Annotated in this window: 48 protein-coding genes (1 of these 48 running past the window's edge); 27 read left to right on the top strand and 21 right to left on the bottom strand. The window is 61.3% G+C overall.

Going from position 1 to position 57,671, the window contains the following annotated elements; translation table 11 throughout:
* The first annotated feature begins 214 nt into the window (after positions 1-214).
* Positions 215-2,083, top strand: a complete 1,869-nt coding sequence (locus HDC30_RS24540; protein WP_183785499.1) for a hypothetical protein — start codon at positions 215-217, stop codon at positions 2,081-2,083.
* Positions 2,084-2,108: 25 nt separating this feature from the next.
* Positions 2,109-3,353 (top strand): metallophosphoesterase, encoded by a 1,245-nt coding sequence (locus tag HDC30_RS24545; RefSeq protein WP_183785501.1) that lies wholly within the window; start codon positions 2,109-2,111, stop codon positions 3,351-3,353.
* A 102-nt stretch (positions 3,354-3,455) separates the two neighbouring features.
* Here HDC30_RS24545 and gbcA read toward each other — a convergent pair whose 3' ends face one another.
* A complete protein-coding gene (gene gbcA / locus HDC30_RS24550; RefSeq protein ID WP_027610658.1) occupies positions 3,456-4,751 on the bottom strand; it encodes a glycine-betaine demethylase subunit GbcA in 1,296 nt (431 codons plus the stop codon).
* A gap of 281 nt (positions 4,752-5,032) precedes the next feature.
* Here gbcA and gbcB point away from each other — a divergent pair, with 281 nt between their 5' ends.
* Positions 5,033-6,133 (top strand): glycine-betaine demethylase subunit GbcB, encoded by a 1,101-nt coding sequence (gene gbcB / locus HDC30_RS24555; protein WP_095187122.1) that lies wholly within the window; start codon positions 5,033-5,035, stop codon positions 6,131-6,133.
* A gap of 120 nt (positions 6,134-6,253) precedes the next feature.
* Here the strand turns inward: gbcB and HDC30_RS24560 are convergent, their stop codons facing one another.
* Positions 6,254-7,078 carry an NAD(P)-dependent oxidoreductase gene (locus tag HDC30_RS24560; protein ID WP_183785503.1) on the bottom strand — a complete coding sequence of 275 codons (825 nt, stop codon included), beginning with the start codon at positions 7,076-7,078 and terminating at the stop codon, positions 6,254-6,256.
* 208 nt (positions 7,079-7,286) lie between these two features.
* Complete coding sequence (locus HDC30_RS24565) at positions 7,287-8,327, bottom strand: low specificity L-threonine aldolase (RefSeq protein ID WP_016772826.1); 1,041 nt, start codon at positions 8,325-8,327, stop codon at positions 7,287-7,289.
* A gap of 126 nt (positions 8,328-8,453) precedes the next feature.
* Here HDC30_RS24565 and HDC30_RS24570 point away from each other — a divergent pair, with 126 nt between their 5' ends.
* From HDC30_RS24570 to fdhA, 8 genes are all read left to right on the top strand, one after another.
* Positions 8,454-9,164 carry a TraX family protein gene (locus HDC30_RS24570; protein WP_183785505.1) on the top strand — a complete coding sequence of 237 codons (711 nt, stop codon included), beginning with the start codon at positions 8,454-8,456 and terminating at the stop codon, positions 9,162-9,164.
* Positions 9,165-9,449: 285 nt separating this feature from the next.
* Positions 9,450-10,703 (top strand): serine hydroxymethyltransferase, encoded by a 1,254-nt coding sequence (gene glyA / locus HDC30_RS24575; protein ID WP_027610662.1) that lies wholly within the window; start codon positions 9,450-9,452, stop codon positions 10,701-10,703.
* A gap of 20 nt (positions 10,704-10,723) precedes the next feature.
* Positions 10,724-11,974 carry a sarcosine oxidase subunit beta gene (locus HDC30_RS24580; protein ID WP_003206307.1) on the top strand — a complete coding sequence of 417 codons (1,251 nt, stop codon included), beginning with the start codon at positions 10,724-10,726 and terminating at the stop codon, positions 11,972-11,974.
* Between the two features lie 14 nt (positions 11,975-11,988).
* Complete coding sequence (locus HDC30_RS24585) at positions 11,989-12,318, top strand: sarcosine oxidase subunit delta (RefSeq protein ID WP_003228964.1); 330 nt, start codon at positions 11,989-11,991, stop codon at positions 12,316-12,318.
* Complete coding sequence (locus tag HDC30_RS24590; protein WP_027610663.1) at positions 12,315-15,332, top strand: sarcosine oxidase subunit alpha; 3,018 nt, start codon at positions 12,315-12,317, stop codon at positions 15,330-15,332. Before HDC30_RS24585 ends, HDC30_RS24590 begins: the two co-directional genes overlap by 4 nt.
* A gap of 143 nt (positions 15,333-15,475) precedes the next feature.
* On the top strand, positions 15,476-16,108 hold the full coding sequence (locus tag HDC30_RS24595; protein WP_008086919.1) for a sarcosine oxidase subunit gamma: 633 nt from the start codon (positions 15,476-15,478) through the stop codon (positions 16,106-16,108).
* Between the two features lie 224 nt (positions 16,109-16,332).
* Entirely contained in the window at positions 16,333-17,190 is an 858-nt protein-coding gene (gene purU, locus HDC30_RS24600) for a formyltetrahydrofolate deformylase (RefSeq protein ID WP_183785507.1), read from the top strand.
* A gap of 204 nt (positions 17,191-17,394) precedes the next feature.
* Positions 17,395-18,594, top strand: a complete 1,200-nt coding sequence (gene fdhA / locus HDC30_RS24605) for a formaldehyde dehydrogenase, glutathione-independent (protein ID WP_183785509.1) — start codon at positions 17,395-17,397, stop codon at positions 18,592-18,594.
* Positions 18,595-18,712: 118 nt separating this feature from the next.
* Here fdhA and HDC30_RS24610 read toward each other — a convergent pair whose 3' ends face one another.
* Complete coding sequence (locus tag HDC30_RS24610) at positions 18,713-19,387, bottom strand: anti-sigma factor domain-containing protein (protein WP_183785511.1); 675 nt, start codon at positions 19,385-19,387, stop codon at positions 18,713-18,715.
* A complete protein-coding gene (locus tag HDC30_RS24615; protein WP_183785513.1) occupies positions 19,384-20,019 on the bottom strand; it encodes an RNA polymerase sigma factor in 636 nt (211 codons plus the stop codon). The genes HDC30_RS24610 and HDC30_RS24615 overlap by 4 nt, the downstream gene beginning before the upstream one ends.
* Positions 20,020-20,167: 148 nt before the next feature.
* Here HDC30_RS24615 and HDC30_RS24620 point away from each other — a divergent pair, with 148 nt between their 5' ends.
* A complete protein-coding gene (locus tag HDC30_RS24620; protein ID WP_135296719.1) occupies positions 20,168-20,725 on the top strand; it encodes a DUF2780 domain-containing protein in 558 nt (185 codons plus the stop codon).
* Position 20,726: 1 nt separating this feature from the next.
* Here HDC30_RS24620 and HDC30_RS24625 read toward each other — a convergent pair whose 3' ends face one another.
* Entirely contained in the window at positions 20,727-21,614 is an 888-nt protein-coding gene (locus HDC30_RS24625) for an acyltransferase (protein WP_096797580.1), read from the bottom strand.
* Between the two features lie 309 nt (positions 21,615-21,923).
* Here HDC30_RS24625 and HDC30_RS24630 point away from each other — a divergent pair, with 309 nt between their 5' ends.
* From HDC30_RS24630 to creD, 4 genes are all read left to right on the top strand, one after another.
* On the top strand, positions 21,924-22,427 hold the full coding sequence (locus HDC30_RS24630; protein WP_007962587.1) for an ATP-dependent zinc protease: 504 nt from the start codon (positions 21,924-21,926) through the stop codon (positions 22,425-22,427).
* 68 nt (positions 22,428-22,495) lie between these two features.
* Positions 22,496-23,176, top strand: coding sequence for a two-component system response regulator CreB (gene creB, locus HDC30_RS24635; RefSeq protein WP_183785515.1), 681 nt, complete (start codon positions 22,496-22,498; stop codon positions 23,174-23,176).
* Positions 23,176-24,594 carry a two-component system sensor histidine kinase CreC gene (gene creC / locus HDC30_RS24640; RefSeq protein WP_183785517.1) on the top strand — a complete coding sequence of 473 codons (1,419 nt, stop codon included), beginning with the start codon at positions 23,176-23,178 and terminating at the stop codon, positions 24,592-24,594. The genes creB and creC overlap by 1 nt, the downstream gene beginning before the upstream one ends.
* A 204-nt stretch (positions 24,595-24,798) precedes the next feature.
* Entirely contained in the window at positions 24,799-26,169 is a 1,371-nt protein-coding gene (gene creD / locus HDC30_RS24645) for a cell envelope integrity protein CreD (protein ID WP_183785519.1), read from the top strand.
* Between the two features lie 172 nt (positions 26,170-26,341).
* Here creD and HDC30_RS24650 read toward each other — a convergent pair whose 3' ends face one another.
* The 8 genes from HDC30_RS24650 to HDC30_RS24685 all read right to left on the bottom strand — a co-directional run bounded on the left by HDC30_RS24650 (position 26,342) and on the right by HDC30_RS24685 (position 35,545).
* Positions 26,342-26,971, bottom strand: coding sequence for a glutathione S-transferase (locus HDC30_RS24650; protein ID WP_183785521.1), 630 nt, complete (start codon positions 26,969-26,971; stop codon positions 26,342-26,344).
* A gap of 193 nt (positions 26,972-27,164) precedes the next feature.
* Entirely contained in the window at positions 27,165-27,344 is a 180-nt protein-coding gene (locus HDC30_RS24655) for a hypothetical protein (RefSeq protein WP_183785523.1), read from the bottom strand.
* A complete protein-coding gene (locus HDC30_RS24660) occupies positions 27,341-28,465 on the bottom strand; it encodes a PepSY domain-containing protein (protein ID WP_183785525.1) in 1,125 nt (374 codons plus the stop codon). Before HDC30_RS24660 ends, HDC30_RS24655 begins: the two co-directional genes overlap by 4 nt.
* A gap of 74 nt (positions 28,466-28,539) precedes the next feature.
* Positions 28,540-30,978 carry a TonB-dependent siderophore receptor gene (locus HDC30_RS24665; protein WP_183785527.1) on the bottom strand — a complete coding sequence of 813 codons (2,439 nt, stop codon included), beginning with the start codon at positions 30,976-30,978 and terminating at the stop codon, positions 28,540-28,542.
* Between the two features lie 234 nt (positions 30,979-31,212).
* Positions 31,213-32,184: a FecR domain-containing protein gene (locus HDC30_RS24670; RefSeq protein WP_027610677.1), complete on the bottom strand. Its 972-nt coding sequence runs from the start codon at positions 32,182-32,184 to the stop codon at positions 31,213-31,215.
* Positions 32,181-32,699: an RNA polymerase sigma factor gene (locus HDC30_RS24675; RefSeq protein WP_183785591.1), complete on the bottom strand. Its 519-nt coding sequence runs from the start codon at positions 32,697-32,699 to the stop codon at positions 32,181-32,183. The genes HDC30_RS24670 and HDC30_RS24675 overlap by 4 nt, the downstream gene beginning before the upstream one ends.
* A gap of 207 nt (positions 32,700-32,906) precedes the next feature.
* Complete coding sequence (locus HDC30_RS24680) at positions 32,907-33,614, bottom strand: PolC-type DNA polymerase III (protein WP_027610679.1); 708 nt, start codon at positions 33,612-33,614, stop codon at positions 32,907-32,909.
* The gene (locus HDC30_RS24685) at positions 33,611-35,545 is read right to left on the bottom strand and encodes a putative nucleotidyltransferase substrate binding domain-containing protein (RefSeq protein ID WP_311662532.1); all 1,935 of its coding nucleotides are present in this window, start codon (positions 35,543-35,545) and stop codon (positions 33,611-33,613) included. The genes HDC30_RS24680 and HDC30_RS24685 overlap by 4 nt, the downstream gene beginning before the upstream one ends.
* A 259-nt stretch (positions 35,546-35,804) precedes the next feature.
* Here HDC30_RS24685 and HDC30_RS24690 point away from each other — a divergent pair, with 259 nt between their 5' ends.
* On the top strand, positions 35,805-36,251 hold the full coding sequence (locus HDC30_RS24690) for a response regulator (protein WP_183785531.1): 447 nt from the start codon (positions 35,805-35,807) through the stop codon (positions 36,249-36,251).
* Between the two features lie 206 nt (positions 36,252-36,457).
* Here the strand turns inward: HDC30_RS24690 and HDC30_RS24695 are convergent, their stop codons facing one another.
* A complete protein-coding gene (locus tag HDC30_RS24695) occupies positions 36,458-38,635 on the bottom strand; it encodes a malate synthase G (RefSeq protein WP_183785533.1) in 2,178 nt (725 codons plus the stop codon).
* Between the two features lie 640 nt (positions 38,636-39,275).
* Here HDC30_RS24695 and HDC30_RS24700 point away from each other — a divergent pair.
* A complete protein-coding gene (locus HDC30_RS24700) occupies positions 39,276-39,794 on the top strand; it encodes a glycine cleavage system protein R (protein WP_007966538.1) in 519 nt (172 codons plus the stop codon).
* A 222-nt stretch (positions 39,795-40,016) separates the two neighbouring features.
* Here the strand turns inward: HDC30_RS24700 and rarD are convergent, their stop codons facing one another.
* From rarD to HDC30_RS24725, 5 genes are all read right to left on the bottom strand, one after another.
* The gene (rarD, locus tag HDC30_RS24705) at positions 40,017-40,904 is read right to left on the bottom strand and encodes an EamA family transporter RarD (protein WP_095137447.1); all 888 of its coding nucleotides are present in this window, start codon (positions 40,902-40,904) and stop codon (positions 40,017-40,019) included.
* 193 nt (positions 40,905-41,097) lie between these two features.
* Positions 41,098-42,072, bottom strand: coding sequence for a serine/threonine protein kinase (locus HDC30_RS24710; protein WP_183785535.1), 975 nt, complete (start codon positions 42,070-42,072; stop codon positions 41,098-41,100).
* Positions 42,073-42,238: 166 nt separating this feature from the next.
* Positions 42,239-44,140, bottom strand: a complete 1,902-nt coding sequence (locus HDC30_RS24715; RefSeq protein WP_183785537.1) for a PhoX family phosphatase — start codon at positions 44,138-44,140, stop codon at positions 42,239-42,241.
* 70 nt (positions 44,141-44,210) lie between these two features.
* Positions 44,211-44,975: a TOBE domain-containing protein gene (locus HDC30_RS24720; RefSeq protein ID WP_096796678.1), complete on the bottom strand. Its 765-nt coding sequence runs from the start codon at positions 44,973-44,975 to the stop codon at positions 44,211-44,213.
* Positions 44,976-45,162: 187 nt separating this feature from the next.
* Entirely contained in the window at positions 45,163-45,897 is a 735-nt protein-coding gene (locus tag HDC30_RS24725) for a ComF family protein (protein WP_183785539.1), read from the bottom strand.
* 91 nt (positions 45,898-45,988) lie between these two features.
* On the opposite strand from HDC30_RS24725, the gene bioB reads away from it, so the two are divergent.
* From bioB to HDC30_RS24770, 9 genes are all read left to right on the top strand, one after another.
* A complete protein-coding gene (bioB, locus tag HDC30_RS24730; protein ID WP_086793534.1) occupies positions 45,989-47,044 on the top strand; it encodes a biotin synthase BioB in 1,056 nt (351 codons plus the stop codon).
* A gap of 160 nt (positions 47,045-47,204) precedes the next feature.
* Positions 47,205-48,383, top strand: coding sequence for an 8-amino-7-oxononanoate synthase (gene bioF, locus HDC30_RS24735; protein WP_183785541.1), 1,179 nt, complete (start codon positions 47,205-47,207; stop codon positions 48,381-48,383).
* Complete coding sequence (locus HDC30_RS24740) at positions 48,376-49,107, top strand: alpha/beta fold hydrolase (protein WP_183785543.1); 732 nt, start codon at positions 48,376-48,378, stop codon at positions 49,105-49,107. The genes bioF and HDC30_RS24740 overlap by 8 nt, the downstream gene beginning before the upstream one ends.
* The gene (bioC, locus tag HDC30_RS24745) at positions 49,100-49,912 is read left to right on the top strand and encodes a malonyl-ACP O-methyltransferase BioC (RefSeq protein WP_183785545.1); all 813 of its coding nucleotides are present in this window, start codon (positions 49,100-49,102) and stop codon (positions 49,910-49,912) included. The genes HDC30_RS24740 and bioC overlap by 8 nt, the downstream gene beginning before the upstream one ends.
* Entirely contained in the window at positions 49,909-50,589 is a 681-nt protein-coding gene (gene bioD / locus HDC30_RS24750) for a dethiobiotin synthase (protein ID WP_098965936.1), read from the top strand. The genes bioC and bioD overlap by 4 nt, the downstream gene beginning before the upstream one ends.
* 109 nt (positions 50,590-50,698) lie before the next feature.
* Entirely contained in the window at positions 50,699-50,995 is a 297-nt protein-coding gene (locus HDC30_RS24755; protein ID WP_003228898.1) for a hypothetical protein, read from the top strand.
* A 276-nt stretch (positions 50,996-51,271) separates the two neighbouring features.
* Positions 51,272-53,077 carry a phenylacyl-CoA dehydrogenase gene (locus HDC30_RS24760; protein ID WP_095137437.1) on the top strand — a complete coding sequence of 602 codons (1,806 nt, stop codon included), beginning with the start codon at positions 51,272-51,274 and terminating at the stop codon, positions 53,075-53,077.
* Positions 53,078-53,269: 192 nt separating this feature from the next.
* The gene (locus tag HDC30_RS24765) at positions 53,270-54,559 is read left to right on the top strand and encodes a GGDEF domain-containing protein (RefSeq protein ID WP_027610695.1); all 1,290 of its coding nucleotides are present in this window, start codon (positions 53,270-53,272) and stop codon (positions 54,557-54,559) included.
* A gap of 189 nt (positions 54,560-54,748) precedes the next feature.
* Positions 54,749-56,527 carry an acyl-CoA dehydrogenase C-terminal domain-containing protein gene (locus HDC30_RS24770; protein WP_027610696.1) on the top strand — a complete coding sequence of 593 codons (1,779 nt, stop codon included), beginning with the start codon at positions 54,749-54,751 and terminating at the stop codon, positions 56,525-56,527.
* A 226-nt stretch (positions 56,528-56,753) separates the two neighbouring features.
* On the opposite strand, the gene HDC30_RS24775 is transcribed toward HDC30_RS24770, so the two are convergent.
* Positions 56,754-57,671, bottom strand: the 3' portion of a protein-coding gene (locus HDC30_RS24775) for a LysR family transcriptional regulator (protein WP_047596451.1). It continues 12 nt past the right edge of the window; the window shows 918 of its 930 coding nt (coding positions 13-930); its start codon lies off the right edge, out of view; it ends in the stop codon at positions 56,754-56,756.

A 57,671-nucleotide genomic window follows, 5' to 3' on the forward strand; every position in this document is an offset into this window, starting at 1 on the left:
TCTGCCGAGTGGCATTCACCCTGATGAAGAATCAGGGCGAATACCGATCAGTTTGAGATTCTAGGGTTGCTGAGCAACATAGAATCTCCCACAGGGTATTGTGCCAGTCACAAAAACCAGTGGGCATCCCCAATCCAATGTGGGAGCGAGCCTGCTCGCGAAAGCGGTGCATCTGGCACAACACCTCTCAGGTCTGCACAAGGAAATGGATGATATGGACAGCTACATCCGCTTGTTTCAACGCTTCATCTGGATCGGCATCGCGATGAACATGGTGTTCGCGATCCCGGCGCTGTTTGCGCCGGGGTTGCTGACATCGGTGGTCGGTCTGCCGCCGCAACTCTCCGACCCGTGGCTGGAAAACGCCGGGATGCTGCTGGTGGGCATCAGCGTGTTTTACATGCCGTCGGGCTTCAACGCGCCGCGCTATGTGGTGCATTCCTGGCTGTGCGTGCTGACGCGGCTGATCGCCGTGGTGTTCTGGATTTACCTGATCAATACGAGCATTCAAGGCTCGGTGTTCGTGCCGATGCTGATGGGCGATCTGAGCTTCTTCCTGATCCTCGGAATTCTGCTGTACCTCGGCACCACGCCCGCGAACCGGCCATGGGCGCTGCTCTGCGATGGCTGGCGCGAGTGGCGCGCGGCCTGGGCGCGGCAATGGCAGAGCCATACCTTCAAGGTCGGTACCTTGGTCGTACTGGCGCTGCTCGGTTTCATCGGTTACCAGACCTGGTACCAGATGCTGCGCGTGGTGCCGGAGCAGGAGTACGCCTCCGACGAAGATCACTACAAATACGCGGCCATCGGCCTGGGCATCGAAGCGCGGATCCCGTATTACCTGTTCGCCGTGCTGCCGCAGATGTGCCCGGAAAAACTGCCGAAACCCGGCGGCTGGGAGGTCTTCGGCTTTCTCTATGAAAACGGCAAGGACCTGCCGATCGGCATGGCCAAGCGGCAGATCGGTTACCCGACGGTAGAGCCGAACTGCGCGCTGTGCCACACCGGTTCCTACCGGGCCAATGCCAGCGACGTCGCGGTCAATGTGCCGAGCGCGCCGGCCAACACCCTGCAACTGCAGGCCTTCCAGTGGTTCGCCTACGATTGCGCCAGCGACCCGAAATTCACCACCGACGCGGTGATGGCGGCGATCAACGGCAAATTCCAGCTGGGTTTTTTCGAGAAGCTCTATAACCGCTACCTGATTATCCCGATGGCGAAAAGCGCCTTGCTCAAGCAGAAGCAGGCCTACGCCTGGCAGAAGCTGCGTCCGCAACAGGGCCCGGGCCGCACCGACACCTTCAACCCGACGAAAATGGTGGTGTTCGGCTTCCCGGATGACTCGACCATCGGCACCGTCGACCTGCCGCAAGTGTGGAACCAGAAGCCGCGGGAATCGATGTACCTGCACTGGGACGGCAATAACAACAAGATCCACGAACGCAACTACGCCGCCGCGATGGCCGTGGGCGCGACCCCGGAATCGGTGCTGCCGCCGAGCTTCAACCGAGTGACCAACTGGCTGCTCGGGCACAAGGCGCCGGCGTGGCCGTGGGCGCTGGATCAGGCGAAAGTTGCGCAGGGCAAACCGATCTGGGAAGCCAATTGCGCCGCGTGCCACGACTTCGGTCGCGCCGACACCGGGCAGGTCACCACCAATATCGATCAACTCGGCACCGATCCACATCGGCTCGACTCGTTCACGACTGGTCTGGTGACGGCGTTCCACACCTTCAAGAAACCGCCGTTCGACTTCGGTGCCTATCGCAAGACCCAGAGCTACAGCAACACGCCGACTGACGGCATCTGGCTGCGTGCGCCGTACCTGCACAACGGTTCGGTGCCGACCCTGTGGGACCTGCTGCAACCGCCGGAAAAACGTCCGGTGGTGTTCATCACCGGCTCCGACGTCTACGACCCGGTCAACGTCGGTTTTGTCACCACGGGCGCTCAGGCCAAAGCCTCGGCGGATTTCAAATACGACACCCGACTGGAGGGCAACCACAACAGCGGTCACCTGTATGGCACCACGCTGTCGGACGACGACAAACGTGCGTTGATCGAATTCATGAAAACCCTGTGAGCCCTTACGGATAGAGGATTACGCCATGTCACTGGTCAGTCATTGGGAACACGAGTACGACAAGGTCAAACTGCGCATTCACGGCTTGTTCACGCGCATGGAAATGGCCTGGATGAAGCTCATCAGCGAGCTGGAGCCGCAGGAGTTTCAGGCGATCATCAAGCTGCTGCAGCGCGGTCACGATCAGGCGCAATACGTGCTGAAAAACGGTGAGTTGCCGGGCGATGAACCGGCGGTGCCGTGGGAGTTGTCTCATGGCCTGTCGATTTTGCGCATCGGCAATGCCACGCCGCTCCCGCAATCGCCCGATCAACTGGCGACCCGGGTGTTGCAGGACGGCAGCCTGCTCGGCTGTCGCAAGTGGGTATTGCTTGATCTGCTGTGGAGCGAGGCATTGCTCAAGTGGATTGAAAACCTGCGCCATCACGCGACCTTCGGCACTGACCCGGCGGTGGTGCAGATGGAGCGCGACGTGACCCTGGCGATTGCCGGCGACTGGGGCACCGGCCCCTTTGACAGTCATGCGCCGGCGGTTTCAGTCGCCAACCAGATGCAACTGGCGCAAGCGGATTTCACCATCCATCTGGGCGACGTCTACTACGCCGGCAGCCATTCGCAGGAAGACGTCGACATGGCCGGTTGGCCGATGGGCAGCCACGGCTCGTTCACCCTCAACTCCAACCACGAGATGTACAGCGGCGCCCACGGCTATTTCAAGGAACTGGCCAAGCGCTTTCCGGGGCAGCAGGGCACCAGTTATTTCGCCTTGATCAACGACGAATGGCTGGTAGTCGGGCTGGATTCGGCGTATGCCTCGGACGCGATGAACCTGTACATGGACGGCACACTCAACGAGCCGCAGATCGTCTGGATGAAAGGCCTGCCGAAACGCAAAAAGATCATGGTGCTCAGTCATCACCAGGGCTTCGATATTTCCGGACACCACCAGACCGCGCTGTATCAACCGGTATGCGATGCCCTGGGGCGCGAGCCGGATTATTGGTACTGGGGGCATCTGCACAACGGCATCGTCTACGCGCAACAGGGCAGCCTGCATGCGCGTTGCGCCGGGCACGGGGCGATTCCCTATGGCAATGCCAGCGAGCTGAACGGGCATTCGCGGGTGTTGTGGTCGGAGACGCAGGATGCCAACGACCCGGCGTATCCGCTGCGGGTGTTGAATGGCTACGCGAAAATCAGGCTGGTGGGGGAGGATATTTTTGAGGAGTTTATTGGGGAGGATGGATCGGTGAGGTGGTCATCCAAGTAATGAGGTGGCTGTTCTGACGCCATCGCGAGCAGGCTCACTCCTACAGTTGGAATGCGTTCCCCTGTAGGAGTGAGCCTGCTCGCGAAGCTTTTGCCTTTGATCTTAGCCCTGGACCGGGACGCCCTTGAGGTACGGCGCAGGCTCGGCCCCAAGGTTGTTCAGCATCCGCTCGCTGTACCAATCCACGAAGTTGACCACGCCAAACTCATAGGTCTTGGAGTACGGCCCCGGCTGATAAGCAGTGGAGTTGATCCCGCGCTGGTTTTCTTCGGCCAGACGCCGGTCCTGATCGTTGGTCGCGTCCCACACCTGGCGCATGCGCTCGACGTCGTAATCCACGCCTTCGACCGCATCCTTGTGCACCAGCCATTTGGTGGTGACCATGGTTTCCTGGGCGCTGATCGGCCATACGGTGAAGACGATGATGTGGTCGCCCATGCAGTGGTTCCACGAGTGCGGCAGGTGCAGGATGCGCATCGAACCGAGATCCGGGTTCTTGATCCGGCCCATCAGTTTGGCGCAGCCCTGTTTGCCGTCCAGAGTCATCGACACGGTGCCCTTGAGCAGCGGCATGCGCACGATGCGGTTGCGCAGGCCGAAACTGGCGTGTGCATAAGGAATTTTCTCGGCTTCCCAGGCAGCGGCGGAGGCGGCGACGTGATCCTTGAAGGCCTGATCGGCGCGCGGGTCGGTGACGTCGTCCCATTCCAGCAGGGTTTTCAGCAGTTCCGGGTGCGACGCGTTGCAGTGGTAGCACTCGCGGTTGTTTTCCAGCACCAGTTTCCAGTTGGCCTTTTCCATCAAGGTGGTGGTGATCGCCACCTTGGTGTTCTCCATGTCGTACGGTTCCATGTAGTGGTTCAGCGTCGACAGGAAGTCATCGATGGCCGGCGGGTTTTCCGCCAGGCTGATGAAGATGTAGCCGCCGGCAGTCTTCACGTTCACCGGTTTGAGGCCGTACTGCTTCATGTCGAAGTCGGCGCCCATCTCGGTGCCGGCGAACAGCAGGCGTCCGTCCAGTTCGTAGGTCCACTGGTGGTAGTGGCAGACCAGTTTGGCAACCTTGCCCTTTTCACTGGTGCACAGGCGCGAGCCACGGTGGCGGCAGACGTTATGGAAGGCATGCACCACGCCGTCGGCGCCACGGATGACGATGATCGGGTTCTTGCCGACCTGCAGGGTCAGGTAGTTGCCCTTGGCCGGGATCTCGCAGGTCATGCCGGCGATCAACCACTCTTTCTGGAAGATCTCCTGCATATCGATATCGAACAGGCGCTCGTCGCTGTAGAACGGCTGCGGCAGCGAAAAGGTGCGCTCGCGCTCCTGCAGCATCTGTGCGGTGGCCTTGCGTGCGGGTTCCAGCGGATCGCCCAGGCTGATTTTTGCGGTGACGTCCATCGATGTATTCCTCAAGGCCATCTGCGTGGCCGCGAAAGTGGCTGATCAGGGTTGCTACGCAAGGTGTAAAGAATTCGTCTTGGTGTGGGGCGAGTGTGGGGCCGACGCTGCCCGGAACCTTATCCATGGGCGACATGGTGCAATCTGTTCCCGACGCGCAACCCCCGGCGGTTGGGGGCTGGTCGCGATAAGTATGCCGATGTCGCGGATAGGTAAACGGACGGTTCACGCTATACGCAGAATCGCCACATGAAGGCCGACAGTCGGCCGTGGAGAACAGCATGTCCAACAGCTTCCTGAATCCGGTCACCACCCAGACCTGGGCCAATGGCCGACACATCGTCCGTTGCGTCAAAGTCATCCAGGAAACCTGGGACGTGCGCACCTTCTGTTTCATGGCCGACCAGCCGATCCTGTTCTTCTTCAAGCCCGGGCAGTTCGTGACCCTGGAGCTGGAAATCGACGGCCAGCCGATCATGCGTTCGTACACCATTTCCAGTTCGCCGTCGGTGCCGTACAGCTTCTCGGTGACCATCAAGCGTGTGCCGGGGGGCAAGGTCTCCAACTGGCTGCATGACACCCTGCATGAAGGCCAGGAGCTGGCAGTGCACGGCCCGGTCGGGCTGTTCAACGCCATCGACTTCCCGAGCCCGAAAGTGCTGTATCTGAGCGGCGGCGTCGGCATCACGCCGTGCATGTCGATGGCGCGCTGGTTCTACGACACCAACGCTAACGTCGACATGACCTTTATCCACAGCGCGCGCTCGCCGAAAGACATCATTTATCACCGCGAGCTGGAGCACATGGCGTCGCGGATCGACAACTTCAGCCTGCACCTGATCTGCGAGAAACACGGGCTGGGCGAGCCGTGGGCCGGTTATCGCGGCTACCTCAATCACAAGATGCTCGAACTGATGGTGCCGGACTTCCTTGAGCGCGAAGTGTTCTGCTGCGGCCCGACGCCGTACATGAACGCGGTCAAGCGCCTGCTGGAAGTGGCCGGTTACGACATGTCGCGTTATCACGAGGAATCCTTCGGCGCCACGCCACCGGAAGCTCGTGCCGATGCGGTGGAACAGGCCGAGCAGGCCGCCGATGCACCGGAAATCGATGCGGCGGATCTGCATCAGGTCGAGTTCACCGCCTCCGGCAAGAGCATTCGCGTGGCACCGGGCGAAACCGTGCACGCGGCGGCGGCCAAGCTTGGCCTGATGATCCCGAAAGCTTGCGGTATGGGGATTTGCGGGACGTGCAAGGTGATGAAACTGGGGGGCGAGGTGGAGATGGAGCACAACGGCGGGATTACCGAGGACGACGAGGCGGAAGGGTTTATCTTGTCGTGCTGCAGCGTGCCGAAGGGCGACGTGCGCATCGAATTCTAGACCACTGCACAAATCCAATGTGGGAGCGAGCCTGCTCGCGAAGGCGGTGTGTCATTCAACATCTGTGCTGTCTGACACGGCCTCTTCGCGAGCAGGCTCGCTCCCACAGGGTTATGCGCTTCAATCGATAAACAGATCGGGCATCAGTGCGGCGTCGCTGTCCGGCTCGAACCGGTAATGCTTGAACTCAGTCACGCCGTGCTCACGCAAAATTTCTTCGTCGATAAGCAGCCGTCCAGTGATCTGTCGTGCGCTGCTTCCCAGAATCACATGCGCCGCATCCGCCATGATCGCCGGCGTACGCGCCTGCTTGAACGACTCGCGGTTGCCCAACTGGAATTCGATGGCGGCGGTGGCGATCATCGTCTGCGGCCACAGTGAATTGACGCTGATGCCGTAACTGGCGAACTCCTCGCTCATCCCGATCGTCAGCATGCTCATGCCGTATTTGGTCACGGTGTAGGGGCTGAACTGGGCAAACCACTTGTTCGCCATGTTCAGCGGTGGCGACAAGTTGAGGATGTGTCCGGCGGATTTCTTCAGATAGGGCAGGGCGGCCTGGCTGCACAGCAGTACCGCGCGGGTGTTGATCTGGTGCATCAGGTCGAAACGCTTGAGTTCGATGTGCTGCACGCCAGTCAACTTGATCGCCCCGGCGTTATTGACCAGCGCATCGATGCCGCCGAAATGCTCGTTGGCCTGGGCCAGCGCATGGCGCACCGCGTCTTCATCACGCACATCGACTTGCAGGGCCAATGCCTTGCCGCCAGCGGCTTCGACTTCCTTGGCTACGCTGTGGATGGTGCCGGGCAGTTTGGGATGGGCTTCGGCGCTTTTGGCCGCAATCACGATATTGGCCTCGTCTTTCGCGGCACGCAGCGCAATCTCACGCCCGATGCCACGGCTGGCGCCGGTAATGAACAGGGTTTTGCCTTGTAGCGACATGCCGATGCTCCTGCTTATTGTTATGTGAGCGGAGGGCTCGACAAACAATGTAGACGATGTCTTCAGGTGCGAACGAGGAGGGGCGATTGGATTGGGTGAGCTTTTGTGGGAGCGAGCCTGCTCGCGAAAGCGGTCTGGCAGCCGACTTCTACGTCGGATGTGCCGGCCTCTTCGCGAGCAGGCTCGCTCCCACAGGGCTGGGGAGCTATCAGGCGGACATCACTTCGCGGATGTCGCGGGCCAGTTCGCGTACGCGTTCTTCTTCGGTGTCCCACGAGCACATGAAGCGTGCGCCGCCCTTGCCGATGAAGGTGTAGAAGCGCCAGTTTTTCGCGGTCAGCGCGGCGATGGCCGGTTCCGAGAGTTGCAGGAACACGCCGTTGGCCTGTACCGGGAACATCAGTTCCACGCCCGGAATGTCGCTGACCAGCTCGGCCAGCAGTTGCGCGCAGTGGTTGGCGTGGCGGGCGTATTTGAGCCAGGCGTCGTTTTCGAGGATGCCGACCCACGGTGCCGAGAGGAAGCGCATTTTCGACGCCAGTTGCCCGGCCTGCTTGCAGCGGTAATCGAAGTCTTCGGCCAGTTTGTGGTTGAAGAACAGAATCGCTTCACCCACGGCCATGCCGTTTTTCGTACCGCCGAAGCACAGCACATCGACGCCGGCCTTCCAGGTCAGGTCGGCCGGCGAGCAGCCGAGGAATGCGCAGGCGTTGGAGAAACGCGCGCCGTCCATGTGCAGGTGCAGGCCCAGCTCTTTGCAGGTGGCGCTGATGGCGCGGACTTCTTCCGGGGTGTACACGCTGCCGACCTCAGTGGCCTGGGTCAGGGTCACCACGCGCGGTTTCGGGTAGTGGATGTCCTGGCGCTTGAGCGCGACCTCACGGATCGACTGCGGGGTGATCTTGCCGTTTTCGGTGCCGGCGATCAGCAGTTTCGAGCCGTTGGAGAAGAATTCCGGGGCGCCGCATTCGTCGGTTTCGACGTGAGCGGTTTCCGAGCAGATCACGCTGTGGTAACTCTGGCACAGCGACGACAACGCCAGCGAGTTGGCGGCGGTGCCGTTGAAGGCGAAGAACACCTCGCAGTCGGTTTCGAACAGCTTGCGGAAATGGTCGGCCGCACGTGCGGTCCATTCATCGTCGCCATAAGCGCGCTGGTGGCCGTGGTTGGCCTGTTCCATGGCGGCCCAGGCTTCAGGGCAGATACCGGAGTAGTTGTCGCTGGCGAATTGTTGGCTCTTGTCGGTCATGGCCGGCTTCCGTGGTCGAGACTCTTGTGAAGGCTCGTGGTCAATGAGGGTGCGCACTTTACCGAAGATCTTCCGGGGAGCACACGGGATGTCGCTGTCAGAAAATTACCAGTTTGTTACCCGATTATGCACGTGACTAAACGCGACGGCGCGCTGGATCTGCTCAAGTGGCTGGCGCTGCTGAGCATGCTGCTCGATCACCTGCGATATGTCGGGATCAGCGCCGATTGGCTGTATGTGCCGGGACGTCTGGCGTTCCCGTGGTTCTGCCTGGCGATGGCGGCGAACCTGTCCCGCGCCGGTGCGCAGAAGACCGAGTGGCGCTATCTGGGCTGGCTGCTGCTGTTCAGTGCGGTCAGCGAAATTCCCTACCGCTTGTACATTCCTGATCCCGACACCTTGAACGTGATGCCTACGCTGGCACTGGGGTTGCTGGTGGCGCGGGGCTGGCAGGATTGCACGTTGTTGTCGCGGCTTTTGGGCGTGAGCGCCTTGCTGCTGGCGGCGCTGTTTTCGCAATGGCTGATGTTCGGCATATTTGGCGTGCTGTTGCCGCTGGCGCTGCTGTGGGTGATCCGTCGTCCCTGGTATTTCGGCCTCCTGCCGGGGCTAGTGTGTCTGGCGGGCAATCAGTGGCGGGTGCTGTATGAGGCGGCGGAGTTCGGTAACTACGTGGCGGTGTTTGGCATCGCGGCGTGTCTGATTGCGCCACTGCTCGGGATAGTCTTGTTGCGACATGCCGGATCCCTTCATCCATTGCCCATGCGCCGCTGGGCGTATGCGCTCTATCCCCTGCATTTCCTCCTGTTGCTCGCCATCCGCACGGCATACACCTGACCCCTGTGGGAGCGGGCTTGCTCGCGAAAGCGGTGTGTCAGGCGGTATTGATGTCGACTGACACGGCCTCTTCGCGAGCAAGCCCGCTCCCACAGGGGATCTCCGCAGTTTTGGATGATGTGTCCGACCAGCCTTTTCCCGCCATGTCGTAAACGCACCTTTGTGTGGCGTCCGTAGGCATCTGGGCTGTCTGCGCCGGCCATACCATCGCATCAAAGGGCACCTCCGCAAGCCGCGTGCCTGACCAAGACGAAATGGCGCACCGACGCCGCTGGGAGAGACGCGATGTTCAGCAAGCAAGACCAGATCCAGGGTTACGACGATGCACTGCTGGCGGCGATGAATGCCGAGGAGCAACGTCAGGAAGATCACATCGAGCTGATCGCGTCGGAGAACTACACCAGCAAACGCGTGATGCAAGCGCAGGGCAGCGGCCTGACCAACAAATACGCCGAAGGTTATCCGGGCAAGCGCTACTACGGTGGCTGCGAGCATGTGGATAAAGTCGAAGCGCTGGCCATCGAACGCGCCAAGCAGCTGTTCGGCGCCGATTACGCCAACGTCCAGCCGCACTCCGGTTCCTCGGCCAACAGCGCGGTGTACCTGGCGCTGATCCAGCCGGGCGACACCATTCTCGGCATGAGCCTGGCCCACGGCGGTCACCTGACCCACGGCGCGAAAGTGTCGTCCTCGGGCAAGCTGTACAACGCGGTGCAGTACGGCATCAACACCGACACTGGGCTGATCGATTACGACGAAGTCGAGCGTCTGGCCGTCGAGTGCAAGCCGAAGATGATCGTCGCCGGGTTCTCTGCTTATTCGAAGACCCTGGATTTCCCGCGTTTCCGCCAGATCGCTGACAAGGTCGGCGCGCTGCTGTTCGTCGACATGGCCCACGTCGCCGGTCTGGTCGCTGCTGGCCTGTACCCGAACCCGCTGCCGTACGCCGACGTGGTCACCACCACCACCCACAAAACCCTGCGCGGTCCGCGTGGCGGGCTGATCCTGGCCAAGTCCAACGAAGAGATCGAGAAGAAGCTCAACGCCGCGGTATTCCCCGGTGCCCAGGGCGGCCCGTTGATGCACGTCATCGCCGGTAAAGCGGTGTGCTTCAAGGAAGCGCTGGAGCCCGGCTTCAAGGCCTATCAGCAACAAGTGATCGACAACGCTAAGGCGATGGCCAGCGTGTTTATCAAACGTGGCTACGATGTAGTGTCCGGCGGTACCGACAACCACCTGTTCCTGGTCAGCCTGATCCGTCAGGGCCTGACCGGCAAAGATGCTGACGCTGCGCTTGGCCGCGCGCACATCACCGTCAACAAGAACGCCGTGCCGAACGACCCGCAGTCGCCGTTCGTGACCTCGGGCCTGCGCATTGGCACCCCGGCCGTCACCACGCGCGGCTTCAAGGTCGCCCAGTGCGAAGTGCTGGCCGGCTGGATCTGCGACATCCTCGACAACCTCGGTGACGCCGACGTTGAAGCGAATGTGGCCAAGAACGTCGCGGCACTGTGCGCCGACTACCCGGTTTATCGCTGAGCGGTTTGGAGTAAATGACTATGCAACGCTATTCGGGCTTCGGCCTCTTCAAACACTCCCTCAGCCACCACGAGAACTGGCAGCGCATGTGGCGCACGCCGACGCCGAAGAAGGTCTACGACGTAGTCATCGTCGGCGGTGGCGGGCACGGTCTGGCGACCGCCTACTACCTGGCGAAAGAGCACGGCATCACCAACGTGGCCGTGGTCGAGAAGGGCTGGCTGGGCGGCGGCAACACCGCGCGCAACACCACCATCGTGCGCTCGAACTACCTGTGGGACGAGTCGGCGCACCTGTACGAACACGCGATGAAACTGTGGGAAGGCCTGTCGCAGGATCTCAACTACAACGTGATGTTCTCCCAGCGCGGTGTCTACAACCTGTGCCACACCCTGCAGGACATCCGTGATTCCGAGCGTCGGGTCAGCGCCAACCGCCTCAATGGCGTCGACGGCGAACTGCTCAATGCCAAGCAAGTGGCCGACGAGATTCCGTACCTCGACTGCTCGAAAAACACCCGCTACCCGGTGATGGGCGCGACCGTTCAGCGTCGCGGCGGCGTCGCTCGTCACGATGCCGTGGCCTGGGGCTTTGCCCGTGCCGCCGATGCCTTGGGCGTGGACTTGATCCAGCAGACCGAAGTGATCGGTTTCCGCAAGGAAAACGGCGTGTGCATCGGCGTCGAAACCAACAAGGGTTTCATCGGTGCCAAGCGTGTCGGTGTGGTCACCGCCGGTAACTCCGGGCACATGGCCAAGCTCGCCGGTTTCCGTCTGCCGATCGAGTCTCACCCGCTGCAAGCGCTGGTGTCCGAGCCGATCAAACCGATTATCGACAGCGTGATCATGTCCAACGCCGTGCACGGTTACATCAGCCAGTCGGACAAGGGCGACCTGGTGATCGGCGCCGGTATCGACGGTTACAACGGCTACGGCCAGCGCGGTTCGTACCCGGTGATCGAGCACACCATTCAGGCGATCGTCGAGATGTTCCCGGTGCTGTCGCGGGTGCGCATGAACCGCCAGTGGGGCGGCATCGTCGACACCACCCCGGACGCTTGCCCGATCATTTCGAAAACCCCGGTGCCGAACATGTTCTTCAACTGCGGTTGGGGCACTGGTGGCTTCAAGGCCACACCTGGCTCGGGCAACGTGTTTGCCGCGAGTCTGGCCAAGGGTGAAATGCATCCATTGGCTGCACCTTTCTCCATCGACCGTTTCCACAACGGTGCGTTGATCGATGAACACGGCGCTGCTGCGGTTGCCCACTAACAGGAGAAATCCCCATGTTGCATATCTTCTGTCCTCACTGCGGCGAACTGCGCTCCGAAGAGGAATTCCATGCATCCGGTCAGGCGCACATCCCGCGTCCGCTGGATCCGAACGCCTGCACCGATGAAGAGTGGGGCGATTACATGTTCTTCCGCGACAACCCGCGTGGTCTGCACCACGAGCTGTGGGATCACGTCGCCGGTTGCCGCCAGTACTTCAACGTCACCCGCGACACCGTGACCTACGAGATTCTCGAAACCTACAAGATCGGCACCAAGCCGCAATTCACCGACAAGGCTGATACGGCGAAAACAGCCACGACGGCGCTGGGAGAGAAGGTATGAGCCAGACCAATCGCCTGTCCAACGGTGGACGGATCGACCGCAACAAAGTGCTGAGCTTTACCTTCAACGGTCAGAGCTACAAAGGCTTCGAGGGCGACTCGCTGGCCTCGGCACTGATCGCCAACGGCGTCGACATCATCGGTCGCAGCTTCAAGTATTCGCGTCCACGCGGGATCTTCGCCGCCGGTGCCGAAGAGCCGAACGCCGTGCTGCAGATCGGTGCTACCGAAGCCACGCAGATTCCCAACGTGCGCGCCACGCAACAGGCGCTATACCAAGGCCTGGTGGCCACCAGCACCAACGGCTGGCCGAGCGTCAACAACGACATGATGGGGATTCTCGGCAAGGTCGGCGGCAAGCTGATGCCGCCGGGTTTCTACTACAAAACCTTCATGTACCCGCAATCGTTCTGGATGACCTACGAGAAGTACATTCGCAAGGCTGCCGGTCTGGGCCGTTCGCCGACCGAAGTCGATCCGGACACCTACGACTACATGAACCAGCACTGCGACGTGCTGATCGTCGGCGCCGGCCCTGCCGGGCTCGCCGCGGCCCTGGCGGCTGCGCGCAGCGGTGCGCGGGTGATCCTCGCCGATGAGCAGGAAGAGTTCGGCGGCAGCCTGCTCGATTCCCGCGAAAGCCTCGACGGCAAACCAGCGATCGAGTGGGTGGCCAGCGTCATTGCTGAACTGAAGAACACCCCGGACGTGCTGCTGTTGCCGCGCGCCACCGTTAATGGCTACCACGACCACAACTTCCTGACCATTCACGAACGCCTCACCGATCACCTCGGTGACCGTGCGCCTATCGGCCAGGTGCGTCAGCGCATTCACCGCGTCCGCGCCAAGCGTGTCGTGCTGGCGACCGGTGCCCACGAGCGTCCGCTGGTCTACGGCAACAACGACGTGCCGGGCAACATGCTCGCCGGTGCGGTCTCGACTTACGTGCGCCGTTACGGTGTGGCACCGGGCAAGAAGCTGGTGCTGACCACCAACAACGATCACGCCTATCGCGTGGCGCTGGATTGGCTCGACGCCAGCCTGCAAGTGGTGGCCATCGCCGATGCACGGAGCAATCCGCGTGGTGCGCTGGTGGAAGAAGCCCGCGCCAAAGGCATCCGCATCCTCACCGGCAGCGCCGTGATCGAGGCCCGTGGCAGCAAGCGCGTCACCGCTGCCCGCATCGCCGCGATTGACGTCAAAGCGCACACCGTGACCAGCCCGGGCGAATGGCTCGACTGCGACGTGATCGCCAGTTCCGGCGGTTACAGCCCTGTCGTGCACCTGGCTTCGCACCTCGGTGGCAAGCCGATCTGGCGTGAAGACATCCTCGGTTTCGTACCGGGCGAAGCACCGCAGAAGCGTGTGTGCGTCGGCGGCATCAACGGCGTTTACGGCCTCGGAGATTCGCTGGCCGATGGTTTCGAAGGTGGCGCACGCGCTGCCAGTGAAGCCGGTTTCGCGGTGGTCGAAGGCACGCTGCCAAAAGCGCTGAGTCGTCTCGAAGAAGCGACCCTGGCGCTGTTCCAGGTGCCGCACGAGAAGGGCACTTCGCGTGCGCCGAAGCAATTCGTCGACCTGCAGAACGACGTCACCGCCGCCGCCATCGAACTGGCGACCCGCGAAGGTTTCGAGTCGGTCGAACACGTCAAACGCTACACCGCGCTGGGCTTCGGCACCGATCAGGGCAAGCTCGGCAACGTCAACGGCCTGGCCATCGCCGCCCGTTCGCTGAACGTGACCATCCCGCAGATGGGTACCACGATGTTCCGCCCGAACTACACGCCGGTAACGTTCGGCGCCGTGGCCGGTCGTCACTGTGGGCACATCTTTGAACCGGTGCGCTACACCGCGCTGCATCAATGGCACCTGAAAAACGGCGCCGAGTTTGAAGACGTCGGCCAGTGGAAACGTCCATGGTACTTCCCGAAAAACGGTGAAGACATGCACGCTGCGGTGAAGCGTGAATGCAAAGCCGTGCGCGACAGCGTCGGCCTGCTCGACGCCTCGACCCTGGGCAAGATCGACATTCAAGGCCCGGATGCCCGCGAGTTCCTCAACCGCGTGTACACCAACGCCTGGACCAAGCTCGATGTGGGCAAGGCGCGTTACGGCCTGATGTGCAAAGAAGACGGCATGGTTTTCGACGACGGGGTGACGGCGTGTCTGGCCGACAACCATTTCGTCATGACCACCACCACGGGCGGCGCGGCTCGCGTGCTGCAATGGCTGGAGCTGTACCACCAGACCGAATGGCCAGAGATGAAGGTCTACTTCACCTCGGTCACCGACCACTGGGCGACGATGACCCTGTCCGGGCCGAACAGCCGCAAGCTGCTCAGCGCCGTGACCGACATTGATCTGAGTAACGAAGCCTTCCCGTTCATGACCTGGAAAGAAGGTCTGGTCGGCGGTGTGCCGGCGCGGGTGTTCCGTATCTCGTTCACCGGTGAGCTGTCGTACGAAGTCAACGTGCAGGCCGACTACGCGATGGGCGTGCTGGAGAAAATCGTCGAGGCTGGCAAGCAGTACAACCTGACGCCGTACGGCACTGAAACCATGCACGTCCTGCGGGCCGAGAAAGGTTTCATCATCGTCGGTCAGGACACTGACGGCTCGATGACCCCGGACGACCTGAACATGGGCTGGTGCGTCGGTCGCACCAAACCGTTCTCGTGGATCGGCCAGCGCGGCATGAACCGAGAAGACTGCGTGAAGGATCAGCGTAAACAACTGGTGGGCCTGAAGCCGATCGACCCGAACGTCTGGCTGCCGGAAGGTGCGCAACTGGTGTTCAACACCAAGCAGGCGATCCCGATGACCATGGTCGGCCACGTGACCTCCAGCTACGCGCACAACTCCCTCGGCTATTCGTTTGCCATGGGCGTGGTCAAGGGCGGTCTGAAGCGCATGGGCGAGCGGGTGTTCGCGCCGCTGGCCGATGGCAGCGTGATCGAGGCGGAGATTGTGTCTTCGGTGTTCTTCGATCCGAAGGGGGATCGGCAGAACATCTGACGGCCTCAAGAACTGTGGGCGGGCGGCTATTCGCGAGCAGGCTCGCTCCCACATTCGACCGCGTTCCCCGGTGGGAGCGAGCCTGCTCGCGAAAGCGGCAGATCAGCCCCCGCAGGAACCAACAGAATTCAGGAAGGTGCTTTATGACCACAGCCAATGTTTACCAGCAACGCCCGACCACCGGGGCCAAGGCCGAGTCGTCGCTGCACCATGCCGACCTCGCCAGCCTGGTCGGTAAGGGTCGCAAGAACGCCGGCGTCATCGTGCGTGAAAAGAAACTCCTCGGTCACCTGACCATTCGTGGCGATGGCCACGATGCAGCCTTCGCCGCTGGCGTGCACAAGGCCCTCGGCATTGAGTTGCCGGGCGCCCTGAGCGTGATCGTCAAAGGCGAAACCAGCCTGCAATGGATGGGCCCGGACGAGTGGCTGCTGATCGTGCCAAGCGGTGAAGAATTCGCCGCCGAGCAGAAGCTGCGCGAAGCGCTGGGCGACCTGCACATCGCGATCGTCAACGTCAGCGGCGGCCAGCAGGTGCTCGAACTGAGCGGGCCGAACGTGCGTCAAGTGCTGATGAAATCCACCAGCTACGACGTGCACCCGAACAACTTCCCGGTCGGCAAAGCGGTGGGCACGGTGTTCGCCAAGTCGCAGCTGATGATCCGCCATACCGCCGAAGACACCTGGGAACTGCTGATCCGCCGCAGCTTCTCGGATTACTGGTGGTTGTGGTTGCAGGATGCGTCGGCCGAGTACGGCCTCAGCGTTCAGGCCTGAAAGATCAAGAGCCACCCCCTCACCCCAGCCCTCTCCCCCAAGGGGGAGAGGGGGGAAAGGGAGCAGATTTGTGTAGTTTTCGAGCCTGAGTTCGCCGCGATATTTCAGGTCGGCGTAGCTCGAAAGAACACCTCGGTCAGTCCCCTCTACCTCCGGGAGAGGGCTAGGGTGAGGGGCAAAAATCCCCCAGACACCGCGTACAAAAGAACAGGAGTCACCGCACCATGAGCCGCGCCCCAGACACATGGATTCTGACCGCCGACTGCCCCAGCGTGCTCGGCACGGTGGACGCGGTGACGCGTTTTCTGTTCGAGCAGGGTTGCTACGTCACCGAGCACCATTCGTTCGATGACCGCCTCTCCGGGCGTTTCTTCATTCGCGTGGAATTCCGCCAGCCCGACGGCTTCGACGAAAAGTCCTTCCGCGCAGGCTTAGCCGAACGCGGTCAGGCCTTCGGCATGATCTTCGAGCTGACCGCACCGAACTACCGGCCGAAAGTGGTGATCATGGTCTCCAAGGCCGACCACTGCCTCAACGACTTGCTCTACCGTCAGCGCATTGGCCAGTTGTCGATGGACGTGGCGGCAGTGGTCTCCAATCACCCGGATCTGAAACCGCTGGCCGACTGGCACCAGATTCCCTACTACCATTTCCCCCTCGACCCCAACGACAAGCCGTCGCAGGAGCGTCAGGTGTGGCAGGTGATCGAAGAGTCCGGCGCCGAACTGGTGATCCTCGCCCGCTACATGCAGGTGCTGTCACCGGAGCTGTGCCGCAAGCTCGATGGCAAGGCGATCAACATTCATCACTCGCTGTTGCCGGGGTTCAAGGGTGCCAAGCCGTATCACCAGGCCTACAACAAGGGCGTGAAGCTGGTCGGCGCGACGGCGCATTACATCAACAACGACCTCGATGAAGGGCCGATCATTGCCCAGGGCGTCGAGGCGGTGGATCACAGTTATTACCCGGAGGATCTGATTGCCAAGGGGCGGGATATCGAGGGCCTGACGTTGGCCCGGGCCGTTGGTTATCACATCGAAAGAAGGGTGTTTTTGAACGCCAACAGAACTGTCGTTCTTTAGATCGCTTTCGCGAGCAGGCTCGCTCCCACAGGGATTTGTGTTGAAACACAAGTCTCTGTCACATCAAAGATCAACTGTGGGAGCGGGCTTGCTCGCGAAGAGGCCATAACTGACAACGCAAAACCAACAAGCAATAACCCGAGCACTTAACGCGCTGCCTGCCTGGGCAACGCAGTTCCATAAAAACAACAGCGAGGTGAAAGCATGTCTGGCAATCGTGGTGTGGTGTATCTCGGCGCTGGCAAGGTCGAAGTACAGAAAATCGACTATCCGAAAATGCAGGACCCGCGTGGCAGGAAGATCGAGCACGGGGTGATCCTGCGTGTGGTGTCCACCAACATTTGTGGCTCCGACCAGCACATGGTGCGCGGCCGTACCACGGCGCAGACCGGTCTGGTGCTGGGCCACGAAATTACCGGCGAAGTGATCGAAAAGGGTTCCGACGTCGAGAATCTGAAACTCGGCGACCTGGTCTCCGTACCGTTCAACGTGGCTTGCGGGCGCTGCCGTTCCTGCAAGGAGCAACACACCGGCGTCTGTCTGACCGTCAACCCGGCCCGTGCCGGCGGTGCCTACGGTTATGTCGACATGGGCGACTGGACCGGCGGCCAGGCCGAATACGTGCTGGTACCGTATGCCGACTTCAACCTGCTGAAACTGCCGGATCGCGACAAGGCCATGGAGAAAATCCGCGACCTGACCTGCCTCTCCGACATCCTCCCGACCGGTTATCACGGTGCAGTCACGGCGGGCGTTGGCCCGGGCAGCACCGTTTACATCGCCGGCGCCGGCCCGGTCGGTCTGGCCGCTGCAGCTTCGGCGCGTCTGCTGGGGGCGGCGGTGGTGATCATCGGCGACGTCAACACCATCCGCCTGGCGCACGCCAAGGCTCAGGGTTTTGAAGTGGTCGACCTGTCCAAGGACACGCCGCTGCACGAACAGATCGCCGCACTGCTGGGCGAGCCGGAAGTCGATTGCGCGGTGGATTGCGTGGGCTTCGAAGCACGCGGCCACGGGCATGACGGGGTGAAAGCCGAAGCACCGGCCACTGTGCTCAACTCGCTGATGGGCGTGGTGCGTGTGGCCGGCAAGATCGGTATTCCGGGCCTGTACGTGACCGAAGATCCGGGCGCGGTCGATGCCGCCGCGAAAATGGGCAGCCTGAGCATCCGCTTCGGTCTGGGCTGGGCCAAATCCCACAGCTTCCACACCGGCCAGACCCCGGTGATGAAGTACAACCGCCAACTGATGCAGGCGATCATGTGGGACCGCATCAACATCGCCGAAGTGGTCGGCGTGCAGGTCATCAGCCTCGACCAGGCGCCGGAAGGTTACGGCGAGTTCGATGCCGGCGTACCGAAGAAGTTTGTGATCGATCCGCATCGGTTGTTCAGTGCGGCGTAAGTAAAAAGGGCGACCCACGGGTCGCCTTTTTTTTAGATCAAAAGATCGCAGCCTTCGGCAGCTCCTACAGGGATCGATGTAGGAGCTGCCGAAGGCTGCGATCTTTTGATTTTTGCAATCAGAGGGCTGCCAAAGCGCCCTGGTAAAGCACAGGCCCGGTCGGCTGCCCGGTCGGCGAGCCGCCCTTCGGTTCCAGACTCACCGCCAGCGCAATCGGCTGGCCGATCAAGACTTTCTGCGCCGCGCTCAGTTCAACCTTGCCTTTGCCGCCTGCAGGAATCACCCCCAGCGAAATCGGCTTGCCGTCCGCCGGTATCGCCCACAGTTCCAGGCTGCGATCCGGCCCGACTGCCGCCAAAGTCAGCGGTTCGACTTGCAGATAATCCGCATGCGCCTCGACCTTCAGTGCCGGCTGCGTGTCGGCGCTCAGCAAGGTGGCGCGGTAGCGGGCGTCGTCGCGGTTGTACAGCGAGCCGAGGAACACCAGCACCACGATCGAACAGGCAGCGACGCTGACGCGCAGCCAGTTCCAGAACGGACGTTTTTCCGGGACGTGCAGCACTTGCGGCTCGATCCGCGCGGTGATGCCTTGCCACACCCGATCCGGCACCGGGTGCTCCGGCAGCGTTTCGGTAAGGCTGGCGAGGCTCTCCTGCCACTGCGCCAACTCGCTTCGCAGTGCTGCGTCATCCAGCAGCAATTGTTCAAAACGCCGACGCGCCGCCGACGACATCAGGCCGATGGCGTAATCGGCAGCGAGGGCGCGGCGCAGGGCAGGGGTCTGGTAGTTCATGATTCAAGGCACCTGCGCAGACGCTCCATGCCGCGACGAATCCACGACTTCACCGAGCCCAGCGGTGCCGCCAGGTGTTCGGCGAGTTCCGAGCAGGAAAGGCCCTGGAAGTAGGCGACGCTGATCGACTGGCGCTGCATGCCGTCGAGGGTGTCCAGGCAACGGTGCAGCGCGCTGGCTTCGCGGCTGCTGTTCAACAGGTCGTGGGCTGAAGGGCCATCGTCCGGCAGGGTGTCCTGTTCGAAGTCGGTCAGCGGCCGTTCGCGCTGTTTGCGTAATTGGTCGATGGCCTGATGGCGGGTGATGTTGATCATCCAGGTCAGCGGCGCCGACAAGTGGGCTTCGTAGCGCGAGGCGTTATTCCAGATCCGCACGAAGCTTTCCTGCAGCACTTCCTCGGCCAGATCCGCCCGGCCCATGAAGCGCAGGGCCACGCCGTGCAGGCGTGGGCCAACGCTGCGATAGAGCGTTTCGAATGCACCGCGGTCGCCCAGTGAGCACTGGGCCAACAGCTGGCGCAACTGATCGGGGTCGGCGATGGAAATGACGGCTCTCCAGGCAATGGGCGGGCGACGAGGGCGGTGCTCGGGCTGTTCACAGGCTAGTTCAGCGACGGCGCTTGTGCCATTCATCTCGGGTTATCCGCGGTTTCACGTTTTATATACGTGGCTATGCTGAAAATGGATGCGTCGGCGAGGAACATGCTGGCTGAAACCCGGTCAAACCGGCAGTTTTGCCGCTCATAGACGGGCGGTTACCACAGCGCAAGAGGATGTCTGAATGAAGATTTCACGCGGTATTGCCTTGGCTTCACTGATGACCCTTGCAGCGAGCCCGGTGTTTGCCGGCTTCAGTCTGGACGACGTGACCAAAGCGGCTGCAAGCATGCAGGGTGGCAACGCTGCCACCGCCGCCGCGCCGACCTCGGAAACCGCCGGTTTGCTGCAAGCCGTTACCGGTCTCGGTGTTACGCCTCAGCAAGCCGTCGGTGGCACCAGCGCCATGCTCGGCCTGGCCAAGAATCAGTTGAGCAGCACCGATTATTCGCAGCTGGCCAAAGAAGTGCCGGGCATCGACAAACTGTCGGGCGGCAGCGGCAACCTGGCGGCGTTGAGCGGGTTGCTCGGCTCGTCGGGCAAGTCGGCCGGGCTGGAAAACGCGCTGGGCAACGTCAAGGACACCAACGACCTGAACAATGCCTTCGGTGCGTTGGGCATGGACAGCGGCATGGTCGGCCAGTTTGCCCCGGTGCTGCTCAAGTATCTGGGTGATCAGGGCGTCGGCGGCCCGCTGCTGCAGAGCCTGGGCAGCATCTGGGGCGCCGGCACCGGTAGCTGATTCAGCCGCGCTCGCCGCGCAGTTCGCTGATGCGCTGATCCTTCTCGGTCCAGAGCTGGTTGACCCAGTTCTGGACCTGCTGGCGAAACAGCGGATCGTTTTCGTAATCGCCCTGCGACAGTGCCGGGTCGAGTTCGCGGGTCTGGATGTCGACAATCACCCGCGGCACGCTGCCGCTGATCAGATCCCAGAACCCCGGAATCTTCTGCTGTGGATAAACCACGGTCACGTCGAGCAGCGCATCCAGCTGTTCGCCCATCGCTGCCAGAACAAACGCCACGCCACCCGCCTTGGGCTTGAGCAGGTGCTTGAACGGTGACTGCTGCTGCGCGCTTTTCGCCGCGGTGTAGCGGGTGCCTTCCAGATAATTCACCACCGTCACCGGCTGGCGTTTGAACAGCTCGCAGGCCTGTTTGGTGATCTCCAGATCCTTGCCCGCCAGCTCCGGATGCTTCGCCAGAAACGCCTTGCTGTAGCGCTTCATGAACGGGTAATCCAGCGCCCACCACGCCAGCCCCAGAAACGGTACCCAGATCAGCTCTTTCTTGAGGAAGAACTTGAAGAACGGTGTGCGCCGGTTGAGAGTCTGGATCAGCGCCGGAATGTCGACCCACGACTGGTGGTTGCTGACCACCAGGTACGAGGTGTCACCACGCAGGTCTGCGCCGCCGCGAATGTCCCATTGGGTGGGGATGCACAGGCGAAAGATCAGCTTGTCGATTTCCGCCCAGGTCTCGGCAATCCACATCACCGCCCACGAGGCGTAATCGCGCCAGCGCCCGGGCGCAATCAGTTTGAGCAGGGCAAAGACCAGCAACGGCCCGATCAGGATCAGGGTGTTGAGCAACAGCAGCAGGGTGACGAAACAGCCGGTGAGCAGGCGGCGCATAAGCAACTCTATGAAGGCGGATGGGCGCGCCATGATAAGTGGCTTCGGGTGACAGGCCAAATCGATGGTGACGAATGTTTCACTTTTGGCTGGCTATGCTGGAGCTGATTACCGTGTTGGCAGGGCTGGCCTCTTCGCGAGCAAGCCCGCTCCCACAGTGGATCTTCAGTGTGCATGCCATCTCCAACAGATCCCGGATCCCCTGTGGGAGCGGGCTTGCTCGCGAAGGCGGACTCCAGCGAACCAATTGCTCGCCGGCTGTCTAAAATCTCGCGTCTGACACCCTCATTTTCCAAGGAAGCCCTCTACGTGAAATCCCTCCTTGCACTGTTTGCCCTCGTCGCCCTGCCGGTCATGGCCGCCGAGCCGACCCTGTACGGGCGTTACGAATACATCGCGCTGCCGGAAATCGGTGGTGAGGTGCTCAAGGCCAAGATGGACACCGGCGCGCTGACCGCCTCGCTGTCGGCCAAGGACATCGAGACTTTCACCCGCGACGGCGAGAACTGGGTGCGTTTCCGCCTCGGCACCAAGGATGCCAGCAACAAGGTCTACGAACACAAGGTCGCGCGGATCAGCAAGATCAAGAGCCGCTCGGATGAAGAGGACGAGGGTGACAGCACCGAAGTCGCCAAGCGCCCGGTGGTCGATCTGGAACTGTGCCTGGGCAACGTCAAGCGTACCGTTGAGGTCAACCTGACCGACCGCAGCAACTTCAACTACCCGCTGCTGATCGGTGCCAAGGCCTTGCGCGAGTTTGGCGCAGCGGTGAACCCGGCGCGGCGTTTCACCGCCGACAAGCCGGACTGCTAAGTGGTCTCATTGACGTAAGGTCAGGCTTGGGGCACCGTTCGCGCACTTAACCCATGGGCTCGGACGCCATGCCTCATATCCTGATTGTCGAAGACGAAGCGGCGATTGCCGACACGCTGATTTTTGCCCTGCAGGGCGAGGGGTTCGCTACCACGTGGCTGAGCCTCGGCGCGGCGGCGCTGGAGTTTCAACGGCAGACCCCGGCTGACTTGATCATTCTCGATATCGGCCTGCCGGACATCAGCGGTTTCGAAACCTGCAAACAGCTGCGGCGCTTCAGTGAAGTGCCGGTGCTGTTTCTCAGTGCCCGGGACGCCGAGATCGATCGGGTGGTGGGGCTGGAGATCGGCGCCGACGATTACGTGGTCAAGCCGTTCAGCCCACGGGAAGTCGCCGCGCGGGTACGGGCGATTCTCAAGCGCATGGCGCCGCGTCCTGCGGTTGAAGCGTCCTCGACGCTGTTTCGCATCGATGCCGAGCGTGTGCAGATCGTCTATCGGGGACAGCCGTTGAGCCTGACCCGTCATGAGTTTCGCCTGTTGCAATGCCTGCTCGAACAACCGCAGCGGGTGTTCAGCCGCGAGCAATTGCTCGATGCGCTGGGGGTTGCCGCCGACGCCGGTTACGAGCGCAGCATCGACAGCCACATCAAAAGCATGCGCGCCAAATTGCGCCTGGTGCGGGCCGATGCCGAGCCGATCCAGACCCATCGCGGCCTCGGTTACAGCTACAGCCCGGGGCACAGCTGATGTCGCTGGGGCTGCGGATTTTTCTGGTGTATGTGCTGTTTATCGGCCTGACCGGTTACTTCGTGCTCAACACGGTGATGGAAGAAATCCGCCCGGGCGTGCGCCAGTCCACCGAAGAAACCCTGGTCGACACCGCCAACCTGATGGCGGAAATTCTCCGTGATGATTTCAAGGCCGGCACGCTCAGCGAGAACCGCTGGCCCGAATTGTTGCGGGCCTACGGCGAGCGTCAACCACAGGCGACGATCTGGGGTTTGCCGAAAAACCAGGTCAACCACCGCATCTACGTCACCGACGCCAAAGGCATCGTGGTGCTGGATTCCAGCGGCGTGGCGGTCGGTCAGGATTACTCGCGCTGGAACGACGTCTACCTGACTTTGCGTGGTGAGTACGGCGCTCGTTCGAGCCGCAGCGATCCGAATGATGCGAACTCCTCGGTGATGCACGTCGGTGCGCCGATCCGCGACAACGGCCGGATCATCGGCGTGGTTACCGTGGCCAAACCCAACAGCTCATTGCAGCCTTATGTCGATCGCACTGAGCGGCGTTTGCTGTTTTACGGTGCCGGGCTGATCGGCCTCGGTCTGCTGTTCGGCGCTTTGCTGTCGTGGTGGCTGAGCCGCGCGCTGCACCGTTTGACCGGGTATGCGCAGGCGGTGAGCGAAGGCCGGCGAGTGGAAGTGCCGCATTACCGTGGCGGCGAACTGGAACAACTGGCCACAGCGGTGGAGCAGATGCGCACCCAGCTCGAAGGCAAGGCTTACGTCGAACGCTACGTGCACACCCTGACCCATGAATTGAAAAGCCCGCTGGCGGCGATTCGCGGTGCGGCGGAATTGCTGCAGGACGAGATGCCAGCGATTCAGCGCCTGCGCTTTGTCGGCAACATCGACAGCGAAAGCGCACGGATGCAGCAGTTGATCGAGCGGCTGTTGAATCTGGCTCAGGTGGAACAGCGGCAGGGTCTTGAGGAGCGCGTGGCGGTGCCGCTGGCGGCATTGGTTGATGAATTGTTGCGGGCGCAGGCAGCGCGCATCGAAGGCCGGCGGCTCAAGGTCCAGCAGACGATTGCGTCGGATCTGTTGCTGATCGGCGAGCCGTTTCTGTTGCGTCAGGCGTTGGGCAATCTGCTGGAGAATGCGCTGGATTTCACCCCGGTCGCCGGGCTGCTGCGCTTCAGTGCCGAGCGCGTGGGGGAGCAGGTCGAGTTGCGCTTGTTCAACGAAGCAACGGCGATTCCCGAGTACGCCCTGCCGCGCTTAAGCGAGCGATTTTATTCGCTGCCGCGCCCGGACACTGGGCGCAAGAGCACCGGGTTGGGGCTGAACTTTGTTGAAGAGGTGGTGAAGTTGCATGGTGGGTCGATGCATATCCGCAACGTCGAGAGCGGTGTGGAAGTGACATTGCGCTTGTCCTGAGACCGAGTCGCGGCCTTCGCGAGCAAGCCCGCTCCCACAGGGGGGATGTGTTGAAACACAGGTCCCGGTCACACCAAAGATCAACTGTGGGAGCGGGCTTGCTCGCGAAGGGGCCGGTGCAGTCTCCACACAATCTCCATATTCCCCCCACATTCCCCTCATACATCAACAGCAGACTCTGCCCATCCAAACAGGGAGAGTCCCATGAACAAGAATCTGACCATAAAGCTCGGGGCGATTGCCCTGCTGATCCTGCTGTTGCTGATACCGCTGCTGATGATCGACGGCATCATCGATGATCGCCAGCAACGGCGCGACGGCGTGCTCGAAGATATCGCTCGCAGCTCCAGTAACAGCCAGCAACTGAGCGGGCCGGTGATGGTGGTGCCGTATCGCAAAGTGATTCACAACTGGAAGCTCAACGACAAAACCAACCAGCGCTACGACGAGCCAAGTGAAGAGCGCGGTCGGCTGTACTTTCTGCCGGAGCGTTTCGAACTCGACGGCCAGGTGCAGACCGAGCTGCGCAATCGCGGTATTTACGAGGCGCGACTGTTCCATGCCGACAATCGCATCAATGGGCATTTCTCGTTGCCGGCGCAGTTGGGGATCAAAGAAGACTTTGCCGATTACCAGTTCGACGCGCCGTTTCTGGCGGTGGGCATCAGCGATATTCGCGGCATCGAAAACGCCCTGAAACTGGAACTCGATGGCCAACGCCTGGACTTCGTGCCTGGTACCCAGGTCGGCTGGCTCGGCGAAGGTGTGCGGGTCACGCTGCCGGTGTTGGATACCCGCAACGCCACGGAGCTGACCTTCGGTTTCGACCTGCGTCTGCAAGGTACCGGTTCGTTGCAGGTGTTGCCGGTGGGCAAAAGCAGTCACGTCAGTCTTGCCGCCAACTGGCCGCACCCCAGTTTTGTCGGCAACTTCCTGCCGGGCAAACGCGAGATCAGTGACCAGGGTTTCAGCGCTGATTGGCAGACCACGTTTTTCTCCACCAACCTGCAGGAAGCGATGAACCGCTGCGTGCTGGGCAATGACTGCGAGGCGTTCAACGGGCGCAGCTTCGGCGTGAGTTTCATCGATCCGGTGGATCAATATCTGAAGAGTGATCGGGCGATCAAATATGCGCTGTTGTTCATCGTCCTGACGTTCGCCGGTTTCTTCCTGTTTGAAGTGCTCAAGAGTCTGGCAGTACACCCGGTGCAATATGCGTTGGTCGGGGTGGCGCTGGCGTTCTTCTACCTGTTGCTGCTGTCGTTGTCGGAACACATCGGCTTCGCCCTGGCGTATCTGCTGTCAGCCAGTGGCTGTGTGTTGTTGATCGGGTTTTACGTCTGCCACGTGCTGCACAGCGTGCGTCACGGTCTGAGTTTCTCCGCGGGATTGGCGGCGTTGTATGGCCTGCTGTATGGCCTGCTGAGCGCCGAGGATTACGCGCTGCTGATGGGCTCGCTGCTGTTGTTCGGCCTGCTCGGGGTGTTCATGGTGCTGACGCGCAAACTCGACTGGTACGGGATCGGGCAGAAACCGGCCAAGCCGCTGGCGTTTGATGTGGGGGCGATGCAATGAGCGGGTTGCGGGAGGATCAGCGCTGGAAGGAAGAGTTGGTGACGCGGATTGTCGGGTTTCTGCCTGTGGATGCGAGTTGGTGCCTTCGCGAGCAGGGTCGCTCCCACAGGAGTACGCATTCCAATGTGGGAGCGAGCCTGCTCGCGAAGGGGCCGGGTCAGGCGCCGCAGCCTTAAGGCTTGGGCATGGTGGCGACCATGGACGGTCGCTGGCTCACCTCGAAATACCAGTTGGCCAGTTGCGGATTGGCGCTGCGCCAGTCCAGATCCGGATGACGCAGATCGATGTAGCCCAGTGCGCAAGCGACGCTGATGGCGGCCACGTCGAAGTGGCTGGTCAGCTCGGCGATGGCGTCACTTTCCAGATAGGCCAGGGCGCGGCGGATTTTCTCGCGCTGGGCGTCGAGCCATTCGTCCCAGTGCTTTTCCGGGGCGCGCAGCACCAGTTCGTAACGCACCATCACCGAGGCGTCCATGATCCCGTCGGCCAGCGAGGCCAGGGTCAGACGCCGCCAACGGGCCGCTCCTTCGCGGGGGATCAGCGGATTGCCGACGTGTTGCTGGTCGAGGTATTCGAGGATCACGCGGCTGTCATGGATCACGCTGCCGTCGGCCAGACGCAGGGCCGGAATCTTGCCCAGCGGGTTGTCGGCGTTGAGCGCAGCGTCCGGGCTGACCGGGGTGAGGACGCAGTCTTGCAGGGCGACGCGATCCTGCTGGCCGGTCTCGTGCAGCAGCACCATCACTTTGCGCACGAACGGGGAGAGCGTGTTGTGGAACAGGGTCATGCTGGGGGCGGACATTGGCAAACCTCGGTGGTCATCGAAGAGCAGGAGATTAGCCTAGTCAGATACAGAGCGGCTGGCGAGGGATTTGCTGGTGTTCATCAGGCCGCCTTCGCGAGCAAGCCCGCTCCCACACTGGATCTGTTTCGTTCACAAATCCCCTGTGGGAGCGGGCTTGCTCGCGAAGAGGCCCTGTCAGGCAGCACAAAAATCACTCGCGCGGCAGCAAGCCTCTTACGGCCAGAAACGCCGGCACACCCAGCCCGACCCAGCTCAACGCATCCCAGATTCCATCCCCCAACAACGCCGCGAACAGCCCCGCCGCACTCAGCAGCGCTATCACCAGCGGGGTGCTGAACACTTTCCAGAAACTCGACTGACGCGGCTTCATGCAGCAGCCTCCGCCGTCACCGGTTTCGCCGCTTTACGCCGTACCACCCACAGATACACGCCACTGCCGAGGACGATGATGGTCAGCACGTCGAGGGTTGCCCAGAGGATCTTCATCGGCATGCCGCCGTAGTCGCCGAAGTGCAGCGGCTGCGACATGCCCATGGCGTCCATGTACCACGGGCGCTCGGCCACAGCGGTGACCTGTAGGGTGCTGGCGTCGATCAGCACCGGCGTCAGCAGGTGCGAGGTCAGGTGCGTGCCGCCCTTCATGAAGACTGAATAATGATGCTCGCTGGAAAACCGCGTGCCGGGGAAAGCGATGAAATCCGGGTTCATGCCCGGCGCCACCTCGCGGGCGATGTCGAGCAGGCGGGTGGCCGGGGCTAGTTGAGTGAGCGGCGGGGCATCGCGATAGGGTGCGACCATGGCGGTCAGCGTGTCATTGCGCCACGCGGCGATGAGCAGGTCGGCGCAGGCGCTGATCACTCCGGTGACGCCGACCACCAAGGCCCAGGTCAGGGTAACGACGCCGATCAGATTGTGCAGGTCGAGCCAGCGCAGGCGGGTGGACTTGTCCTGACGCACGGTGCCGAACTGCAAGCGGCGCATGAACGGCAGGTAGAGCACCGTACCCGAGATGATCGCGACCACGAACAGCAGACCCATGAACGCCAGCAGCAACTTGCCCGGCAGCCCGGCAAACATGTCGACGTGCAGGCGCAAGATGAACAGCATCAGCCCGCCATTGGCCGACGGGGTTTCCAACGCTTCACCGGTGCGCGCATCGAGCATGAAGGTGTGCGACGAGTTCGGTTCGGTGCCGGCGGTTTTCGCCATGATCGTCAGCACGGCGTTCGGTTCGTCGTCTTCGAAACCGAAGTACTGCACCACTTCACCTGGGCGATGTTTTTCTGCGGCCTCGACCAGTTGCGCCAGGTTCAGGCGCGGCGTGTCGGCGGGCATTTCGCGCACTTGCGGGGCATCGCCGAGCAGGTGCTCGATTTCGTGATGAAAGATCAGCGGCAGACCGGTCAATGCCAACAGCAGCAGAAACACGGTGCAGATCAGGCTGGTCCAGGTGTGGATGAACGACCAGCGGCGAATTGTTTTACTTTTCATTTCATGACCTTCAAAAACACCGAAGCCGTCCACGGGGGACGGCCTGGTGACAGAACCTGGTTCAGCTCACGCGCTTACCACTTGTAAGTGGCGCTGGCGATGACGCTGCGCTGGTCACCGTAGTAGCAGTAGTAGCCGTCGCAGGTAGAGATGTAGTCCTTGTCGAACAGGTTGGTGGCGTTAATTGCCAGCGACGCACCTTTGAGGCTGTTGTCGAGGCGACCGAGGTCGTAATGCACCGAGGCGTCGAACACGGTGTAGGCGTCCGACTTGCCCAGCCAGGTGTTGGCCTTGTCGCCGTAAGTGTTGCCGGTGTAACGCACGCCACCGCCGATGCCGAAACCGTCGAGTACGCCGCTGTGCCAGGTGTAGTCGGTCCACAGCGAAGCTTGCTGGTTAGGCATCAGTTGCAGGCGATTGCCCTTGTCCACGCCTTTCTGCACTTCGGACTTGGCCAGGGTGTAGGCGGCGATGACTTTCAGGTTATCGGTGACGTCGGAAACCGCTTCCAGCTCCAGGCCTTTGACCTTCACTTCACCGGTCTGGCTGGTGATGGTCACGTTGTTGACGATGCTGTTGACCGCGACGTTCTTCTGGGTCAGGTCATACACCGCAGCGCTCAGCAGAGTCTTGCTGCCCGGCGGCTGGTACTTGATGCCCAGTTCCCATTGCTTGCCTTCGGTCGGCTTGAGCGAACCGGTGGAGGTGGCATCGGCGCCGCTGGTTGGCTGGAAGGATTCGGCGTACGACAGGTACGGCACGAAGCCCGAGTCGAACACGTAGCTGAGCGCCGCGTTGCCGCTGAACGCCTTGTCGCGCTGGGTGTTGGTGGCGTCGCCCTTGTTGATGAACTGCGTGCCGGTGTGCACCCAGTCTTCACGCCCGCCGAGGGTCAGGCGCCACTGGTCGAGGGCCATCTGGTCCTGCACGTACAGGCCGGTCTGGTAGGTCTTCTGGTCATAGTCATAGAACGCCGAAGAACGTGCTGGACGGGTGATCGGCTGACCGTAGATCGGGTTGTTGACGTTAATGTCCGGCGCGGTGCCGAAGATCGACGTGTAATTGGTGTTGCTGCGCTGGTGATCCAGACCAAGCAACAGCGTATGGCGGATGTCGCCGGTGGCGAAGTCGGCCTGGAAGTTGTTGTCCACGGCGAACTGGCTGATGTCTTCATCAACGTTGGTGGTGCCGCGCCCGACATTGCCCTGGTCGTCAACCGTATACCCGGCGTACTCCGTGTTGTAACTGTTGACGGTCACGGTCTGGAACGACAGGTCCGACTTGGTGTATCGCAGGTTCTGCTTGAACTGCCAGACGTCGTTGAGGCGATGCTCGAAGGCATAACCGAGCGCGTAGTAGGTGCGGTCGTAGAAGTCGTAGTCCGGATCACCGAGGTTCTTGTGATGGGAAATCTTGCCGAACGGCATGTCGATCTTGGTGCCCTGAATCGGGTAGAACTGGCTGGTGACACCGGTATCGTCGCGGGTGAACTGGGTCAGCAGGGTGAATTTGGTGTCGTCATCGATGTTCCAGGTCAGGCTCGGCGCGATGTTGTAGCGCTTGTTCTCGATGTGATCGATCTGCGTGTCGCTGTCGCGCACTACACCGCTGATGCCGTAGAGAAACTGCCCGGCGTCGTCGATCTTGCCGGTGCTGGCGAAGTTGATCTGACGATGGTTGTCGCTGCCGTACTGCAACTGGATTTCGCTGCTGGCTTCCGCGCTCGGGCGCCGGCTGACCATGTCCAGCAGACCGCCCGGCGGCGTCTGGCCGTAGACGGAAGAGGCCGGGCCGCGCAGCAGCGCGAGGCGGTCGAGGTTCCAGGTTTCAGGCTTTGGGTTGGCGTATACGCCCTTGGGCAGCGGCAGGCCGTCGAGGAACTGAGTCGGCTCGAAACCGCGCACCCGCAGCCAGTCGATACGGGTGTCGCTGCCGTAGCTGCTGGCGGTGATGCCCGGCATATAGCGCACGGCGTCATCGAGACTGTGCACGCTGCGATCGTCCATTTGCTGACGCGTGGCGACGGAGATCGAGCGCGGTGCTTCGACCAGCGCGGTGTCGGTCTTGGTGCCGGCGGCGGTGCGGGTGGCGGTGTAGCCTTCGACCGGGCCCCAGGCGGTTTCCAGATTTTCCACGCCGATCACTGCGGTTTCCGGCAGCGCCAATGTCCCTTCCGGCACTGCAACCAGGGTGTAAGTGCCGGTACTGCTTTGTTCCAGTTGCAGACCGGTGCCTTGCAGCGCCGCGCGCAGAGCGCCAGCGGCGTCGTACTGACCGCTGACCGGCGCCGAGGTCTTGCCGGCGGCCAGCGCCGGATTCAGCGACAACGCGAGGCCGCCCTGGCTGGCGATCTGGTTCAGCGTGGTCGACAGCGGCGCCGCTGGCAGGTTGTAGGCACGCACGCTGGAGGCCTGTTCAGCAGCGAGCAACGGGCTGCTGAGCAGCGGCGCGCTGAGGGCAATGGCGATGGCCAACAGACTGGGGCGCAACAAGGTGTCTAGCGAACGGGACATGCGAAGGCTCCTGAATGGAAATATTTCTCAATTGCCTGAGTGCCGGACGAGAATTGAAAAGTGATAGGGCTGGATGAAAATAATTTCGATTAACTTGGAAGGGGGCGGCCGCTTCGGGATTTTCGAGTGTGGCGGATGGCCCTATCGCGAGCAGGCTCACTCCTACAGGGGGAACGCATTCCTACTGTAGGAGTGAGCCTGCTCGCGATAGCTATTTCCCTGACAACGAATTTTTTAAGGCTTGGTATCAGCCTTCGCCACCGTGACCCAATACGGTGTATGCCGCTCGATCTGCACCGGCAGGGTCGGCAGCAGCGCACTCAAGGCCTTGTCGGTGTCGTGCAGCGGGAAACTGCCGGTGATGCGCAGGTCAGCGACTTCCGGCGCGACGCCCAGATGCCCTCGGCGATAACGACCCAGTTCATGCACCAGGTCTTCCAGTCGCGCGTTGTCCACCACCAGCATGCCGCGGGTCCAGGCATCGGCGCCGGGCGTGAGCGCGGCGACCGTGTCGAGGCCGTCATTGCGGATCAGCACTTGCTGGCCTTCGCGCAGGATCTGCTCTTCAGGATGACTTTGCGGATGCGCCGCCACCGCCGACTGCAACACGCTCAAGCGTGTGCCTTGGTCTTCACGCTTGACCAGAAACCGCGTGCCCAACGCGCGCATGCTGCCTTCGCGGGTCTCGACGATGAACGGCCGCGCATCACCGTGACCGGTCTCGACCATGATCTCGCCTGCCTGCAATACGATCAGCCGCTGCCTGGCATCGAAGCGCACATCCACCGCGCTGTGGGTGTTGAGATTGAGCACGGTACCATCGGCCAGGCGCACCGTGCGCTGTTCGCCGGTGGCGGTGCGTTGATCGGCGAGCCAGTAATCCAGCGGCAGATAGCGATCACCGGCAAACAGCGCCAGACCGACGAGCGCCACCACGCTGGCCAATCCGCTGCCGAGCTTGCGCACACGGCGTCGAATGCCTTCGCGCGATTGCAGCAAGGCTGCGCGGGCCGGGCCGTTGGCGACGCTGAAGCGCTGATCGAGCATGCCCAGTTGGCGCCAGGCGCGGGCGTGTTCTTCATGGGCCGCGTGCCACTTGGCGAACTCTTCGCGCTCCAGCGGACTGCCGGAATCCAGCGACAACTGCCAGGCAATCGCCGCGTCCAGCACCTGAGCCGAGACCGGTTTGGAACTGGCCGGATTCATGTCGGCTCACCGTACAGGGCGATGTAGCACTGGCGAATGCCTTGCGCGAGATACTGCCGCACGCGCGGCACCGAGACGCCAAGCTTCTCGGCGATTTCGGCATGGCCGAGGCCGTCGAGGCGGTTATACAGGAAAGCGGCGCGGGCCTTGGTCGACAGTTTGCCGAGCAGGCGGTCGATGGCCTTGAGGTCTTCGAGGATCAGTTGCTGTTCTTCCACCGAAGGCTGTTCGCCTTCGGGGATCAGCATCAATTCAGTGAAGTAGGCCTGCTCCAGCGCGGCGCGGCGGAAGTAGTCGAACAGCAGGCCCTTGGCGATCGCCACCAGAAACGCCCGGGGTTCGCGCGGCGTCAGCAATTCATCGCGACCGAGCAAACGCACGAAGGTGTCCTGGCTCAGGTCTTCGGCCCGTTGCGGGCAAGCCACATTGCGCCGCAACCAGCTCAGCAGCCAACCGCGATGGTCGCGATACAACGCACCGACGAGTTCACTGTGAGGGCTTGGGACTGACGACACCAGACGCACCGATTGGGAAATGTTAACCAACGAGAATTGTTCGCGATTCTCGCAGAGGTGGGAATGGTTAGCAATTGGCCACTGGTCGGGTGGTATCAGGAAGACCGCATCATCGTTCTTCGCGAGCAAGCCCGCTCCCACAGGGGGAATGCATCCCAGTGTGGGAGCGGGCTTGCTCGCGAAGAGGCCAGTACCGGCACCGAAGATCTAGAAGGAAGGCGCCTGCTGACGACGTTTCCACTGACTCAAGCGCTGTTGCAGGTTCAACGGACTATGAATCTGCTGCTGCCGCGCCCGGCTGAACAGGATCAACGCCAGTTCCGCCGTGGCCAGCGCATCGGCACTCGCGTTGTGCCGCTCGAACACCTCAAGCTTGAACCAGTCGATCCACTCATCCAGCCCGGCCTCGCGGATGTTCGCCTGTGGGCACAACAATGGCGCCATGTGCGCGACATCCAGAAACACATTCTGCAGCCTGTAACCCAGGTGTTCCTTCAATGCGCGTCCGAGCATGTGTTGATCGAAGGGCGCATGAAACGCCAGCACCGGGCTGTCGCCGATGAACTCCATGAACTCCAGCAACGCCTCGGCCGGGTCGCTGCCGGCGGCAATCGCATTCGGCCCCAGGCCATGAATCAACACGCTGGGGCTGAGCTTCAGCTCCCGACATTGCAGGGTGCGCTCGAACTGCTGACTGAAGTCGATTGCGCCGTCTTCGATCACCACCGCGCCGATCGACAGCACGCGATCCTTGTTCAGGTTCAGCCCGGTGGTTTCCAGATCGAGCACCACCCAGCGCTGTTCGCGCAGGCTGCATTCTTTCAGTTCGCCGATGGTTGGCAGTTGTGCCAGACGTTGTTGCAGGTCTGCCGACAGCAAAGGGCTGGCCGGCCGCAGCCACGAGAACAGGCTCACAGCTGATACCGCAGAGCCAGGCTGCTTTGCAGACGCTGGGCCTGGCGCAGGGATTCACGCAGAATGCGCCGATCCAGATGATTGAGGCTGTCGGGATCGACCCGGTTCGACCAAGGCAGATTCTCACGGGTCTGGATCTGGTGCTGCTGCATGCGCGTCTGCTGGATGAAGTGGTAGGCCTCTTCATATGCCGCGCCATCGAGCCGTTCGATGACTTCTTTTTCGACCAGCTGACGCAAGCGCTCCAGAGTGTTGTTGGTTTCGATGCCATGCGCCAGCGCCAACAGGCGTGCGCCGTCGACGAAGGGCGTCAGGCCCTGGACTTTGAGATCAAGGGTGGCTTTCTCGCCGTTTTTGCGCGCCAGCACAAACTCGCGGAAACGCCCCACTGGCGGACGATTGCGCAGGGCGTTCTCGGCCATCATGCGCTGGAACAAACGGTTGTCGCCGACCTGATCGAGGATCCCCCGGCGCAGTTGCGCGCAGCCTTTCTCGTCGCCCCACACCACCCGCAGGTCGAAATAGATACTCGAACCGAGCAGGTTCTCCGGCGTCGCCTCGCGGATAAATGCTGCAAAGCGCCGCGCCCATTCTGCTCGGGACAGGCACAGCTCAGGGTTGCCGGCCATGATGTTGCCCTTGCACAGGCTGAAGCCGCACTGCGCCAGGCTCTGGTTGATCTGCTGGGCGATCGGCAGCAGCTTGCCGCGAATCTCCGCCGCGTGCGCCGCGTCCCGCGCTTCGAACAGAATGCCGTTGTCCTGATCGGTGTGCAGCGTCTGTTCGCGCCGGCCCTCGCTGCCGAAACACAGCCAACTGAACGGTACGCCGGGGTCGCCTTTTTCGGCGAGGGTCAGCTCGATCACCCGGCACACGGTGTGGTCGTTGAGCAGGGTGATGATGTGGGTGATCTGCGTCGAAGACGCACCGTGGGCAAGCATGCGTTCGACCAGTTGGCCGATCTCGCCGCGCAGGCTCACCAGTTGCTCAAGGCGCTGGGCACTGCGGATGGTCCGGGCCAGATGCACCAGATCGACCCTTTGCAGCGAGAACAGATCACGCTCGGAAACCACGCCACACAGACGCTGATCCTTGACCAGACAAACGTGGGCGATGTGCCGTTCGGTCATGGCAATCGCCGCGTCGAAAGCGCTGTGATCGGGCGACAGAAAGAACGGCGAACAGGTCATGTGCCGCTCGATGGTTTCGCTGAAATCACCGCTGCCATTGGCGACCACTTCGCGCAGGTCACGCAGGGTGAAAATCCCCAGCGGCGCCTTGTGCTCATCCACCGCGACGATGCTGCCGACCTGTTGCTCGTGCATCAGCTTCACCGCTTCGCGCAACGGTGTGTCGGGGCTGCAAGTCACCGGATGGCGCATCGCCAATTCGCCGAGGCGGGTGTTCAGCGAATACTGGGTGCCGAGGGTTTCCACGGCTTTTTGCTGGACTTGCTGGTTGACCTGATCGAGCAGGCTGCTGACCCCGCGCAAAGCGAAATCGCGGAAGCTGTTGGACAGGGCGAACAGCTTGATGAACGCCGGTTTGTTCAGTTGCAGGCAGAAGGTGTCTTCGCTGGCCAGATGCTCGGTGCGGGTCGCCCGTTCGCCAATCAGCGCGGCAAGCGGGAAGCATTCGCCGGTGGTGATCTCGAAGGTGGTTTCAGTGCCGGGCCGGGTGATGTGCTGGCGTTCGCCGACCACCCGGCCCTGTTTGACGATGTAGAAATATTCGACCGGCCCGTCGGCGGGCTTGATGATGCTTTCGCCCTGGCCGTAAAAACGCAACTGACATTGTTCCACCAGAAAAGCCAGGTGGGCGTGTTCCATCTGATTGAAGGGCGGGAAGCGCTGGAGGAATTGCAGAGTGCCCTGAATGTTCTGCAACACCGCGGTTTTCCCTGCCTGGGTGAAGGCGTCCGCTTTACTCATAACCATTACCGCAGTCTTTTTCGAATTGTTGTTGTCGGATCGTTGCAGCCATGGTCGGCCCCTGCGCGCGGGGTGCCCATTGGACGTAAGTCTAGGTTTGGGCTGCCGTTCGGCACATTTAGGAAGTGCCCTACAAAAACAGTCGGAAATTCCCCCGCCAGCCACTTGGAAAAAAATCCGACGAAGTGCACATTGAAGCTCTGCTTAGCGATGTCTGACGACTGTGCCAGGTGACTGAATTGAAAACGTAGAGAATGCCATGTCCGACCACGATATTTTGAGCGACGCCGAGCGTGAAGCGCTCAGCGCAGTAATGCTCGAACCCGACTTGCCGCCGCAGCGTGTTCTGATCGTCGATGACGACGAGGACGCCCGGGAGCTGTTGTCGGAGATACTCGCGTTGGACGGCATTCGTTGCATGACGGCGGCCAGTGGCGAGTCCGCGCTGAAGATGATCGAGGAAAAACCTTCGATCGGCCTGGTGATCACCGATCTGCGGATGGGCCATGTCGACGGGCTGGACCTGATTCGTCAGGTGCGAGAGTCGGCGAGGGCGGCGATGCCAATCATCATTGTTTCCGGCGATGCCGATGTGAAGGACGCCATCGCCGCGATGCACCTGAGCGTGGTGGACTTTCTGCTCAAGCCGATTGATACGGTGAAGTTGCTGGGCCTGGTCAAACACGAATTGGGCATTGATCCCTGACTCTCAAGCGACACCGTCCCCCCCTGTGGGAGAGGGCTTGCTCGCGAATGCGTCCTTTCTGTCGAAATTAATGTTGAATGTGAGTCCGTCTTCGCGAGCAAGCCCGCTCCCACAATGGATCTCCAGTGGTTGTTAGATTTTAGCGGCCAACAAAAAAGCCCTGATCGCAAGATCAGGGCTTTTTCATGTCCGGCAGTCAGCACAGGTTACAGACCGTTGGCCTTCTTGAACTCGCGACGACGACGGTGCAGAACCGGCTCGGTGTAGCCGTTCGGCTGTTTGGTGCCTTCGATCACCAGTTCGACTGCCGCCTGGAAGGCGATGTTGCTGTCGAAGTTCGGTGCCAGCGGACGGTACAGCGGGTCGTTGGCGTTCTGCCGGTCAACCACTGGCGCCATGCGCTTGAGGCTTTCCATCACTTGCGCTTCGGTGACGATACCGTGGCGCAGCCAGTTGGCGATGTGCTGGCTGGAGATCCGCAGCGTCGCACGGTCTTCCATCAGGCCGACGTCATTGATGTCCGGCACTTTCGAACAACCCACGCCCTGGTCGATCCAGCGCACCACGTAACCGAGAATGCCCTGGGCGTTGTTGTCCAGTTCGTTCTTGATCTGCTCCGGCGTCCAGCTCGGGTTGACTGCCAGCGGAATGGTCAGGATGTCGTCCACCGAAGCACGGGCACGCTTGGCCAGTTCGGCCTGACGGGCGAACACGTCGACCTTGTGGTAATGCAGCGCGTGCAGCGCAGCCGCAGTCGGCGACGGCACCCAGGCGGTGTTGGCACCGGCCAGCGGGTGAGCGATTTTCTGTTCGAGCATCGCCGCCATCAGGTCGGGCATCGCCCACATGCCTTTACCGATTTGTGCACGACCTTGCAGGCCGGTGTTCAGACCGATATCGACGTTCCAGTTCTCGTAGGCGCCGATCCACTTCTCGGCCTTCATGTCGGCCTTGCGCACCATCGGGCCGGCTTCCATGGAGGTGTGGATTTCGTCGCCGGTACGGTCGAGGAAACCGGTGTTGATGAACACCACGCGCTCGCTGGCAGCCTTGATGCAGGCTTTGAGGTTGACCGTGGTGCGGCGCTCCTCGTCCATGATCCCGACTTTCAGGGTGTTGCGCTTGAGGCCCAGCACATCTTCGATGCGACCGAACAACTCGTTGGTGAACGCCGCTTCTTCCGGGCCGTGCATCTTCGGTTTGACGATGTAGACCGAGCCGGTGCGGGTGTTCTTGCGCGAGGTGTTGCCGTTGAGGTTGTGCATCGCCGCGAGGCACGTCACCAGACCGTCGAGAATGCCTTCCGGCACTTCATTGCCGTGTTTGTCCAGGATCGCGTCGATGGTCATCAGGTGACCGACGTTACGCACGAACAGCAGCGAGCGACCGTGCAGGGTCAGTTCACTGCCATCGACCTTGGTGTAGGTGCGATCCGGGTTCATGGTGCGGGTGAAAGTCTGGCCGCCCTTGGCGACTTCTTCGGACAGGTCGCCCTTCATCAGGCCGAGCCAGTTGCGGTAGATCACCACTTTGTCGTCGGCATCGACGGCAGCCACGGAGTCTTCGCAGTCCATGATGGTGGTCAGTGCCGCTTCCATCAGGATGTCTTTGACGCCGGCGGCATCGGTCTGGCCGACCGGGGTGCTGGCGTCGATCTGGATTTCGAAATGCAGGCCGTGGTTCTTCAGCAGGATCGCGATCGGCGCGTCTGCCGGGCCCTGGAAGCCGATCAGTTGAGCATCGTCACGCAGGCCGGTGTTGCTGCCGCCCTTGAGGGTGACCAGCAGTTTGCCGTCAACGATCTTGTAAGCCGTCGAGTCGACGTGGGAGCCAGCGGCCAGGGGCGCCGCTTCGTCGAGGAACGCACGGGCGAAGGCGATGACTTTGTCGCCACGCACCTTGTTGTAGCCTTTGCCTTTTTCCGCGCCACCGTCTTCGCTGATCGCGTCGGTGCCGTAGAGGGCGTCGTACAGCGAACCCCAGCGGGCGTTCGAGGCATTGAGGGCGAAGCGGGCGTTCATCACCGGCACCACGAGTTGCGGGCCGGCGGTACGGGCGATTTCATCATCGACATTTTGCGTCGTTGCCTGGAAATCAGCCGCTTCTGGCAGCAGATAACCGATTTCTTGCAGGAAGGCTTTGTAGGCCACGGCGTCGTGCGCCTGACCAGCACGCTCCTGATGCCAGGCATCAAGACGAGCCTGGAAGTCATCGCGTTTGGCGAGTAGGGCTTTGTTCTTCGGCGCCAGGTCATGAATGACCTTGTCGGCACCTTCCCAGAATTTTTCGGCGGTGAGGCCGGTACCGGGAATGGCTTCGTTGTTCACGAAGTCGAACAGGACTTTGGCGACCTGCAGGCCACCGACTTGAACGTGTTCAGTCATTGCTTGCCTCACTCTGCTCAGCTATTTCGCTTTTCAGCTCTTCAATTTTGACAATGAAGCCTCTGGCCATTTAAACCACAAACCTTCCGACCAGTACATGCCATTGCTGGCGGCTGGGCTGGGACCAATCAACGGCTTGGGGGCCTTGCTGACGGGGCTTTCAGGGTTGCGAACATGCCTTGGGCAGACATCGATCCAGCGTTATGTAGTGCGCGCCGAGGCATACTACATGATGCGTTGCGCTTGTGAAAATCAGACTAATAACGTCGTTCTGCGACCTCATGACGCATTGCGGTCACGTCGCGGAACGGGATGTTCTCAAAAAACCATCGGATTGTTCCAGCTAAATATAAAAAGTTGTACACATAAATCCTTTCTGACTGCTATGGCATCCCCCTGCGGTGCACACTGCTGTGGCGAGGGGATTTATCCCCGATGGGTGGCGAAGCCGCCCCCCCCTGCGCGCTGACAGGTAGACCGAGCTGACAGGGTTTACGGCTGCTGCGCAACCGATCGGGGATAAATCCCCTCGCCACAGGTTGCATCCAAAACCAAGACACAGGTCTGCTGCATGAGCTGAATCAAACCCTTGCCTATACTTGCCTTTCTATAACAAAAGTCATGACAAGAGGGCGGCGCCATGGACCATCTCGTACTCACTGTGTTTGCTCCGGATAAGCCCGGGCAGGTCGAGCGCATCGCCCAATGCATCGCCGAACATGGCGGTAACTGGCTGGAAAGCCGCATGTCACGGATGGCCGGGCAGTTCGCCGGGATTCTGCGAGTGGGCGTACCGGCGGAGGCTTACGACGAATTAGTCGATTCCCTACAAGCGCTGTCGGCACAGGGCATTCGCGTGCTGATCGCGGAGAGTGGTATCGAGCAGTCCTGCACCTGGAAACCGATCGCCATGGAGTTGGTGGGCAATGACCGCCCGGGCATCGTGCGCGACATCACCCGGTTGCTCAGCGAGCAGGGGGTGAACCTCGAACGGCTGGTGACCGAAGTGCGCCCGGCACCGATGAGCAGCGAGCCGTTATTCCACGCTGAAGCAATTCTCGCGGTGCCGCTGACCCTGTCGCTGGATGTGCTGCAATCGCGCCTGGAAACCCTGGCCGATGATCTGATGGTCGAACTGGTGTTACGCACAGACGTTTAACCGGCGCCGGGTTATCCAGTTTTAACGTGCACCTGCCTGTGGATAACCTGTAGAGACCGGGCGCAGCGCCACGTCGGCCGTGGCCTGTAGCGAGCTGATCAAAAAATCGCCAACATTCAGTGACTTGCGCACAAACGGCGGGGATCACGCTGTGGATAACCTTGGGAAGGAACGTTGCAGGCCACGAGAACCGTGGCCTGCGAAGCTTTGTGCGTTTTTTGATCAGCTGCGCCGACGCAAACTGATCACCGCATCGACGCTGTAAACGGCCAGACCGGCCCAAATGAAGATGAACGCGATCAGCGTGCTCGACGACAAATGCTCACCAAACAGCAGCACCGCCTGCAGCAGCACCAGGGTTGGCGCGGTGTACTGGAGGAAACCGATGGTGGTGTAGGGCAGATGACGGGTGGCAGCGTTGAAACACACCAGCGGGATGAGCGTCACCGGACCCGCCGCCACCAGCCACCAGGCTTGCGAGGTGGTCCAGAACTCGGGTTGTGCGCTGGTGGCGGTCTGGTTGAACAGCAGCCAGGCCACGGCAATTGGCACCAGCATCCAGGTTTCCACCACCAGCCCCGGCAAGGCCTTGACCGGCGCCTGTTTGCGGATCAAACCGTAGAAGCCGAAGGTCAGCGCCAGCACCAGCGATACCCACGGCAGACTGCCGACCTGCCACACCTGCTGCGCCACGCCGACGGCTGCCAGCCCCACCGCAATCCACTGCATGCGCCGCAGGCGTTCGCCGAGAATCAGCATCCCCAACAGCACGTTGACCAGCGGGTTGATGTAGTAACCGAGGCTGGCTTCGAGCATGCGCCCGTTGTTCACCGACCACACATAGGTCAGCCAGTTGGCCGCAATCAAGGTGCCGCTCAGGGCCAGAATCGCCAGACGCTTGGGGTTGTCGAGCAACTCGCGCAACCAGCCCGGATGCTTCCACACCATCAGCAACAGCGCACCGAACAGTGCCGACCACAACACGCGGTGAATGATGATCTCGACAGCGGGGACTTCGGCGATGGCTTTGAAGTAGATCGGGAACAGGCCCCAGATGATGTAGGCACTCAGGCCCAGAATGTACCCGCGACGCGGGTTGGCGGCTTGCATGCAGAATCCTTGCTTAGGCAGCTGACAAAGCAGGGATTGTAAGGAGATTTGTTGGCAAATGAGTTTTGAATTTGTGAATACTGGCCAAATGTGGGAGCGGGCTTGCTCGCGAATGCGGTGTATCAGCAGCAGAATAATTGCCTGACACACCGCCTTCGGGAGCAAGCCCCCTCCCACAAAGGTTTGTGGTGAATCAGAAGAGTTTCAGTGGCTCTTCATTCAGCGCGGACAGTTGTTCACGTAGCGCCAGCACCTGATCGCCCCAATACCGTTCCGTACCAAACCAAGGAAAGCTGTGCGGGAACGCCGGGTCGTCCCAGCGTCGTGCCAGCCAGGCGCTGTAGTGCATCAGGCGCAGGGCGCGCAGCGGTTCGATCAGCGCCAGTTCACGGGGATCGAAGTCGTGGAATTCGTTGTAGCCGTCCATCAGTTCCGACAGTTGCCCGAGGCATTCCTGACGGTCGCCGGCGAGCATCATCCAGATGTCCTGCACGGCCGGGCCCATGCGGCAGTCGTCGAGGTCGACAATGTGGAACATTTCATCGCGGCACATCATGTTGCCGGGGTGACAGTCGCCATGCATGCGGATGTTCTGGTGGGGCGTGGCGGCGTAGACGTCTTCGACCCGCTTGAGCAGGTCGCGGGCCACTGACTCGTAGGCCGGCAGCAGGCTCTTGGGGATGAAGTTGCCTTCAAGCAACGTCGCCAGCGAGGCATGGCCGAAGTTCTGTACGCCCAGTGCTTCACGGTGTTCGAACGGCTTGGTCGCGCCGACCGCATGAATACGTCCGAGCAACTGGCCGAGACGATACAACTGATCGAGATTGCCCGGCTCCGGCGCACGGCCGCCGCGACGCGGAAACAGGGTGAAACGGAAACCGGCGTGTTCGTGCAGGGTCTGGCCGTTGTGGATCAGTGGCGCCACCACCGGGATTTCGACGTCGGCCAGTTCGAAGGTGAACTGGTGTTCTTCGAGGATGGCTGCGTTGGTCCAGCGCTGCGGACGGTAGAACTTGGCGATCAGCGGTTCGGAATCTTCGATACCGACCTGATAGACGCGGTTTTCGTAGCTGTTGAGCGCCAGAATGCGTGCATCACTGAGAAACCCGATGCTTTCGACGGCATCGAGTACGAGATCGGGTGTGAGGGTTTCAAACGGGTGGGCCATGCTGACTCCTGCGCGCAGCAGGCTGCCGCGTCCGGCCCAGCATGGTAGCGCAGATGGCAGCGGGAGAGTTGGTTGGTGTCTGTGCTGACGCCATCGCGAGCAGGCTCACTCCTACAGTTGGAACGCATTTCCTTGTAGGAGTGAGCCTGCTCGCGAAAGCGATTTATCAGGCGCCGACTATTCCGCCATCCTCACGGGTAATCGCCATCACCGATGAACGCGGCTTGCCATTCGGCAGATGCTCGGGGAAGGTCGAACCGCCGTTCTCGCCAGGATGCTGAATCCCGACAAACAGGGTTTTCTGATCCGGCGAGAAGCTGATCCCGGTGACTTCACAACCAATCGGCCCGACCATGAACCGGCGAATCTCGCCGGTCTTGGGATCGGCACAGAGCATCTGGTTGTTGCCCATCCCGGCGAAATCACCGGCGTTGCTCGAATCGCCATCGGTGAGAATCCACAAGCGCCCGGCCTTGTCGAAGCCAAGACCATCAGGGCTGTTGAACATGTTCTGCGGGGTGATGTTCGACGAACCGCCCTTCGGCGTGCCGGCGTGTACACCCGGGTTGCCGGCAACCACAAACAGGTCCCAGGCGAAGGTTTTCGCCGCATGATCGTCGCGGTCGGTGCGCCAGCGCAGGATCTGCCCGTAGACGTTCTTCGCGCGCGGGTTCGGCCCACCCACCGGCTGCCCGTCTTCGCCGCGCTTGGCGTTGTTGGTCAGGGTGCAATAGACCTGGCCGTCCTTCGGGCTGACGACGATCCATTCCGGGCGGTCCATGCGCGTGGCGCCGACCACACTGGCGGCGAGGCGGGCGTGGATCAGCACTTCGGCCTGATCGGCGAAACCGCTGCTGGCGTCGATGCCGTTCTTGCCGTGGGTCAGTTCGATCCACTGGCCCTGGCCTTTCGGGTGATCAGGGTTGCCGTCACCGGCGTCGAACTTGGCCACGTACAGGGTGCCGTGGTCGAGGATGTCGCGGTTGGATTTGGCGTTGCGGTGGTTGATGCGGTCGCGACTGACAAACTTGTAGATGAACTCGCCGCGTTCGTCGTCGCCCATGTACACCACGGCGCGACCGTCATCGGTCTCGGCCAGTGCGGCGTTTTCGTGCTTGAAGCGGCCGAGGGCGGTGCGCTTGACCGGGGTCGATTGCGGATCGAACGGATCGATCTCGACCACCCAGCCGTGACGGTTGAGTTCGTTGGGATTTTTGGCCATGTCGAAGCGCGGGTCGAACGGGTGCCAGTTGATCTCGCGGCTGGCGGCAGAGACACCGTAGCGCTTTTGCGCCGGATCGAACTGCTGCTGGGCGTTGCTGCTGCCAAAGCAATCGGTGAAGTTTTCTTCGCAGGTCAGATAGGTGCCCCACGGCGTCTTGCCGTTGGCGCAGTTCTGGAAGGTGCCGAGGACTTTTTTGCCGTGCTTGTCGGCGGCCGTCTTCATCAACTCGTGACCGGCCGCCGGGCCGCTGATGCGCAGCGGCGAGTTGCCGTGGATGCGGCGGTTGTAGCGCGAGCCCTGGACGAACTGCCATTGGCCGTTCCTGCGCTGCACTTCGATCACCGACACGCCTTCACAGGCCAGCGCCTTGCGCACGTCTTCGGCCGATTGCGGCATGCCGCCGTGCGGGTAGAGGTAGCGGTAGTTGGTGTATTCGTTGTTGATCGCCATCAACGCGCGGTTTCGGTCGTCGGGGAATTCGAACAGGCTCATGCCGTCGTTGTTGTCGCCGAACTGCACTTCCTGAGCGGCGGCGGTGCCATTGCCGCTCGGGTCGAACGCCGGGCCGTTCTTGTGCAATGGCTGACCCCAGCTGATCAGCACCGAAGACTTGTAGCCCTTGGGCAGGCTGATGACGTCGGTGGTCGCGGCGGGAATGCTCTCGAAGCCGAGCAGGCGGCTGTTGCCGGCGCTGATGCCGGTGGCCAGCGCGCTGCGGCTGAGCAGGTTGCCGCCGAGGAACATGGCGGCACCGCACAGCGCGCCGGCGCTGATGAAGCCGCGACGGCTGAGGCCGACCATCTTTTCCAGGTCAGTCGATTGGTTTTCTTCTAATAGGCTCACATCAGGCTCCCTGCTTGGTTTTGGCAGCCACCTTAATGAGCGTCGATTACGCTTTCGTTGCAGCGCCTGATTAGAGTGGTGTGCCGATCAGCACATTGGACGGCGAGAACTGCACCTGCACCGGTTGCTCGACACTCAAATTGCGGGTGCGAAGCTGCAGCGGCTCAGCGAGAGCGCAAAGCGTCTGGCCGTTGGGCAGGGCGATGCGCACTTCGCTGGGGCCGTCTTCGGCATCGAGAATGGCTTCGATAGTGCCGCTCAGAAGATTGTGTCCAGATGTTGCAACTTGCTCCGGGGGCAGTAGTTCAAGCCAGCCAGCCTTGATCAAGGCCACCACTTCGGTGCCCGGTTGCAGTTCCAGGTGCACGGTGCTGTCGTGGGTGATCTGCGCGTTGATCCACAGGCCTTCGGCCAGTTCGAGGCGAATCAGGTCGTTGCGGCCCTGACCCTCGATGGCCACGACTTTGCCGTGCAGCTGGTTGCGCGCGCTGGTTCTGAGCATCAATCGCCCGAGCAGATCCAGATCGCTGGCGTCCTCAGCGGCCTCCAGCACTTGTGCCTGCAAGGCCTGCAGCTTTTGATACAGACGCAACACCCGTTCGCCCTCGCTGGACAACCTGGCGCCGCCGCCGCCCTTGCCGCCGACCGCACGTTCCACCAGCGGTTTCTGCGCCAGGTTATTCAGCTCATCGATCGCATCCCACGCCGCTTTGTAACTCAGCCCGGCGCTTTTTGCGGCGCGGGTGATCGAGCCCTGTTCGGCAATGTGTTGCAGCAGGGCGATGCGCTGCGGACGGCGGACGATGTGCTGGGAGAGCAGGGTGGGCAGGGACATGGATGGGTGCTTTTTCACGGTGGCGGTGGAGAGTGAAGTTGGCGGCTTGCGACGCATCAGTCAAGCCAAACACAGTGCTCTTGTAGGAGTGAGCCTGCTCGCGATGGCGGTGGAACAGTCAGCATCAATGTTGGCAGTAATTGCGCTATCGCGAGCAGGCTCACTCCTACAAGGGATTGTGTCGGTTTCAGTTTCCGGGTTTTGGCGTGCGGGCCAGACAATAGACGTCGACTCTTGCAGCGCCCGCATCCCTCAACAATCGCGCCAGTGCCTGGGCCGTGGCGCCGGTGGTCAGCACATCATCAATCAACGCGAAGTGCCGACCTTTCACCTCGGCATCAGGGGCCACAGCGAAGGCGTGACGCAAGTTGCGCTTGCGCGCCTTGGCGTCGAGGTCCTGTTGGGCACTGGTATCGTGAATTCGTCGTAGAGCCTGCTCCTCAAAAGGCAGATCCAGCTGTTGGCTTAACCATCGCCCCAGCATCGCCGCTTGATTGAACCCGCGTTGACGCAGACGTTTCCCCGCCAGTGGCACCGGCAACAATACATCGGGCCGTGGCAATCCCTCATCGAAGCGATGTTGCAGGTATTGTCCGGCAACGTCGGCGAGCAGGTGACCAAACGGCCATTTCGCGTTGTGTTTAAAGCGTGTAATCAAACTGTCCACCGGGAAGTCATAGCGCCACGGCACCACCACCTGTTCGAACGCCGGCGGCTCTAGCAGGCACCCGCCGCAAGTCAGTCCAGCGCCGGGCAGCGGCAAGGCGCAGGTCTGACAGTGGTCGCCGAGCCAGGGCAGATCGGTTTCGCAGGCGACGCAGATTGGCACTTCTGCTTCTGCGGGTTCATCGCACAACAAACAGCTTTGTACGTTTTTTAAACAGATGTAAACCTGTGCTTCGTGTCGTGGTTGACAGCGCATGACTCTTCCTTAAATATGCCGAACATCCGTGTCGCGCCTGTGGGTATTCCGTTCCCACAGCCGCCAGCCAAGCATAACCAAGGAACTGCCCATGAGCGCCAGCACCTCTGCCACCCTGCGTCACGACTGGTCTTTAGCCGAAGTCAAAGCGCTCTTCGTACAGCCATTCAACGACTTGCTGTTCCAGGCGCAGACGGTGCACCGTGCACATTTCAACGCCAATCGCGTGCAGGTTTCCACGCTGCTGTCGATCAAGACCGGCGCCTGCCCGGAAGACTGCAAGTACTGCCCACAGTCCGGTCACTACAACACCGGCCTGGAAAAAGAAAAGCTGATGGAAGTGCAGAAAGTCCTCGAAGAGGCTGCTCGCGCCAAGGCCATCGGCTCGACCCGTTTCTGCATGGGGGCCGCGTGGAAGCACCCGTCGGCCAAAGACATGCCGTATGTGCTGAAGATGGTTGAAGGCGTGAAGGCCATGGGCCTGGAAACCTGCATGACCCTCGGTCGTCTCGATCAGGAACAGACCGAGGCGCTGGCCAAGGCTGGCCTCGATTACTACAACCACAACCTCGACACCTCGCCTGAGTTCTACGGCAGCATCATCACCACCCGCACCTACAGCGAACGCTTGCAGACGCTGGCCTACGTGCGTGAGTCGGGAATGAAGATCTGCTCCGGCGGCATTCTCGGCATGGGCGAGTCGCTGGACGACCGCGCCAACCTGCTGATCCAGTTGGCCAACCTGCCGGAGCATCCGGAATCGGTGCCGATCAACATGCTGGTGAAAGTCGCCGGCACGCCGCTGGAAAACGCCGATGACGTCGATCCGTTCGACTTCATCCGCATGCTCGCCGTGGCGCGCATCCTCATGCCGCAATCCCATGTGCGCCTGTCCGCCGGCCGCGAAGCGATGAACGAGCAGATGCAGGCGTTGGCGTTCTTCGCCGGTGCCAACTCGATTTTCTACGGCGACAAACTGCTGACCACTGCCAACCCGCAGGCCGACAAGGACATGCAACTGTTCGCGCGTCTGGGCATTCAACCGGAAGCGCGCGAAGAGCATGCCGATGAAGTGCATCAGGCCGCGATCGAGCAGGCGCTGGTGGAGCAGAAGAGCAGCGAGCAGTTCTATAACGCTGCCATCTAAGTTTTTGATGCGATGCAAAACACTGTGGGAGCTGGCTTGCCAGCGATAGCGGACTGGCTGTCGACATCTATGTTGAATGTGCCACCGTCATCGCTGGCAAGCCAGCTCCCACAGGGTCTGTGTCCGTCTTGATTCATCTGATCTGACTGTCGAGGCCTGCATGTCTTTCGATCTCGCCGCACGCCTTGCTGCCCGCCGTGCCGAAAATCTCTACCGCCAGCGTCCGTTGCTCGAGTCCCCGCAAGGGCCTGAAGTGGTGGTCGACGGCCAGCCGTTGCTGGCGTTCTGTAACAACGACTACCTTGGACTGGCCAATCACCCGCAGGTGATCGAAGCTTGGCGCGCCGGTGCCGAGCGCTGGGGCGTCGGTGGCGGAGCGTCGCATCTGGTGATCGGCCACAGCGGCCCGCATCACGCACTGGAAGAAGCCCTCGCCGATTTCACCGGCCGGCCGCGTGCGTTGCTGTTCACCACCGGCTACATGGCCAATCTCGGCGCGGTCACGGCGCTGGTCGGGCAGGGCGATACGGTGCTGGAAGACCGGCTCAATCACGCCTCGTTGCTGGATGCCGGTCTGTTGTCCGGCGCGCGTTTCAATCGTTATCTGCACAACGACGCCGGCAGCCTGGCCAAGCGCCTGGAGAAAGCCACCGGCAACACGCTGGTGGTCACCGACGGCGTGTTCAGCATGGACGGCGATCTCGCCGATCTGCCAGCGCTGGCGCGCGAGGCCAAGGCCAAAGGCGCGTGGCTGATGATTGATGATGCCCATGGCTTCGGCCCGCTCGGTGCCAATGGCGGCGGGATCGTCGAGCATTTCGGCTTGAGTCAGGACGATGTGCCGGTGCTGGTTGGCACCCTCGGCAAGGCGTTCGGGACGGCGGGTGCTTTTGTCGCCGGCAGTGAAGAGCTGATCGAAAGCCTGATCCAGTTCGCCCGGCCCTACATCTACACCACCAGCCAGCCACCGGCGTTGGCCTGTGCGACGCTGAAAAGTCTGGAGTTGTTGCGCACGGAACACTGGCGTCGTGAACATTTGCAGACGCTGATCCGCCAGTTCCGCCACGGCGCCGAGCAGATCGGTCTGCAACTGATGGACAGTTTCACCCCGATCCAGCCGATCCTGATTGGCGATGCCGGTCGCGCCGTGCGCCTTTCGCAGATGTTGCGCGAGCGCGGTTTGATGGTCACGGCAATCCGTCCGCCTACCGTCCCGGCAGGAAGTGCACGTCTGCGCGTGACCCTGACCGCTGCCCACAGCGAGGAGCAGGTGCAGCTATTGTTAGAAGGACTGGCCGATTGCGTTGCCCAACTGCCGCCGGAGCCAAGCCATGCGTGATCGCCTGATTCTGCTGCCCGGATGGGGGCTCGGTGTTTCGCCGCTGGAACCTCTGGCTGCGGCATTGCAGGGACTCGACGAACATTTGCATGTCGAGATCGAGCCGTTGCCGGAACTCGATTCCAGCGATTTGCAGGACTGGCTCGACGAATTCGATGAATGTATTCCTCAAGACGTGTGGCTGGGCGGTTGGTCGCTGGGCGGCATGCTTGCCTCTGAACTGGCAGCACGTCGCGGCGAGCGTTGCTGCGGGCTGCTGACGCTGGCGAGCAATCCTTCATTTGTCGCCCATGAGCATTGGCCGAGTGCGATGCCGGGCGAGACGTTCGATGCATTTCTCGCCAGTTGCCAGACCGACCCGCGGATGACCCTAAAACGGTTCTCGTTGTTGTGTGCTCAGGGCGCGCAGAACCCGCGCGGCATGTCGCGGCTGCTGCTGGGTGGCGCGCCGGCCACTTCGCCGCAAGCGTTGATGGTCGGGCTTGAACTGCTGGCGCAGATCGACACGCGCGAAGCGTTGCAGGCGTTTCGCGGCCCGCAGTTGCACTTGTTCGCCGGTCAGGACGGCCTGGTGCCGGCAGAAGCGGCAGGGGCGTTGTTCGCCCTGTTGCCGGATATCGAAATTGGTCTGATCGAACAGGCCAGTCATGCATTTCTTCTGGAAGACCCCCATGGCGTGGCGGGAGCGATCCAGGCTTTTCTACACGAGTGCGGTGATGACTGATTTGTCTCTTGTTGCGCTGCCCGGCGGCTTGCCCGACAAGCGCCAGGTCGCGGCCTCTTTCTCCCGTGCGGCGGCCAGCTACGACAGCGTTGCCGAGTTGCAGCGCGACGTCGGTTCGCAGTTGCTCGCGCGCTTGCCAGCGGGTTTTGTGCCGGCACGCTGGCTGGATCTGGGCTGCGGCACCGGCTATTTCACTCGCGCATTGGCCGAGCGATATGTCGAAGGTCAGGGGCTGGCGCTGGATATCGCCGAGGGCATGCTCAATCACGCACGACCATTGGGCGGCGCGCAGCACTTCATCGCGGGTGATGCGGAACGTCTGCCGTTGCAGGATTCAACCTGTGAGCTGATCTTTTCCAGCCTTGCGGTGCAGTGGTGTGCGGACTTCGAATCGGTGCTCAGCGAAGCCTTTCGTGTGCTCAAGCCGGGCGGGATTTTCGCGTTTGCTAGTCTTTGTGTAGGGACCTTGTACGAGTTGCGCGACAGTTGGCGGCAGGTCGATGGTCTGGTGCACGTCAACCGCTTCCGCGAATTCGCCCGGTATGAGCAGTTGTGTGCCGCCAGTGGCTTGCGTACGGTGAGTCTGCAGAATCAGGCGCATGTGTTGCACTACCCGGATGTGCGCAGCCTGACTCACGAACTCAAGGCACTCGGCGCGCACAATCTGAACCCCGGTCGGCCGGGTGGCTTGACCGGACGCGCGCGGATTCTCGGCTTGATCGAGGCTTACGAGCAGTTCCGTCAGGCACAGGGATTGCCGGCGACTTACCAGGTGGTCTACGCCGTGTTGGAGAAACCCTTATGAGCGCAGCCTATTTCATCACCGGGACTGACACCGATGTCGGCAAGACCACCGTGGCTGCCGGGTTGCTGCATGCTGCGCGCTCGGCAGGGCTGAGTACGGCGGCGGGGAAACCGGTTGCCTCGGGTTGCGAGGTCACCCCCAAGGGGTTGCGCAATGCCGATGCGCTGGCGTTGCTCGCCGAGTGTTCGGTGCCGCTGACTTATCAACAGGTCAATCCGGTGGCATTCGAGCCGGCCATCGCGCCGCATCTGGCAGCGCGTGAGGCCGGCGTCGCGCTGACTGTGCAATCGTTGCTGGCGCCGATGCGCGAAATTCTGGCGCTGAATGCCGATTTCACCTTGATCGAAGGGGCGGGTGGCTGGCGGGTGCCGTTGGCCGATCAGGACAATCTGTCGGATCTGGCCATCGCGTTGAAGCTGCCGGTGATTCTGGTGGTGGGTGTGCGCCTGGGCTGCATCAGTCATGCCTTGCTGACGGCCGAGGCGATTGCCCGCGATGGCCTGCAGCTGGCCGGTTGGGTGGCCAATATCATCGATCCGAAAACCTCGCGTCTGGAAGAGAATCTGGCGACGCTGGCCGAGCGGATTCCCGCGCCGTGTCTGGGGCGGGTACCGAAACTGAAGTCGCTTAGCGCCGAGGCGGTGGCTGATCATCTGCAACTCGATCTGCTCGATTAATGTTTTTGGCTATGACTAGGCACTGTGCCATCAGTATTTTTGACGGGTGTTTTTCTGGCGCCTCTGCTTCAATGGCAACCATTGATCCTTCCCAAGGATGAGAACTCCCATGGAAATCTCCGGTAACACAGCTTTTTATGCGGGTTTGAGCACGATTCAGACCGGTCAGAACCGTGTCGATCAGGCGGCCAGTCAGATCGCCAACAACACTATCGAGCGTTCGGTCACCAGCCAGTCTTCCGAGGCGCAGGTCGATCGTCTGCGCGGTATCGACCGCAGTCAGCAAATGGATCCGGGCAGCGCCATGGCCGAAATGGCCCAGGGCAAGTTTCAGGTAGAGCTGGGCACCAAGGTCGCCAAGGCTTCCGATGAAATGCTCGGTACGATCATCGATACGTTTGCCTGATTTTTCGCGCCTCCTGCCTGCCGAACGCCGCGTCTTGTCGCGGCGTTTTTCGTTGTAAGTCCTTCTCCCTCAACTAATCTTTTTTCATTGCCCGTGGCGCTTTGCAGTTCATGGCGGTTTGCCGTGTCCGGCATTTGAAAAAAGTCATGACGAACGGCAAAAGATCGACGCTTGACAAGATTTCGGCGTAAACGTATGTTTCAAACAACTGTTTGACCGTCACAACAAATCAACGCGGTCGTTCATTCCCGGTTACATCAGCAGAGGTTTATCGCTATGCCTGACTACAAGGCCCCCTTGCGTGATATTCGCTTCGTTCGTGACGAACTGCTCGGCTACGAAGCGCACTATCAGAGCCTTCCAGCTTGCTCCGAAGCAACGCCGGACATGGTTGACGCCATTCTTGAAGAAGGCGCCAAGTTTTGTGAGCAGGTACTGGCACCGCTGAACCGCGTGGGCGACCTCGAAGGCTGCACCTGGAGCGAGTCCGGTGTGAAAACCCCGACTGGCTTTAAAGAGGCCTACAAGCAATTCGTCGAAGGCGGCTGGCCAAGTCTGGCGCACGACGTCGAGCACGGCGGTCAAGGCCTGCCGGAGTCGTTGGGTCTGGCTGTGAGCGAAATGGTCGGTGAAGCCAACTGGTCGTGGGGCATGTACCCAGGCTTGTCGCACGGCGCGATGAACACTATCTCCGAGCACGGTACCCCTGAGCAGCAAGAAGCCTATCTGACCAAACTGGTTTCCGGCGAATGGACCGGCACCATGTGCCTGACCGAACCGCACTGCGGCACCGACCTGGGCATGCTGCGCACCAAGGCCGAACCTCAGGCTGATGGCTCCTACAAGGTTTCCGGGACCAAGATTTTCATCTCGGCCGGTGAACACGACATGGCCGACAACATCGTCCACATCGTACTGGCCCGCCTGCCGGACGCTCCGGCTGGCACCAAAGGCATTTCCCTGTTCATCGTTCCAAAGTTCCTGCCGAACGCCGATGGCACCATCGGTGCGCGCAACGCAGTGAGCTGCGGTTCGCTGGAACACAAGATGGGCATCCACGGCAACGCCACTTGCGTGATGAACTTCGACGGCGCCACCGGTTTCCTGATCGGCCCGGCGAACAAAGGCCTGAACTGCATGTTCACCTTCATGAACACCGCACGTCTGGGTACCGCGCTGCAAGGTCTGGCCCACGCCGAGATCGGCTTCCAGGGTGGCCTGAAATACGCTCGCGATCGTCTGCAAATGCGCTCCCTGACTGGCCCGAAAGCGCCGGACAAGGCCGCTGACCCGATCATCGTGCACCCTGACGTACGTCGCATGCTGCTGACCATGAAGGCCTTCGCCGAAGGCAACCGCGCGATGGTGTACTTCACCGCCAAGCAGGTCGACATCGTCAAATACGGCGTCGACGAAGAAGAGAAGAAGAAGGCCGACGCACTGCTGGCGTTCATGACGCCGATCGCCAAGGCGTTCATGACAGAAGTCGGTTTCGAAGCCGCCAACCACGGCGTGCAGATCTACGGTGGCCACGGCTTCATCGCCGAGTGGGGCATGGAGCAGAACGTTCGCGACAGCCGCATTTCGATGCTGTACGAAGGCACCACCGGCATCCAGGCACTCGACCTGCTGGGCCGTAAAGTGCTGATGACTCAAGGCGAGGCCCTGAAGGGCTTCACCAAGATCGTCCACAAGTTCTGCCAGAACAACGAAGGCAACGAAGCCGTCAAAGAATTCGTTGCACCGCTGGCTGCACTGAACAAAGAGTGGGGCGAGCTGACCATGAAGGTCGGTATGGCAGCCATGAAAGACCGTGAAGAAGTCGGCGCGGCCTCCGTGGACTACCTGATGTACTCCGGTTACGCCTGTCTGGCCTACTTCTGGGCCGACATGGCACGTCTGGCAGCCGAGAAGCTGGCAGAAGGCACCGGCGACGCCGCGTTCTACACCGCCAAGCTGCAAACCGCGCGCTTCTACTTCCAGCGCATCCTGCCACGTACCCGTACCCACGTGGCCACCATGCTGTCGGGCGCCAACAACCTGATGGACATGAAAGAAGAAGACTTCGCACTGGGCTACTAAGCCTCAACGCGGTCTGACGAAAACCGTTGCTCCCTCGGGGTCAGCGGTTTTTTTGTTGCTGAATCGCTCAGAAACCCGGGTTTTCTGCCGTTAAAGAGACTGCGTGTGATCTGGATCACATTGTGTGTGCTTAACTGGCCACATTGCAGGCACAATGCCATCTCTTTGATATGACGGGTCGGAGCTTTACCCTTGCCGCGTTCTTCCGCTGTACGTTTCAGCCATTTCCTACCTTCACTGCTGTTGTTGCTCGCGGGGTTGGCGGCTGCGTACGTCAAAGACCTCAACGTGTTCTTCACTTCGCTGTTCAACGTGTTGCCGACCCTGGTTCTGCTGTTGGGCGGCGCTTACTGTGCGGTTTACCGACGTCAGCGCGAGCTGTTTCTGATGCTCACGGTGTACATCGCCTACTTTTTGCTCGACACCCAGACCGACTATTACCGCGACAATGGCAAGGTGCGCGAAGACGCCGCCGTGGTGTTTCACCTGGTCTGTCTGCTGTTGCCGTTGCTGTTCGGGCTGTTCGCCGCGTGGCAGGAACGTACGCATTTGTTCCAGGACATGGTCGCGCGCTTCGCCGTGTTGCTGGCCTTTGGCAGTGTTGCTTTGGGGCTTGAACAAAGTTATCCGCAGGCGCTGCTGATGTGGCTCTCGGAAATCCGCTGGCCGGCGCTGCACGGCGCCTGGATGAGCCTGATTCAGATGTCCTATCCGGTATTCCTCTCGGCATTCCTGTTGCTGGCCTGGCAATACTGGCGCAATCCGCGTCCACTGCACGCGGCGCAGCTGGTCGGGTTGCTCGGGGTGTTCTGGATGCTGCCGAAAACTTTCATCCTGCCGTTCACCCTGAACATCATGTGCAGTCAGGTGATGCTGATGATTGCCGCTGCCGTGGCGCATGAGGCCTATCAAATGGCCTTCCGCGATGAACTCACCGGTCTGCCGGGGCGGCGCGCGCTCAATGAGCGAATGCAGCGTCTGGGCCGCAACTATGTGCTTGCGATGAGCGACGTCGATCACTTCAAGAAATTCAACGACACCCACGGTCACGATGTCGGTGATCAAGTGTTGCGACTGGTCGCCAGCAAGCTGTCGAAAATCAGCGGTGGCGGTAGGGCATATCGCTATGGTGGTGAGGAATTCGCCTTGGTGTTTGCGGGCAAAACCCTCGAGGAGTGCATGCCGCATCTGGAGGTGATTCGCGAGTCGATTGCCTCCTATAACATCCAGTTGCGCAATCAGGAGAACCGTCCGCAGGACGATCAGCAAGGTCGTCAGCGTCGTAGCGGCAGCGGTGCTTCCAGTGTGTCGGTCACGGTCAGTATCGGCGTCGCCGAGCGCGTCGAGCAACGGACGCCGGAAGAAGTCCTCAAGTCCGCCGACCAGGCGTTATACAGTGCCAAGGGCGCCGGGCGTAACTGCGTCATGGCGTTCGGACAGAACCGTCGCGGCGCGGTGCGGATGGACAGCGCTGCTGGCTGACTCAAGCCGCACGTTATCACTCAAAAGCCCGCTGATTGCGGGCTTTCTTTTATCTCTGAATGCTGGTGACCAAAAATAACAAATCAGTCACCGGTTGACCCTATGTGTCGCAAAAGTTGTTGAGGTACACTCGGCCTCAACGAAAACACTCTTCCACGAATCACCTGTTTAGATCTTGCGAGGTTTGCCATGGCTGACTACAAAGCGCCGCTGCGCGATATGCGCTTCGTCCTCAATGAAGTATTCGAAGTCGCCAAACTCTGGGCCGAACTGCCGGCCTTGGCCGAGACTGTCGATGCAGAAACCGTAGAAGCCATTCTCGAAGAAGCCGGCAAGGTCACCAGCAAAAGCATCGCGCCACTGAGCCGTGCGGCCGACGAAGAAGGCTGCCACTGGAAGGACGGTGCCGTCAGCACCCCGGCCGGTTTCCCACAGGCCTATCAGACTTACGCTGAAGGCGGCTGGGTCGGTGTCGGTGGCGATCCGGCCTACGGCGGCATGGGCATGCCCAAGGCTGTCTCGGCGCAGGTCGAAGAGATGGTCAACTCCGCCAGTCTGTCGTTCGGCCTGTACCCGATGCTGACCGCCGGCGCCTGCCTGTCGATCAACGCCCACGCCAGCGAAGAGCTGAAGGCTGCCTACCTGCCGAACATGTACGCCGGCATCTGGGCCGGTTCCATGTGCTTGACCGAGCCGCACGCCGGCACCGACCTGGGCATCATCCGCACCAAGGCCGAACCGCAGGCCGACGGTTCCTACAAGGTCAGCGGCACCAAGATCTTCATCACCGGCGGTGAGCACGACCTGACCGAGAACATCATCCACCTGGTGCTGGCGAAACTGCCGGACGCACCTGCTGGCCCGAAAGGCATTTCGCTGTTCCTGGTGCCGAAGTTCATGGTCAATGCCGATGGCAGCCTGGGCGCGCGCAACCCGGCGAACTGCGGTTCGATCGAACACAAGATGGGCATCCAGGCGTCCGCGACCTGCGTGATGAACTTCGATGAAGCTGTGGGCTATCTGGTCGGCGAGCCGAACAAGGGCCTGGCGGCGATGTTCACCATGATGAACTACGAGCGCCTGGGCGTCGGTATTCAAGGCCTGGCCAGCGGCGAGCGTTCCTATCAGAACGCCGTCGAATATGCGCGCGATCGTCTGCAGAGCCGTTCGCCGACCGGCGCGCAGAACAAGGACAAGGTCGCCGACCCGATCATCGTCCACCCGGACGTGCGTCGCATGCTGCTGACCATGAAAGCCTCGAACGAGGGCGGTCGCGCCTTCTCCACTTATGTGGCGATGCAACTCGACACCGCCAAGTTCAGCGAAGACGCGACCACCCGCAAGCGCGCAGAAGATCTGGTCGCACTGTTGACTCCGGTGGCCAAGGCATTCCTCACCGACCTGGGCCTGGAAACCACCGTCCACGGTCAGCAGATTTTTGGCGGCCACGGCTACATCCGCGAGTGGGGCCAGGAGCAACTGGTGCGTGACGTGCGCATCACCCAGATCTACGAAGGCACCAACGGCATTCAGGCGCTGGACCTGGTCGGGCGCAAGATCGTCGGTAGCGGTGGCGCGTTCTACAAGCTGTTCGCCGACGAGATCCGCCACTTCACCGCGACCGCCAGCGCTGACCTCGGCGAATTCACCAAGCCGCTGAACGATGCCGTCAGCACCCTCGACGAGCTGACGGCGTGGCTGCTGGATCGGGCGAAAACCAATCCGAACGAAATCGGCGCGGCCTCGGTCGAATATTTGCAAGCGTTCGGCTACACCGCCTATGCCTACATGTGGGCACTGATGGCGAAAGCCGCACTGGGCAAAGAAGCGCAGGACGATTTCTACGCCAGCAAGCTGGGCACCGCACGGTTCTATTTCGCCCGTCTGCTGCCGCGTATCCACTCGTTGAGCGCGTCGGTGAAGGCGGGTAGCGAGTCGCTGTTCCTGCTGAATGCTGAGCAGTTCTGATGATGTAACGTCATGTAAGCATTCTCTTACATGACGTGCTGCTGTTCTCCCATAGGCGTAGATTGGATCCACAGCTAATCTACAACTCATGGACGTCGCGCAGGAAGCGCAAAGCAACAACACGGACACGTAGGATTCTGCCAGGGTGGCGGAGTGAAATGGATGTCAGGGAAACAGTCTGCAAAGCCCCGCTTCGGCGGGGTTTTCTTTTGCCTGCAGAAAAGTATCAGGCCAGCGGATCCAGTGGCGGCGCTGCTTTCAGCGGTTTGTCCTCGCGCTGAATCACTTCTTCCAGCAACGTGCGCAGCAACGCCAGAGACGCCTGCTGACGCTGCACGTCGCGGCACACCAGCCCAACCTTCAGCGGCACCCGCGGTTCGCTCAACGGCTTCCATAGCAGATCCTGCTCGTCGTATTCCCTCTGTGAGCGCCCAGGCAGCACCGTTGCCAGTCTGGTGTGCGGCAGACTGTCGAGAATCCCCAGCATATTGTTCAGCTCTGCCTGCACTTGCGGGCGCCGACCCAGGCTGGTCAGTTGCGCCTGCCAGATCTGCCGGATCTGAAACTCTTCGCCCAGCAGCAACATCGGTAATTCCGCTGCTTGCCGCATCGAGACTTTCTTGAATTCACGCAGCGGGTGATCCGCCGGGATGACCAGCGTCAGCTCATCTTCATACAACATCACGCCATGCAGCCCCGGTTGGCGCGGCGGCAGGTAGCTGATGCCGATGTCCAGTGAGCCGTTGAGCAAACGGCGCTCGATCTCCAGCCCCGTCAGTTCATAGATCTGCACCACAAGATGCGGCTGCGCCTTGCGCACCCGTTCGAGCATTTGCGGCACAAGGCTGGTGTGCACGGTTTGCAGTACGCCGATCGCCAGCGTACGCAAGGCCTGCCCCTTGAAGTTGCCCAGCGCTTCCCGCGCCCGCTGCAAACCGTCGAGCAGCGGCACGGCGTGGTTGTACAGCGTGTGCGCGGCAAGGGTCGGCAACAGGCGTTTGCTGCTGCGTTCGAACAGCGTGACGTCGAGGTTCTGTTCGAGCTGACGAATCTGCTGCGACAGCGCCGGTTGCGAAATCGACAGGCGTTCGGCGGCCCGACCGACATGGCCCTCTTCGTAGACCGCGACGAAATAACGCAGTTG

Origin of the sequence: Pseudomonas sp. JAI115 (assembly GCF_014200835.1) — a bacterium.
GTDB classification, from domain to species: domain Bacteria; phylum Pseudomonadota; class Gammaproteobacteria; order Pseudomonadales; family Pseudomonadaceae; genus Aquipseudomonas; species Aquipseudomonas putida_A.

Coding starts and splice junctions, on each gene's coding strand:
- HDC30_RS24540 (WP_183785499.1), top strand. CDS start 215: ATGGACAGCTACATCCGCTTGTTTCAACGCTTCATCTGGATCGGCATC.
- HDC30_RS24620 (WP_135296719.1), top strand. CDS start 20,168: ATGAAGATTTCACGCGGTATTGCCTTGGCTTCACTGATGACCCTTGCA.
- HDC30_RS24690 (WP_183785531.1), top strand. CDS start 35,805: ATGTCCGACCACGATATTTTGAGCGACGCCGAGCGTGAAGCGCTCAGC.
- HDC30_RS24625 (WP_096797580.1), bottom strand. CDS start 21,614: ATGCGCCGCCTGCTCACCGGCTGTTTCGTCACCCTGCTGCTGTTGCTC.
- creC (WP_183785517.1), top strand. CDS start 23,176: ATGTCGCTGGGGCTGCGGATTTTTCTGGTGTATGTGCTGTTTATCGGC.
- HDC30_RS24560 (WP_183785503.1), bottom strand. CDS start 7,078: ATGTCGCTACAAGGCAAAACCCTGTTCATTACCGGCGCCAGCCGTGGC.
- HDC30_RS24720 (WP_096796678.1), bottom strand. CDS start 44,975: ATGTCCCTGCCCACCCTGCTCTCCCAGCACATCGTCCGCCGTCCGCAG.
- HDC30_RS24615 (WP_183785513.1), bottom strand. CDS start 20,019: ATGAATGGCACAAGCGCCGTCGCTGAACTAGCCTGTGAACAGCCCGAG.
- creD (WP_183785519.1), top strand. CDS start 24,799: ATGAACAAGAATCTGACCATAAAGCTCGGGGCGATTGCCCTGCTGATC.
- gbcA (WP_027610658.1), bottom strand. CDS start 4,751: ATGGACGTCACCGCAAAAATCAGCCTGGGCGATCCGCTGGAACCCGCA.
- HDC30_RS24755 (WP_003228898.1), top strand. CDS start 50,699: ATGGAAATCTCCGGTAACACAGCTTTTTATGCGGGTTTGAGCACGATT.
- bioC (WP_183785545.1), top strand. CDS start 49,100: ATGACTGATTTGTCTCTTGTTGCGCTGCCCGGCGGCTTGCCCGACAAG.
- HDC30_RS24565 (WP_016772826.1), bottom strand. CDS start 8,327: ATGACCGACAAGAGCCAACAATTCGCCAGCGACAACTACTCCGGTATC.
- HDC30_RS24770 (WP_027610696.1), top strand. CDS start 54,749: ATGGCTGACTACAAAGCGCCGCTGCGCGATATGCGCTTCGTCCTCAAT.
- creB (WP_183785515.1), top strand. CDS start 22,496: ATGCCTCATATCCTGATTGTCGAAGACGAAGCGGCGATTGCCGACACG.
- HDC30_RS24695 (WP_183785533.1), bottom strand. CDS start 38,635: ATGACTGAACACGTTCAAGTCGGTGGCCTGCAGGTCGCCAAAGTCCTG.
- HDC30_RS24590 (WP_027610663.1), top strand. CDS start 12,315: ATGAGCCAGACCAATCGCCTGTCCAACGGTGGACGGATCGACCGCAAC.
- fdhA (WP_183785509.1), top strand. CDS start 17,395: ATGTCTGGCAATCGTGGTGTGGTGTATCTCGGCGCTGGCAAGGTCGAA.
- HDC30_RS24545 (WP_183785501.1), top strand. CDS start 2,109: ATGTCACTGGTCAGTCATTGGGAACACGAGTACGACAAGGTCAAACTG.
- bioD (WP_098965936.1), top strand. CDS start 49,909: ATGAGCGCAGCCTATTTCATCACCGGGACTGACACCGATGTCGGCAAG.
- HDC30_RS24725 (WP_183785539.1), bottom strand. CDS start 45,897: ATGCGCTGTCAACCACGACACGAAGCACAGGTTTACATCTGTTTAAAA.
- glyA (WP_027610662.1), top strand. CDS start 9,450: ATGTTCAGCAAGCAAGACCAGATCCAGGGTTACGACGATGCACTGCTG.
- bioB (WP_086793534.1), top strand. CDS start 45,989: ATGAGCGCCAGCACCTCTGCCACCCTGCGTCACGACTGGTCTTTAGCC.
- HDC30_RS24595 (WP_008086919.1), top strand. CDS start 15,476: ATGACCACAGCCAATGTTTACCAGCAACGCCCGACCACCGGGGCCAAG.
- HDC30_RS24655 (WP_183785523.1), bottom strand. CDS start 27,344: ATGAAGCCGCGTCAGTCGAGTTTCTGGAAAGTGTTCAGCACCCCGCTG.
- HDC30_RS24660 (WP_183785525.1), bottom strand. CDS start 28,465: ATGAAAAGTAAAACAATTCGCCGCTGGTCGTTCATCCACACCTGGACC.
- HDC30_RS24710 (WP_183785535.1), bottom strand. CDS start 42,072: ATGGCCCACCCGTTTGAAACCCTCACACCCGATCTCGTACTCGATGCC.
- HDC30_RS24665 (WP_183785527.1), bottom strand. CDS start 30,978: ATGTCCCGTTCGCTAGACACCTTGTTGCGCCCCAGTCTGTTGGCCATC.
- gbcB (WP_095187122.1), top strand. CDS start 5,033: ATGTCCAACAGCTTCCTGAATCCGGTCACCACCCAGACCTGGGCCAAT.
- HDC30_RS24700 (WP_007966538.1), top strand. CDS start 39,276: ATGGACCATCTCGTACTCACTGTGTTTGCTCCGGATAAGCCCGGGCAG.
- HDC30_RS24685 (WP_311662532.1), bottom strand. CDS start 35,545: ATGAGTAAAGCGGACGCCTTCACCCAGGCAGGGAAAACCGCGGTGTTG.
- bioF (WP_183785541.1), top strand. CDS start 47,205: ATGTCTTTCGATCTCGCCGCACGCCTTGCTGCCCGCCGTGCCGAAAAT.
- HDC30_RS24740 (WP_183785543.1), top strand. CDS start 48,376: ATGCGTGATCGCCTGATTCTGCTGCCCGGATGGGGGCTCGGTGTTTCG.
- rarD (WP_095137447.1), bottom strand. CDS start 40,904: ATGCAAGCCGCCAACCCGCGTCGCGGGTACATTCTGGGCCTGAGTGCC.
- HDC30_RS24610 (WP_183785511.1), bottom strand. CDS start 19,387: ATGAACTACCAGACCCCTGCCCTGCGCCGCGCCCTCGCTGCCGATTAC.
- HDC30_RS24670 (WP_027610677.1), bottom strand. CDS start 32,184: ATGAATCCGGCCAGTTCCAAACCGGTCTCGGCTCAGGTGCTGGACGCG.
- HDC30_RS24760 (WP_095137437.1), top strand. CDS start 51,272: ATGCCTGACTACAAGGCCCCCTTGCGTGATATTCGCTTCGTTCGTGAC.
- HDC30_RS24570 (WP_183785505.1), top strand. CDS start 8,454: ATGCACGTGACTAAACGCGACGGCGCGCTGGATCTGCTCAAGTGGCTG.
- purU (WP_183785507.1), top strand. CDS start 16,333: ATGAGCCGCGCCCCAGACACATGGATTCTGACCGCCGACTGCCCCAGC.
- HDC30_RS24585 (WP_003228964.1), top strand. CDS start 11,989: ATGTTGCATATCTTCTGTCCTCACTGCGGCGAACTGCGCTCCGAAGAG.
- HDC30_RS24650 (WP_183785521.1), bottom strand. CDS start 26,971: ATGTCCGCCCCCAGCATGACCCTGTTCCACAACACGCTCTCCCCGTTC.
- HDC30_RS24580 (WP_003206307.1), top strand. CDS start 10,724: ATGCAACGCTATTCGGGCTTCGGCCTCTTCAAACACTCCCTCAGCCAC.